48 protein-coding genes and 2 pseudogenes (2 of these 50 cut by a window edge) are annotated in these 57,671 nt (G+C 44.6%); 22 read left to right on the plus strand and 28 right to left on the minus strand.

Going from position 1 to position 57,671, the window contains the following annotated elements:
* The 3 genes from H6F44_RS01070 to H6F44_RS01080 all read left to right on the plus strand — a co-directional run.
* Positions 1-1,218, plus strand: the 3' portion of a protein-coding gene (locus tag H6F44_RS01070; protein WP_190349067.1) for a GNAT family N-acetyltransferase. 27 nt of this gene lie to the left of the window's left edge; the window shows 1,218 of its 1,245 coding nt (coding positions 28-1,245); its start codon lies off the left edge, out of view; its stop codon occupies positions 1,216-1,218.
* Between the two features lie 45 nt (positions 1,219-1,263).
* Entirely contained in the window at positions 1,264-1,653 is a 390-nt protein-coding gene (locus tag H6F44_RS01075) for a Fur family transcriptional regulator (RefSeq protein WP_190349068.1), read from the plus strand.
* 321 nt (positions 1,654-1,974) lie between these two features.
* The gene (locus H6F44_RS01080) at positions 1,975-2,526 is read left to right on the plus strand and encodes a DJ-1 family glyoxalase III (RefSeq protein ID WP_190349069.1); all 552 of its coding nucleotides are present in this window, start codon (positions 1,975-1,977) and stop codon (positions 2,524-2,526) included.
* Between the two features lie 14 nt (positions 2,527-2,540).
* On the opposite strand, the gene H6F44_RS01085 is transcribed toward H6F44_RS01080, so the two are convergent.
* On the minus strand, positions 2,541-3,026 hold the full coding sequence (locus H6F44_RS01085) for an RNA pyrophosphohydrolase (RefSeq protein WP_190349070.1): 486 nt from the start codon (positions 3,024-3,026) through the stop codon (positions 2,541-2,543).
* Between the two features lie 123 nt (positions 3,027-3,149).
* Positions 3,150-4,895 carry a biosynthetic-type acetolactate synthase large subunit gene (ilvB, locus tag H6F44_RS01090; RefSeq protein WP_190349071.1) on the minus strand — a complete coding sequence of 582 codons (1,746 nt, stop codon included), beginning with the start codon at positions 4,893-4,895 and terminating at the stop codon, positions 3,150-3,152.
* Between the two features lie 590 nt (positions 4,896-5,485).
* Here ilvB and H6F44_RS01095 point away from each other — a divergent pair.
* Together H6F44_RS01095 and H6F44_RS01100 are read left to right on the plus strand one after the other, a co-directional pair.
* Positions 5,486-6,358: pseudogene (locus tag H6F44_RS01095) on the plus strand (FAD-binding oxidoreductase); the annotation flags it as partial.
* Between the two features lie 201 nt (positions 6,359-6,559).
* The gene (locus tag H6F44_RS01100; RefSeq protein ID WP_190349073.1) at positions 6,560-7,870 is read left to right on the plus strand and encodes an ATP-binding protein; all 1,311 of its coding nucleotides are present in this window, start codon (positions 6,560-6,562) and stop codon (positions 7,868-7,870) included.
* Positions 7,871-7,997: 127 nt separating this feature from the next.
* On the opposite strand, the gene H6F44_RS01105 is transcribed toward H6F44_RS01100, so the two are convergent.
* Both H6F44_RS01105 and H6F44_RS01110 read right to left on the minus strand, forming a co-directional pair.
* Complete coding sequence (locus tag H6F44_RS01105; protein ID WP_190349074.1) at positions 7,998-8,600, minus strand: type II secretion system protein; 603 nt, start codon at positions 8,598-8,600, stop codon at positions 7,998-8,000.
* 124 nt (positions 8,601-8,724) lie between these two features.
* Positions 8,725-9,030: an RpnC/YadD family protein gene (locus H6F44_RS01110; protein ID WP_199301935.1), complete on the minus strand. Its 306-nt coding sequence runs from the start codon at positions 9,028-9,030 to the stop codon at positions 8,725-8,727.
* A 166-nt stretch (positions 9,031-9,196) separates the two neighbouring features.
* On the opposite strand from H6F44_RS01110, the gene H6F44_RS01115 reads away from it, so the two are divergent.
* On the plus strand, positions 9,197-10,342 hold the full coding sequence (locus tag H6F44_RS01115) for an RNA-guided endonuclease InsQ/TnpB family protein (RefSeq protein WP_190349075.1): 1,146 nt from the start codon (positions 9,197-9,199) through the stop codon (positions 10,340-10,342).
* A 67-nt stretch (positions 10,343-10,409) separates the two neighbouring features.
* Here the strand turns inward: H6F44_RS01115 and H6F44_RS01120 are convergent.
* From H6F44_RS01120 to hpsA, 5 genes and pseudogenes are all read right to left on the minus strand, one after another.
* Positions 10,410-10,815, minus strand: a pseudogene (locus H6F44_RS01120) (Rpn family recombination-promoting nuclease/putative transposase); the annotation flags it as partial.
* A gap of 13 nt (positions 10,816-10,828) precedes the next feature.
* A complete protein-coding gene (locus H6F44_RS01125) occupies positions 10,829-11,425 on the minus strand; it encodes a pilus assembly FimT family protein (RefSeq protein WP_190349076.1) in 597 nt (198 codons plus the stop codon).
* Positions 11,426-11,545: 120 nt separating this feature from the next.
* Positions 11,546-12,931: a hypothetical protein gene (locus tag H6F44_RS01130; protein ID WP_190349077.1), complete on the minus strand. Its 1,386-nt coding sequence runs from the start codon at positions 12,929-12,931 to the stop codon at positions 11,546-11,548.
* Between the two features lie 41 nt (positions 12,932-12,972).
* Entirely contained in the window at positions 12,973-13,776 is an 804-nt protein-coding gene (locus tag H6F44_RS01135) for a prepilin-type N-terminal cleavage/methylation domain-containing protein (RefSeq protein WP_199301936.1), read from the minus strand.
* A gap of 104 nt (positions 13,777-13,880) precedes the next feature.
* A complete protein-coding gene (gene hpsA / locus H6F44_RS01140; RefSeq protein ID WP_190349078.1) occupies positions 13,881-23,402 on the minus strand; it encodes a hormogonium polysaccharide biosynthesis protein HpsA in 9,522 nt (3,173 codons plus the stop codon).
* A 226-nt stretch (positions 23,403-23,628) separates the two neighbouring features.
* Here hpsA and H6F44_RS01145 point away from each other — a divergent pair, with 226 nt between their 5' ends.
* A complete protein-coding gene (locus H6F44_RS01145; protein ID WP_190349079.1) occupies positions 23,629-24,723 on the plus strand; it encodes a cupin-like domain-containing protein in 1,095 nt (364 codons plus the stop codon).
* A 203-nt stretch (positions 24,724-24,926) separates the two neighbouring features.
* Here the strand turns inward: H6F44_RS01145 and H6F44_RS01150 are convergent, their stop codons facing one another.
* Positions 24,927-26,306 (minus strand): mannosyltransferase family protein, encoded by a 1,380-nt coding sequence (locus H6F44_RS01150; protein WP_190349080.1) that lies wholly within the window; start codon positions 26,304-26,306, stop codon positions 24,927-24,929.
* A gap of 7 nt (positions 26,307-26,313) precedes the next feature.
* On the opposite strand from H6F44_RS01150, the gene H6F44_RS01155 reads away from it, so the two are divergent.
* The gene (locus tag H6F44_RS01155) at positions 26,314-27,720 is read left to right on the plus strand and encodes a phospholipid carrier-dependent glycosyltransferase (protein WP_190349081.1); all 1,407 of its coding nucleotides are present in this window, start codon (positions 26,314-26,316) and stop codon (positions 27,718-27,720) included.
* Here the strand turns inward: H6F44_RS01155 and H6F44_RS01160 are convergent.
* The 5 genes from H6F44_RS01160 to H6F44_RS23720 all read right to left on the minus strand — a co-directional run bounded on the left by H6F44_RS01160 (position 27,700) and on the right by H6F44_RS23720 (position 32,823).
* Complete coding sequence (locus H6F44_RS01160; RefSeq protein WP_190349082.1) at positions 27,700-29,709, minus strand: hypothetical protein; 2,010 nt, start codon at positions 29,707-29,709, stop codon at positions 27,700-27,702. The two genes, H6F44_RS01155 and H6F44_RS01160, sit on opposite strands and share 21 nt — an antisense overlap.
* Positions 29,710-29,792: 83 nt before the next feature.
* Positions 29,793-30,530 carry a class I SAM-dependent methyltransferase gene (locus tag H6F44_RS01165; protein WP_190349083.1) on the minus strand — a complete coding sequence of 246 codons (738 nt, stop codon included), beginning with the start codon at positions 30,528-30,530 and terminating at the stop codon, positions 29,793-29,795.
* A gap of 77 nt (positions 30,531-30,607) precedes the next feature.
* Complete coding sequence (locus tag H6F44_RS01170) at positions 30,608-31,390, minus strand: dolichyl-phosphate beta-glucosyltransferase (RefSeq protein WP_190349084.1); 783 nt, start codon at positions 31,388-31,390, stop codon at positions 30,608-30,610.
* Between the two features lie 213 nt (positions 31,391-31,603).
* Positions 31,604-32,113, minus strand: a complete 510-nt coding sequence (locus tag H6F44_RS01175) for a hypothetical protein (protein WP_190349085.1) — start codon at positions 32,111-32,113, stop codon at positions 31,604-31,606.
* Positions 32,114-32,235: 122 nt separating this feature from the next.
* A complete protein-coding gene (locus tag H6F44_RS23720) occupies positions 32,236-32,823 on the minus strand; it encodes a DUF192 domain-containing protein (RefSeq protein WP_322096146.1) in 588 nt (195 codons plus the stop codon).
* 169 nt (positions 32,824-32,992) lie between these two features.
* Here H6F44_RS23720 and H6F44_RS01185 point away from each other — a divergent pair, with 169 nt between their 5' ends.
* The 3 genes from H6F44_RS01185 (at position 32,993) to H6F44_RS01195 (ending at position 36,446) form a co-directional block, all read left to right on the plus strand.
* Entirely contained in the window at positions 32,993-35,212 is a 2,220-nt protein-coding gene (locus H6F44_RS01185; RefSeq protein WP_190349086.1) for a glycoside hydrolase, read from the plus strand.
* A gap of 324 nt (positions 35,213-35,536) precedes the next feature.
* On the plus strand, positions 35,537-36,019 hold the full coding sequence (locus H6F44_RS01190) for a late competence development ComFB family protein (protein ID WP_199301940.1): 483 nt from the start codon (positions 35,537-35,539) through the stop codon (positions 36,017-36,019).
* Positions 36,020-36,149: 130 nt separating this feature from the next.
* Entirely contained in the window at positions 36,150-36,446 is a 297-nt protein-coding gene (locus H6F44_RS01195; RefSeq protein WP_190349088.1) for a hypothetical protein, read from the plus strand.
* Between the two features lie 101 nt (positions 36,447-36,547).
* On the opposite strand, the gene H6F44_RS01200 is transcribed toward H6F44_RS01195, so the two are convergent.
* Both H6F44_RS01200 and H6F44_RS01205 read right to left on the minus strand, forming a co-directional pair.
* Positions 36,548-37,297 carry an ABC transporter ATP-binding protein gene (locus H6F44_RS01200; RefSeq protein ID WP_190349089.1) on the minus strand — a complete coding sequence of 250 codons (750 nt, stop codon included), beginning with the start codon at positions 37,295-37,297 and terminating at the stop codon, positions 36,548-36,550.
* A gap of 58 nt (positions 37,298-37,355) precedes the next feature.
* A complete protein-coding gene (locus H6F44_RS01205; RefSeq protein ID WP_190349090.1) occupies positions 37,356-38,582 on the minus strand; it encodes an ABC transporter permease in 1,227 nt (408 codons plus the stop codon).
* A gap of 170 nt (positions 38,583-38,752) precedes the next feature.
* Here H6F44_RS01205 and H6F44_RS01210 point away from each other — a divergent pair, with 170 nt between their 5' ends.
* Positions 38,753-38,998 (plus strand): 2TM domain-containing protein, encoded by a 246-nt coding sequence (locus H6F44_RS01210; RefSeq protein ID WP_190349091.1) that lies wholly within the window; start codon positions 38,753-38,755, stop codon positions 38,996-38,998.
* Between the two features lie 3 nt (positions 38,999-39,001).
* Here H6F44_RS01210 and clpX read toward each other — a convergent pair whose 3' ends face one another.
* The 4 genes from clpX to H6F44_RS01230 form a co-directional block, all read right to left on the minus strand.
* The gene (gene clpX / locus H6F44_RS01215; protein WP_190349092.1) at positions 39,002-40,339 is read right to left on the minus strand and encodes an ATP-dependent protease ATP-binding subunit ClpX; all 1,338 of its coding nucleotides are present in this window, start codon (positions 40,337-40,339) and stop codon (positions 39,002-39,004) included.
* 33 nt (positions 40,340-40,372) lie between these two features.
* Positions 40,373-41,083 carry an ATP-dependent Clp endopeptidase proteolytic subunit ClpP gene (gene clpP / locus H6F44_RS01220; protein WP_190349093.1) on the minus strand — a complete coding sequence of 237 codons (711 nt, stop codon included), beginning with the start codon at positions 41,081-41,083 and terminating at the stop codon, positions 40,373-40,375.
* A gap of 307 nt (positions 41,084-41,390) precedes the next feature.
* Positions 41,391-42,818, minus strand: a complete 1,428-nt coding sequence (gene tig, locus H6F44_RS01225; protein WP_190349094.1) for a trigger factor — start codon at positions 42,816-42,818, stop codon at positions 41,391-41,393.
* A 249-nt stretch (positions 42,819-43,067) separates the two neighbouring features.
* Entirely contained in the window at positions 43,068-43,490 is a 423-nt protein-coding gene (locus H6F44_RS01230; RefSeq protein WP_242016383.1) for an FHA domain-containing protein, read from the minus strand.
* A 61-nt stretch (positions 43,491-43,551) separates the two neighbouring features.
* Between H6F44_RS01230 and H6F44_RS01235 the strand changes: the two genes are divergently transcribed.
* Entirely contained in the window at positions 43,552-44,727 is a 1,176-nt protein-coding gene (locus tag H6F44_RS01235) for an NAD(P)/FAD-dependent oxidoreductase (RefSeq protein WP_190349095.1), read from the plus strand.
* A gap of 145 nt (positions 44,728-44,872) precedes the next feature.
* Positions 44,873-45,409, plus strand: a complete 537-nt coding sequence (locus H6F44_RS01240) for a DUF4278 domain-containing protein (protein ID WP_190349096.1) — start codon at positions 44,873-44,875, stop codon at positions 45,407-45,409.
* 116 nt (positions 45,410-45,525) lie between these two features.
* On the opposite strand, the gene H6F44_RS01245 is transcribed toward H6F44_RS01240, so the two are convergent.
* On the minus strand, positions 45,526-45,765 hold the full coding sequence (locus H6F44_RS01245) for a hypothetical protein (RefSeq protein WP_190349097.1): 240 nt from the start codon (positions 45,763-45,765) through the stop codon (positions 45,526-45,528).
* Positions 45,766-46,001: 236 nt separating this feature from the next.
* A complete protein-coding gene (locus H6F44_RS01250) occupies positions 46,002-46,139 on the minus strand; it encodes a photosystem II reaction center protein K (RefSeq protein WP_190349098.1) in 138 nt (45 codons plus the stop codon).
* A 57-nt stretch (positions 46,140-46,196) separates the two neighbouring features.
* On the opposite strand from H6F44_RS01250, the gene H6F44_RS01255 reads away from it, so the two are divergent.
* Both H6F44_RS01255 and H6F44_RS01260 read left to right on the plus strand, forming a co-directional pair.
* Positions 46,197-46,703, plus strand: coding sequence for a hypothetical protein (locus H6F44_RS01255; RefSeq protein WP_242016384.1), 507 nt, complete (start codon positions 46,197-46,199; stop codon positions 46,701-46,703).
* 105 nt (positions 46,704-46,808) lie between these two features.
* Positions 46,809-47,084: a MoaD/ThiS family protein gene (locus H6F44_RS01260; RefSeq protein WP_190349099.1), complete on the plus strand. Its 276-nt coding sequence runs from the start codon at positions 46,809-46,811 to the stop codon at positions 47,082-47,084.
* Between the two features lie 35 nt (positions 47,085-47,119).
* Here the strand turns inward: H6F44_RS01260 and H6F44_RS01265 are convergent, their stop codons facing one another.
* Complete coding sequence (locus H6F44_RS01265; protein ID WP_190349100.1) at positions 47,120-47,440, minus strand: hypothetical protein; 321 nt, start codon at positions 47,438-47,440, stop codon at positions 47,120-47,122.
* 29 nt (positions 47,441-47,469) lie between these two features.
* On the opposite strand from H6F44_RS01265, the gene H6F44_RS01270 reads away from it, so the two are divergent.
* From H6F44_RS01270 to priA, 4 genes are all read left to right on the plus strand, one after another.
* Positions 47,470-48,132 carry a 4'-phosphopantetheinyl transferase family protein gene (locus tag H6F44_RS01270; RefSeq protein WP_190349101.1) on the plus strand — a complete coding sequence of 221 codons (663 nt, stop codon included), beginning with the start codon at positions 47,470-47,472 and terminating at the stop codon, positions 48,130-48,132.
* Between the two features lie 97 nt (positions 48,133-48,229).
* A complete protein-coding gene (locus H6F44_RS01275) occupies positions 48,230-49,030 on the plus strand; it encodes a DUF5131 family protein (RefSeq protein ID WP_190349102.1) in 801 nt (266 codons plus the stop codon).
* Positions 49,031-49,066: 36 nt separating this feature from the next.
* A complete protein-coding gene (gene tcmP, locus H6F44_RS01280; RefSeq protein WP_190349103.1) occupies positions 49,067-50,323 on the plus strand; it encodes a three-Cys-motif partner protein TcmP in 1,257 nt (418 codons plus the stop codon).
* 3 nt (positions 50,324-50,326) lie between these two features.
* Entirely contained in the window at positions 50,327-52,984 is a 2,658-nt protein-coding gene (priA, locus tag H6F44_RS01285; RefSeq protein WP_190349104.1) for a primosomal protein N', read from the plus strand.
* Between the two features lie 56 nt (positions 52,985-53,040).
* On the opposite strand, the gene H6F44_RS01290 is transcribed toward priA, so the two are convergent.
* The 4 genes from H6F44_RS01290 to H6F44_RS01305 all read right to left on the minus strand — a co-directional run bounded on the left by H6F44_RS01290 (position 53,041) and on the right by H6F44_RS01305 (position 55,100).
* Positions 53,041-53,205: a hypothetical protein gene (locus H6F44_RS01290; RefSeq protein ID WP_190349105.1), complete on the minus strand. Its 165-nt coding sequence runs from the start codon at positions 53,203-53,205 to the stop codon at positions 53,041-53,043.
* A gap of 37 nt (positions 53,206-53,242) precedes the next feature.
* Positions 53,243-54,217 carry an STM4504/CBY_0614 family protein gene (locus H6F44_RS01295; protein WP_190349106.1) on the minus strand — a complete coding sequence of 325 codons (975 nt, stop codon included), beginning with the start codon at positions 54,215-54,217 and terminating at the stop codon, positions 53,243-53,245.
* 41 nt (positions 54,218-54,258) lie between these two features.
* Entirely contained in the window at positions 54,259-54,423 is a 165-nt protein-coding gene (locus tag H6F44_RS23030; protein ID WP_242016385.1) for a hypothetical protein, read from the minus strand.
* A 221-nt stretch (positions 54,424-54,644) separates the two neighbouring features.
* Positions 54,645-55,100 (minus strand): DUF29 domain-containing protein, encoded by a 456-nt coding sequence (locus tag H6F44_RS01305; RefSeq protein ID WP_190349107.1) that lies wholly within the window; start codon positions 55,098-55,100, stop codon positions 54,645-54,647.
* 133 nt (positions 55,101-55,233) lie between these two features.
* Here H6F44_RS01305 and bchD point away from each other — a divergent pair, with 133 nt between their 5' ends.
* Both bchD and H6F44_RS01315 read left to right on the plus strand, forming a co-directional pair.
* Positions 55,234-57,288: a magnesium chelatase ATPase subunit D gene (gene bchD / locus H6F44_RS01310; protein ID WP_190349108.1), complete on the plus strand. Its 2,055-nt coding sequence runs from the start codon at positions 55,234-55,236 to the stop codon at positions 57,286-57,288.
* A gap of 115 nt (positions 57,289-57,403) precedes the next feature.
* A protein-coding gene (locus H6F44_RS01315; RefSeq protein ID WP_190349109.1) for an MAPEG family protein crosses the window boundary here: on the plus strand, positions 57,404-57,671 show its 5' portion. It continues 137 nt past the right edge of the window; 268 of the gene's 405 nt are visible here — the first part of the coding sequence; it begins with the start codon at positions 57,404-57,406; the stop codon falls past the right edge of the window.

The raw sequence follows: 57,671 nt of genomic DNA on the forward strand, positions 1-57,671 counted from the left end.
GATCGCCTCGAAATCCTTAAGGGTGATCTGTACGCTTACTCCCGTTGGACAAATCAAGACTTGCCGCGATCGCACCTAACCGCAATCAATCCAGAGGAAGTATTAGTGGCGGAAATTGATGGCAAAATTGCGGCGGCTTTGCAATGTTTTCGGATGCAGCAGTCGGTGCGGGGGACTCTGAAGGCGATGGGCGGCATTGGTGGCATATGGACATATCCCGAATATCGCAATCGTGGCTGTGTCAAGGCATTGATCAAGAGCGCCTTTCTGGAAATGCGAATGCATGGCATCAGTGTCAGTATGCTCACACCCTTTAAGGCGAGTTTTTATGAAACCTTGGGCTATGCGATCGCCAATGCCAATCACGAAGTAGAGATGCCGATCGCCGCCCTGTCGCCCTATCTAAAATCAAGTCATCAATCAACTAAATTAGATAATTTAACCTGCGATCGCCTTGCGGCAACTGAGGTCAAGGATATTTTGGCAAACTTTTTATTCGAGAGTCTGCGATCGCACACCTTACAGCCCCATAGCCATGGCTTAGCAATCACCAATTTTAACTATGACCAATGGTGGCATCTGCACCGCCAAAAACTATGTGTAGTGATTAAGCGTGATTGCCAGCCCGTTGCCATCGCCATCTACAGCATCGACAGCAGCAGCAATCAACCAATGCGCGATCGCTGCATCGAGATATCATCAATATTTTGGACAGACCTGCCCTCCCGCGATCGCCTATGGCAATTTTTCGCCAGTCACCGCGATCAAATCCATATTTTAAAAATGCCCTTACCCCTCAACACAAATCCCCATAATTGGCTAGGGGATGCAGGTATTTTAGAATCAAGACTGAGTGAACCTTGGATGGTACGCATCGTCGATCTGGTGGGCGCTTTGCATGGTTTACCCCTTGACTGTGAACCCTTGACCTTTGCCATTAGCGATTCCCATTGTCATTGGAATGAAGGCATATTTACCATTAGCAGCGATCGCTCCTTTGCACCGCAGATTGCGATCAAACGCCACAATGGGGAACAATTCGATGGGGCGATCGACTTTTACACCACGATTGCAGGTATATCTGCCCTTATTTACGGCACTGCGGCGATCGAGCAATTAATGCATAAACAATGGATTACAGAAATTAATCCTGCAACGCGCCAAAAACTCGAAAAATGCTTTATGCCCTGTCTGATTTATAATCCTTTTAAGTTCTGAAATCAGGAAAAATACCCACAGGATATTTTTTCCCCTCGCAAAAGCATGAAAGAAAAACTCACTCGCAGCCAAGAACGAGTGCTACATTTCCTCCAACACCGCGATCGCGCCATATCAGCGCAGGATATCCATTCGGAATTACGCAGTAGTGAACAGAGTATGGGGCTAGCCACGGTCTATCGATCGCTAGATACCCTCAAATTGCAAGGCCTAATTAAGGCGCTGACCCTCCCCAATGGCGAAACCGTCTATAGCATTACCCCCGCCGACAAGCACCATCTCAACTGCCTCAACTGCGGTAAATCATTACCGATTGATTGTTGTCCCATCCATGATCTAAGTAATCAATTGGCTAAAACCCATACCTTTCAGATTTATTACCATACCCTTGAGTTTTTTGGTCTTTGCAGTCAATGTCAAGAGGTTAGCGGTTAGCGATTAGCAGTTAGCAGTTAGCGATTAGCGGTTAGCAGTTAGCGGTTAGCGATTAGTGGTTAGCGATTAGCGATTAGCGATTAGCGATTAGCGGTTAGCGATTAGCGGTTAGTGGTTAGTGGTTAGTGGTTAGCGATTAGTTAATATAGGAACTAATGAAAAGGAAGTCTAATAAATTTCAACTGAATCTCAAGCTTTAACTTAATTACCTAATTAAAAAGCTAAAAGCTAAAAGCTAAAAGCTAAAAGCTAAAAGCTAAAAGCTAAAAGCTAAAAGCTAAAAGCTAAAAGCCAATCACCAATCACCAATCCCCCAAAAAAATGCCCACCGTACTTGTACCCCTATTTACAGGCTTTGAAGAAATCGAAGCAATTACGATTATTGATGTGTTGCGCCGCGCTGATATTGAAGTGATCACAGCGAGCCTAGATGAGCTAACGGTTATGGGCGCTCATGCGATCGCCATTATTGCTGACAAATCTCTCGATCAGGTTGAGTCGCATATCTTTGATGCGATCGCGCTGCCAGGTGGTGCAGGTACATTTCGGCTCAGAGAAGATCCGCGTGTTGCCAAAATGTTGACTGCCCATACCCATGCCCAAAAATTAGTGGCGGCGATCTGTGCCGCGCCCACCGTTCTCTCCGCCGCAGGTTTACTCAAAGACAAACGCGCTACCTCCTTCCCTGCGGTCAAGTCCCAACTGCAAGTTGGCGAATATTTGGAGAGTCCTGTGGTTGTTGATGGTAATGTGGTAACGAGTCGCGGCGCAGGTACAGCGATGGCTTTTGCCTTGAAACTGGTGGAGATCTTAAATGGGGCGGCGATCGCCGATCAAATTGCCACTAGTATGATCGTACAGCCAAGAAATTAGCCTTCCATGACTTGTTACGGCAATTTGCCAATATATTCACGAATCACAGGGGTGAAGATCTTCACCACCTGTTGATACACTTCTCTCTTAAATCTCACAATAGAATCAAGGGTTTTGTCGATCGCCATAAACTGCACCACGCGAAACTCGCGATCGTGAACATCCAACTTACAATTAGAAGCTGGGTAGTTCCAATAAAAGGCAAACCACCGTTGCCTTTGTCCGCAATAGCTTGCCCACTTGCCCGACAACTTGAGCGATGGCGGAAAGTCGTAATACAACCATTCAGGATGCACATAGGCTAACACCGCGTCATCAATACCCACCTCTTCGTATAGTTCTCGCAAAGCGGCTGCTTGAGGATCTTCGCCATCATCGATCCCGCCCTGAGGAAACTGCCATGAGTCAGGTACACCTAAACGTTCGCCGACTAGTACCTCACCCTTGCGATTAAACACAATAATCCCGACATTGGGACGATAGGATTTTTCTGGTGTCATAGATCTGCATATAAATAAAGCAAAAGCATAGCATCGCTAACAACTATAAAAAAGGCAGCGCGAAGCGCTGCCTTTTTTCATAGTCACAAATATTAACTCTTTGTACTGTTACAGGATTGTTGCCTAGACTAAAGCTTTTTCTAGTTGCATTGCAGGTTCTAAGGTCAGCGATCGCTTGGGTGTGGGCAAACCGACCATTTCTGCATTACTTGCGCCTGGGGGAACCATCGGATAACAGTTTTCATTGCGCTTAACGCAAAAATCGGCAAACACGGGACCATCATAGGCAAGAATCTCTGCCACCGCCGCCTGCAAATCCTGCGGATCACTAACGCGAACCCCCTTCAGTCCAAAGGCTTCCGCAAGTTTCACAAAATCAGGCATTCCCACTTCCATGTTTGAAGAAGAATAGCGCTCATCATAAAAGCTCTCTTGCCATTGGCGCACCATGCCCTGCCAACCATTATTAATAATGATTACCTTGATCTTGATACCATACTGGGCAAGGGTTCCCAACTCTTGAATGTTCATCTGGATACTAGCATCACCACTAATGCAGATCACCTGATGATCGGGCAGTGCCACCTTTGCGCCCATTGCCGCAGGCATCCCATAGCCCATCGTGCCGAGTCCTGCGCTAGAAATCCACTTACGTGGTCCAGTTTTGATAAGTTGTGCTGACCACATTTGATGCTGCCCCACATCAGTGGTAAAATAGGCATCGGGCGCTTGTTTACCAAATTCAAAAATTACTTGTTGGGGCGATAGCACACCTTCGTAGGCAGGTACTTCTAGGGGGTAGTCTTCTTTCCATTGATCAAGTTGGGCAAACCATTCCTTAGTTTGAATGTTTTCTTCGTAACTTGTCGCATCCAAAAGTGCTTGCAAAACCTCTTTTACATCGCCAATAATCGGCACATCGGGTTTACGATTTTTGCCGACCTCCGCAGGATCAATATCAATGTGAATCACCTTGGCATCAGGCGCAAATTTATCTAGGCGACCTGTCACGCGATCGTCAAATCTCGCGCCGATCGCTATTAACAAGTCGCAGCCCTGCACTGCAAAATTAGCATAGGCCGTACCATGCATTCCCAACATACCGAGGGATAGCTCACTATTTTCATCGTAAGCACCTTTACCCATTAGGGTTGTGGTGACAGGCAACTGAAAGCGCTTAGCAAGCTCGGCAAGCTCAGCATGGGCATCAGCAAGCACTGCCCCACCACCTGCATAGAGCAAAGGACGCTTTGCCTCACGGATCATCGCGATCGCCGCCGCAATCTGATGTAAATGCCCCTTAACCTTGGGTTGATATCCTGGCAAATCCACCTCAGCATCAGGGTGATAGGCAAATTCTTTTTGACCGATATCCTTAGGAATGTCAATCAGTACAGGCCCTGGGCGACCAGTGCCAGCAATATGAAAAGCCTCCGCCACAATCCGCGCAATATCTTCTGGGCGGCGAATCACATAGGAATGCTTGACAATGGGCAAAGTGATCCCCCAAATATCGGTTTCTTGGAAGGCATCCGTACCGATCGCATAGGAGGGAACTTGCCCCGTAATAATTACCATCGGGATCGAATCCATTTGGGCAGTAGCAATCCCCGTCACCAGATTAGTCGCTCCAGGACCTGAGGTTGCCACACATACACCCACCTTACCAGTAGCTCTAGCATAGCCATCTGCTGCATGGACTGCTCCTTGCTCATGGCGCACTAGATAATGCTTAATTTCTCCTCTCGCTTCTGCCTGATAAATTTCGTCATACACAGGCAAAATTGCGCCGCCTGGATAGCCGAAAATATGCTTTACACCTTGTCGCCTCACACTATCGATGAGGGCGAATGCACCCGTTGTTTGCAAAGTAGCCTCCTCTAGACTCTTAATTCCGATAATTCAAACTGCAATCTCCAAAAACACTGGCGAACTACGCCTTAGCCTGTGGCAATTTTCATGCTGCCGTAGTCAGTATGAAAACATGAAACCCTTGCTAGGATTATTTTTTGTTTTTAAATGATTTTGTAATAAATGTTCACTCATTACAAAATCGCAATAGTGCATCAACTTAGTGATGTTTAGCGCTGTTTAGCGATGTGTCAGGTACTCCAAGGGCTTTTTGCCTGACTACAGCCTTAGTCAAGCTTTACTAAAGTTATAGTAAAGCTGTGATACATAAGTTGTAGTTTGTTGCAAGTACCTTTAGTTGAAAATCTAAGGTTAATTGTATCCATAATAACATATGCAACCCTAGACGACTACCCATTTGCCGCCCTCCCCCCATATTTCAGCAATTTTGTTTCGGCTAAATCTTAATAAAGATATAAGTTTTGCCCCACTCAAACAGATCTTTAGGCTACATCATGCTGACAAGTCGCATTTGAAAATATAATGACATCGTGTTTCTTTGTCATACATTCCCTACATAACGTCTCATGAGTGCAAATTCAGAAAAAGATATTCCCGTCAACATCTACCGCCCAGCTAGCCCCTTTACAGCCAAGTGCATTCTCAATGAAGTATTGGTCAGACAAGGTGCGGCTGGCGATACCCGCCACCTCAAGTTCGATATTTCTGGTGGCAGTCTACGCTATTTAGAAGGTCAGAGTATTGGTGTAATTCCTCCTGGTGAGGACAAAAATGGCAAGCCGAACAAGCTCCGTCTCTACTCGATCGCCTCTACCCGTCTAGGTGATGATCTCGATGCCAAAACCCTGTCTCTCAGCGTCAAACGTCTGGAATACACCAACGAAGCTGGCGAGTTGGTGAAGGGTGTCTGCTCTAATTTCTTAACCGATCTTAAACCTGGCGATGAGGTGAAGCTGTCAGGTCCTGTGGGCAAAGAAATGTTGCTACCCGATGATCCTAATGCCACAATCATCATGATTGCCACTGGCACAGGGATTGCTCCTTTCCGCGCTTTCCTATGGCGGATGTTTAAGGAACAGCATGAAGATTACAAATTCAATGGCTTGGCTTGGCTCTTTTTTGGTGCGCCCACCGACAGCACCGTTTTGTACAAGGCTGATCTGGAGTGGATGGCTTATAAGCATAAGCGCAACTTCCGCTACGATGTGGCACTCAGCCGTGAACAAAAGAATGCCAAAGGCGAAAAGATGTATATTCAAAACCGCATGGCTGAATATGCCGATGAGCTTTGGGAAGTGCTGCAAAAGCCCACCACTCATACCTATATGTGCGGTTTGCGCGGTATGGAAGATGGTATTGCTGAATTCATGACCAAGACTGCGGAAAAGAATGGCGCAAATTGGAAAGAATTTGAAAAGCAAATGAAGAAGGATGGACGCTGGCACGTTGAAACTTATTAATTGGCTGTTAGCTGTTAGCTGTTAGCTGGATTTTTTACTAGGCGGCGCATTGCGCCGCCTATTCTGCGAATAAGCAACAGCTTAAAGTCAAAAAAACTCAATTTTAAAGTAGCACTAAGCGCTGTAAAAACTAAAAGCTAAAGGCTAAAAGCTAAAGGCTAAAAGCTAAAAGCCAAAAGCTAAACTCTATAGGCATATTAAGTGGAATTACTTTGGCTGACAGTGGGAATTGTGATTGGCGCGATCGCTACCAGTGCTTGCTGGTTTAGCTGGAGTTATGCCAAGCGGTTGCGCGATCGCAAATCACGTCAGCGATCGCGTCATGTTTCTAAGATAAAGTCGATCCGCAGTTTCCAATCTTGGGCATATGGTTTGCAAAGGGATATTAAACAAAAATATCGTCAAAAATTTGACCCGAAAGAGATATTGATAACTGAGCAGGAGCAATTGCAGAAGCAAATGCTATGGGAAACAATTGTGGAGTCGGCTCCCATTGGCTATTTGCAAGTTGATCAAGACAATCGCCTCACGGTTTGTAATCAAAGGGCTGCTCAAATGATGGGGATCAATAACCTTCAGCAAGGGTTGCAGCGCAAACCATTTTTGTTACAAATTATTCGTTCCTATGAGTTAGATGCGTTGGTAGAACAGACGCGATCGCAGATGCAAGGCGCTCAAATTGATTGGGTATTTCATCCTGCGATTCCCGATCCTGCTGATCCTGTGCCGCAGACTAGTAAGCCCATCCGCGCTCACAGTATCTACTGCCCCAATAGACAAGTGGGGATCTTTTTGGAAGATCGCCAAGAAGCAGTACTAATTGCTCAACAGCGCGATCGCTGGACTTCTGACGTTGCCCATGAGCTAAAAACGCCCCTAACTTCAATCCGTTTGGTTGCCGAAACCATTGAGACACGTGTTGATCCTTCTGCCAAAATTTGGGTAGAACGTTTGCTCAACGAAATAGAAAGAATTACAAATCTCGTTAACGATCTATTAGAGCTAGGACAAATGGATGTGGGGATTACGCCCTGCTTACATAAGAGTGAAATTGATCTAGAGAATTTGATCAAAGCGGTATGGACAAACCTAGAGCCGATCGCCAATCGGAAAAAGATATCCTTAAATTATCATAGCGATGGTCAGATCAGGCTCCATGGTGATGAGTCACGCCTCTATCGGCTATTGCTCAATATTATCGATAATAGTATCAAGCATAGTCCAACCCTTCAAAGTATAACTGTGGCAGTGGCAGCGATCGATGATTTTGTGCAGATTGAAACTATTGATGCGGGGGATGGGTTCCCTGAAGAAGCATTGCCCCATATTTTTGATCGGTTCTATCGTATTGATCCATCACGTACAAGGTCGGGCTTAGATCGTGGCGGTAGTGGGCTAGGTCTGGCGATCGCCAGTCAGATCGTGCAACTCCACGAAGGCACTATTTCGGCTCACAATCACCCCGAAACAGGGGGCGCATGGATCATTATCAAGTTGCCTAAGCATCTATGATATTTTACGATATCTTCAATTGCTCTGGCAACTCGCTTTAATGTTTCTTTGAGGTTATTTTCGTTATATCTGTATTTTATTTGTATTTTATTTGCATCTTATTTTTATTATGTACATATTTTGGCAATCATTGATTGCAGGATGAATTCTCAGCTAACCGCATTGAACCTAGGAGCGTGGAAATAATGACACATCTTTTGCGATCGCCACCTGCTCTGTTCGCAAATGTGATACGTCCCAATTCTCCAATTCCATTTGGGTTGCCCTGGGGCTTAAATTGAACGCGATAAATATCTGGCTCAGGCACTGCTGTCAGTTTTGTTAGGGTTGTGCGAGGTTGAGACTCGGTATTATCCACAATTCTCACGCCTTGATCAAAATTTTGCCAAGGCAGACTATCCCAATATTCTGCGGTCATTGATGATGGCGGCGACTGATGTACTGCATATTGAGAAACATTGGGAGTATTTCTAAAGGTTGCTTGCCACATGGTTTGGGTGCGCTTGGCATTGCTCTGGGCTAAGCGCAAGGTGCTGAGGGCTGTACTCTGTGCGGAGGTTAGTCTCTGATTGTTCAAAAATCCTAGCCAAGATGGTGCAGCGATCGCTGCCAGAATACCCGCTATCACCATTACTACTAAGACCTCTAGCAAAGTGAAGCCAAGGTTGTTATAAATACCTGCGTGAACGCGATCGCGTCTTTGCCGATAATTATTCCGCATCCGCATCATATTTCTTTGTTGTTTTTAACTACAATTATCTTGCAAGAGTAGCATTTATTTCTTAATTTGTTCCTATATTAATGCCCATTTAGGCATTGCTACTTATAACAACACCTTTGGATATTGAAAACGCTTACTGAGGTTTTGCTGAACGTTTAGCCCTTGGCGATTTAGGATTTTGGGATTGTTTTGCAGAAAGCTGTTGTAATTTTTGGACTTGCTTGAGGGTTAGTCCTGTAAATTTGGTGACTAGATCAGGGGAAATATGATCATTGAGCATATTGATCGCAATTTGGCGGGTAGCTTTCGCTTCACCCTTAGCTAAACCCTGAGCCTCACCTTGAGCGATGCCTTGAGTGATGCCTTGAGCGATGCCTTGAGCGATGCCTTCGGCTTTGCCCTCCAGTAAAATTTCTTGGTAAATCACGGATGTCTTCATGATTTCGCTCCTTAAAAGTCTTTGGATGATTTCTTTGTTTAGGGCTATGCCCGATATTATCAGAAAAATGGGTTTAAAAACCCGTGCTTCTAGCACGGCTTTATATTAATTGTATCAATATGTCGCATCTTATGTTAGAATATACTACATAAGATTAGATAAATCCATGTTAGTCCTCGAAGCAAAACTAAAAGGCAAAACAGAGCAGTACAACCTCATTGATGAGGCTATCCGTACTGCTCTGTTTTGTCGTAATAAGGCTTTGAGGTTCTGGATAGATAATCGCGGCGCTGACAGATATGACCTCAATAAGTTCATGGCTGTGCTTGCAAAAGATTTTGATTTTGCGAATAAATTAAACTCTCAAGCAAGACAATCAAGCGCTGAAAGGGCATGGTCAGGCATTGCCAGATTTTTTGATAACTGCAAGAAGAAAGTATCAGGCAAGAAAGGATATCCAAAATTTAAAAAACGTGGTCATTCCGTTGAGTATAAAACTACAGGGTGGAAGCTTTCTGAAGATCGTAAATACTTAACTTTGACTGATGGTTTCAAAATTGGCAGACTCAAGCTAGTTGGCAGTCGTGACCTTAACTTCTACCAGATAGAGCAAATTAAACGTGTCAGACTGGTAAAACGGGCTGATGGTTACTACGCTCAATTCTGTGTAGATGTTGACCGTAGAGAAGATATAGAACCAACTCAAACCACGATTGGTTTAGATGTTGGGTTGAACCACTTCTACACTGACTCCAAAGGTAAAGTAGTCGAAAATCCTAAATTTCTTAGAAAGTCAGAGCGTCAGCTTAAAAAGTTGCAACGCAAAGTTTCTAAGCGTAAAAAGGGATCGGCTAATCGGAGGAAAGCAATTAAGCGGTTAGCAAAAAAGCATTTGCAAGTAATTAGACAGCGTAAAGACTTTGCGGTAAAGACTGCAAGGTGCGTAGTTCGGTCTAACGACCTGATTGCCTATGAAGATTTGCAAGTGCGGAATATGGTCAAGAATCATAAATTGGCTAAGTCTATTTCAGATGCAAGCTGGTCTATGTTTCGAGATTGGGTTGAGTATTTTGGCAAAGTATTTGGCAAGGTCACGGTTGCAGTGCCGCCACAATATACAAGCCAAAATTGCTCAAATTGTGGAACAACGGTCAAGAAATCGCTGAGTGAGAGATCTCATCAATGTAGCCATTGCGGTACGGTTTTAGACCGTGACCACAATGCTGCTTTGAATATCTTGGCTATTGGATTAAATAGGGTAGGGCATACCCAAATTTCTACGCCTGTGGAGAGTTCGACCTCTGCCATTTAGATTTAGGTCTATTTGGTAAGTTGTCTCACTGAATCAGGAATCCCCGTCACTTCAGTGCGGGGAGTGTCAAAGCTGTCGATGCGGCTACATTACTTTGGACTTGTCGATCGCTAATATTTTCAATTTTTTGGGCGACTTGCCTTAATGTTTCTTCGGGATTATCGGTTTGAGATAGGGCGGCAAAGGGTAATAGTCCTGAATAGTTTTGAAATATGGCTGTTGGCTGTTCCCAGAGGCGAATTACATCGATAGTCCGCCATGCGGAAGGGAATATTTCTATTCGGCTCGGTTTGAAATTCGATGTGCAGGATTAGGTCTGATGCTTCGAGAAATATTACTGAGTCGGCACGGATCGGTTCTACCAAAAGCTCTGATGGTTCGAGTTTGGTTAATTCAATGGGTTTGCCCAATAGCCAACTGGCAAAGTCTGACGAAAAGCTTTCTGCGAGAAATTTACAGATATTGTCTATCATTGCAGGAAGTTAACTATAGCGTGCAATTGCCTTCACCTGTAACAACAGCACCCAATAGGGTTTGGATTTTAATCCACTTAGTCTTACCAGTGCTATTCGTCAAATTAACGCAGATTGGCACTAATCCAGATTGTGTCGGTGGTAAAAAGCCTCTGGAGTCAAATTCTAGATATTTATCACTACCAGATACAGGCAAAGTTCCAGAACTAGTAACGGATAAAGTAATTCCATCTTCTATTTTCTGATCTTTCCCAGCATTAGCTTTGACGTTATCTAATCTAATTGCGTTACTTTTAAAAGTAATTCTGGTTCTATTGCCACTGGAGTTTTTGCTATCACTAACTTTACGAGTTTTTGCTTCTGACTGTGCTGTTTTAATTGCTTGTAAGACCAATGTTTGTGAAGAGTTCATGCGTTGACTATTGATAAAGCCAGACCATGCGGGGGCAGCGATCGCTGTTAGTACACCGACCATCACCATTACAACTAGAACTTCAATTAGGGTAAAACCCTGCGATTTGCGATTTTTACGGTATTGTGGGGCGATCGCTTTTGGCAATGATTTAAACATCATATTTAAAATATTTAAATGGGAATTAATATTAAGCATGATCAATTTACCTTGATGATTTGATCTACGTTTTAGTGTTAATCCCCCCTTTGTAAAAGGGGGGAGGATTTTCTGCTTCCCCCTTCACAAGGGGGATTGAGGGGGATCAATCAAGATTTTTTATCTTGTGATACCGATCGCACTACGTCCAAAACTACGCACGTTAGCAGTGGGGAAAAAGGCGGTGTTGGCCGTGGTGGGCTGTCTGAAGTTACGCGGTTGTGGGCGATCGCCTAGTCTGGCTAGGGCATTGCCCCTCAAAAATAGCCGTACAGTTGTATTGTTAGGGGCAACACAGGCATAAAAGCTGCTCAATCCCGCAGGGTTGGCAGTGGTGCTTGTAAAGTCGGCAGGTACGCGCTGCGTAAATGTCCCTGCGGCGTTACTAGCGGTTACAGGATTGGTATTGCCCACGCCGATCGACGGATCATCACAGTCGGGATTGGTAACTACGCCTGCAATGGTGACATTTTTGCCAATGGGAATGCGTAAGGCAGCAGTGGCGGTTGAGGCTGTGCCTGCATCATTGTTGCCGCCTTGGTTTACGTTATAGGCTGTGTCATCCATGAAGTCAACAAGGGGGACAAACTCAGTAGCGGGACGGGCTGGAAGCACCGAAGGAGGATTATTGTCTAGTTTATAATCAGTGAATTTTCTCCAACTTAAAATGCTGGTAGCACTGGAAAAATCTGGGCGATTGAAGCCTTTATCGGGTGGAATAAAGTAATCGCTATCATCTGTTGCCGCAGGCGAAATAGCTGGATTGTTACTGCTAACTAATGCAGATGGAGTTCCGCCATCTCTATTGAAAGCTATTGTGGTTGGGCAGTTAGCAGTATCAGTGATAGTGCCACCAGTGCTGCAATACCAAGGATAGCCGTCTTTAAGTTCCCATCGCAAAATTCGGGCGGTGTTTGACCAGCTAGAACTACCAAGATTTGTATCATTTTTGAGGTAGTAAGCAACTAAGGAATAGCCATAAATCTCGCGTCCAAAGGCTGACTGAAACGGATTTGTTGTTGCATTATTAGATTCACAGGCGGCAAAGTCTTTGTAAGGCATACATCCTAACTTTCGCGTCTGTAATGTACTATTCGGATCAAAGGATGTTCTTTTCCAGAAGACTAAAATGGGTGTGCAGTTGCTGGAAGTGCATTGGGTGTTGGTCTGCATATGGGGTAATTGAGCATTGATGCCCGCAATGCCTTCAGCGCCGTAGATATACATTGCTTCTTGCAGGTCGTCAGCAATATAGGCGATCGCCGATTGTAGTTCTTCTTGGGCGTTGGACTTGGCAGTTTCCTTACGATCGCTTTCTAACACTCCCGTCAAAAAACTCAGCATTACCACCACCATAAAGGAGGCAATCAGTGCTGATACCAATAATTCTATCAATGTAAAACCAGCTACTAGGTGACGATCGCGCCGTAGTTTAGAGCGCCGCTTTGATGGCTTATTAGCGATCGCTGCTATTTTAAGAAACAACCTGCGAAACCAGCTTTTCATATAACTTCCAGACCCCATTCTTTCTAGTTGTTTTTTGTGAATTAATTTCTTGAACCGATACCTGTTTTAATGTCATCAAGGTTATTTGCATTTACCGTGGGCATTATTTGCGATCGCATTGTCACCAATGGGCAGAGAATCGAGGCTGTGCTAGAAAATGGGGTTTTGCTTCTGGCACATTCTGGTTCAGTGCCTTTTTTGAGAGTATTTGCACCATTGAGCGCATCGGCACGATAGACCCGCACCGCCAACCAAAAGCCCTGACGTTGTAGATCTGTTGCTGCTGTTGCTGAAGAACTCAAAGGGCCACTTCGCATCGGTTGGATCACCAGATCTTGAGGATCGTTAACACTAAATCCATTACCATCGGCATCAATTCTAATGCCGCGTACTGGGTTGGCCGCCGAGGTGCTATCTAGGGTGATTAGGGTGGCTGTGGGCGGAGCAATACTTTCAAAAACGTACTGCCCTTGAGCATTTTGGCTACTTGAGATCGGCGGCAACACGATATTGTTAGGAAATGTGCTGACATCAATCACACCACCGCGCACTGCGTCTATGTAGGATCGGGCGGCTTGAGTGGCTTGGTCGATACGGCGAGCATTAACACGGGCAGAGGTCGACAGTGCCACCATCGGCGCGATCGCCACAATCAAAACGCTTACCACTGCCGCCGCTACCAATGACTCGATCAATGAAAATCCTGCTTCTGGGTTGGCTTTTTGATCTGGCGATCGCTTAGCTAAATTAGAGGCAATGACATTCACTAGCGCTAGCCTTGGCGATCGTGTTGACATATCTGAACAGTGGCAATTTGACATTAGATTTGACATTTGCTTAGACATTGGTTGTCATCCTCCGCTTAAATGTTCGCTAATACTGATAGACACTGATAGACAAAATAGTATTGCCATTTTGTCTATCTCAAAACCCCGTAGGGTTAAATTAATTATTGATACACGTTGGGAATTGTGCCATCGGTAGCCGCCGCCCCGCCATAGAATGAGCTATTGCAGCTAGACTTGAGGTCAGTACCGCGTAAGGTGCGGCGGCGATAGTTGGTTGGTAGGACACCGATACCTTTTCTTGTATTTTCATCGATTGTTGATGGCTCCAGGGCGCATAGTAATCCCTCTACCCATTTATCATCGGCGCTAACCTCTCTAAAGAATTCATTAGCCCCTGGAATCGGTACGGCAAAACGTTCGGCAAAGCGATCGGGTTGCTGGGTCAATAAGCCCACATCATAGCCCCATAGGCGGTTAGGTGGAGCATAGTAAGGAATACGGCTACCTGTAAATGATTGATATTGGAGATTATAGCCGCCCGAAATACGGCCGTCAGTCGTGCCTGTACCAGGATGAGCGGGATTGAGGAAGACAGTGGTGGTGTCGCTGATACCGTCAACTTGTGGCGTAGTTGGTGCAAAGGGGGCGGTAGCAAATCGGCTCTTTGTATTTTGGATAAATCCACCTGTGATCTTAATTGGTATATCTGCCCAATTTTCCAAGAACCTCACAAAGTTTGCCAAGCCGCCACCTGCCTCAGCGATATTAGCTTGGGCGGCTGTGCCAGTGGCAGTGCTGCCAAATAGGGTGCTAGAGGCGCGGTATGGTACTTCATTTCGCGCAGGGCTGTTACCTGCGACAAAGTAGATATTAATTTCGGTTCTGACGGGGCGAATTGTCCATTGTCCTGATCGCACAGAACTAACGCCAGTGCCTTGGGGTGTACCATTGATACCACCTTCGGTAGTTATAGATGCGGGTTGTTGGATCGTGGTTGTGCCATCGGCTAGGGCATTAGGCACACTAAGCTGTACCACTGGCAACAGTTGCGGTTGCTCAACTGAGGTCATCGCCACAAATAGAGTTTCGCTATTAACTTTTTTGGCATCTCCCCATAGACCCAAGAAGCGCACACCTCTGAAGGAGTTGTAGTCTTTGCTGGTTGTCGGATCGAGTCTAGTTGTGAATACGGAAGTATTATCTTCAGTGGGAGTGCCAGTACCTATGGTATAGCCCAAGAAATTACCAGTAATAATATTCGGTCTGCCCTTCATCCCTTCAAATACGAATGCAGGCTCAGCCCCTAGTTTAAACTCTGCATCACCATCAATGTTGACTTCATTTGCAACACTGTTGCAGTTGTATCCACCAGCAGGCGGCGGAACTAAGGATAGCTTGACCTTAGCACCAGCTTCACAAGCAATGTAATAGGGTGTACCTGCACTCAACCCTGATGGCAAAGTATTAGTACCATCAGAAAATATAATGCGTTTACCAATTTTTATACGCTGGCTATTAGGATTGCTAGGGAAAAGAATAAAGTTATTGTTGGCAGGGTTTCCTGTTGCTGCCGTCGATTTGACAGGATCTAGCCTTTCTTCTGCCCTTGACGATACCCAGAAAATGTTATTGGGATCAACGCCGTCTAGCTTGATTTGCAAGCCCTTAAATTCGATACTTTCATTGGGCAAGCCTCTGAAAATGAATACGGGGCTAGGTCCACGGCGGATGCTGGTGGGGGTGCAAGCACTATCTGCATTTGTTACAGGGTCGGCACAGTTGGCTCTGAGGGTCAATGTGCCTGATAGCGATCGCAGATCTGGCGCTACTGCAGGATCGCCTGTGGGCTCAGTTGTGCCGAGGCTGCTGATGTTATAGACCTGAACGCGATTGTCGGCAAAGGTGTTTCTGGCTCTGACGATCGCATCCATACTAAAGGCAAATCTGCCAATCCCCACCTTGGTGTTATCAGTCCCAAGTTCTTCGTCAACGATATTTAAGGCAGCGCCGCCCGAGGTTTTGGCAATCTTAAAGCGATTGTTAAATCCAGTTTGAATTTCGCGGACGTAGTAGGTTGACTTAACATCTAGCCTTCTGACAATGATGCCATTGCCACTTAGAAGTGGCACATTCACAAATGTTAGCGGATCACCATTAAGGGTGTCAGATAAACCAAACTGAGTACCAGAGCGATTTACCACATAATAATCAGTATCAACGGTTAGAGGAACGGGCAGTAGGGGTAGAGTGCCTGTAAACCTGATTAAGTCGCCATTTACTAGGTCTGCGCTAGATACCAAACTATTGGCGATCGCTCCTCCTGTAAAGCTGAATGACTCAGTATATTTAGGTAACTGTCCATTTTTGCTGACAGGGAAGACGCGCAGGGGCTGATTTTCGGTAAATGTTACGCCTGTTGTATTAACATCGGCGGTAAGGAGGTCGTTGGTTGTGGGGACAAAGGGAATTGCGCCACGCACAAGGGCATCGGCAGTGGCTGGCAGTGGCACAACGCCAGTACTGTTGGTAACGTTAGGCACTAAACCAATAAAGGCATCGGCTCCTGTATTTCCAGGATTAAGCTTGGCGCTCAGCAAGCCAGTACCGCCTGTTAAGGTTGTGCCAGTATTGGGATTGGGTAATGTTCCGACAAAGTTCCTAATTGCTTGACCAGGACTATTTGCACCTTGAGGACAACTGCCAGCGCTGATGTCGGTTTTGCTTAGGGATGGACGCTGGATCGCTTGATAATTGCGGGTGTTGCCCGTGCCGCCGCAGACTGTAAAGCTAGTGGCAGGTTGGACTGAACTAGTTGCGTTAATACGACTAACATTGTCGGATGGGAAGTGGGGGTTGTAGGGAAGATTGAGGTTGAGCAGGGTGACGGTGCTATCGGGATCTGGAGCTTTGACGATGCTAGTATTAAAGTCATAGGGCTTGGTGGTGCAGCGATCATCGACAGTGCCATTGCTGAGGTTGATGCAGGGGGTGGGCGGCAATACTAAGCTGCCTGTGGAGTTTAGATTTGCCCTAAAGCTATTAGCACCACTGCCAATAACAGGGAAACTGAGGTTATTGATAAACAGGTTGTTATTGTTTTGATAGCTGATGTTGCCACCTTCACCAAGATAGTTGGCATTGCTTACTGCTGTCCTAAACCATAGACTACGGTTTGCGCCAGTGGGGCGATCGCGCCGCATTTGCCGATTATTAGCGTTAGTAGCATTATTCTCAGAAATTGCTTGCGTGAAGTCACCAGGCAGCATGGGAATTTCGCCGCCAGAGGCTGGACGGGGTGGAATATTCGGGAAGATATTCTCATTGGGATCTGTTATATCAATAGTGCCATCACCATTGACATCTTCGCCCCATACATATCGTCCGCCCTGTGTTCCGCCATTTTCTAAATTAGAGGGTGGATTAAATGGACGGTTAAAAATATCGCCAGAGGCATGGGGGAATGGATAGGCAGCCGCAGGAGATGAGATCATTGAGAAGGGTAAGCCCGATGGCTTGGGCAAGCTGGCAAATACTGGAGGAGTAATTGAGTTAAGAATAGGTCCACCACCACCAGGCGTTGGCGTTGGCGTGGGTGTTGGTGTTGGCGTTGGCGTTGGCGTTGGCGTTGGCGTGGGTGTCGGTGTCGGTGTCGGGCAAGGCCCTGATGGAATTTCGCGATCATCGTTATTTGTATTAGTTAATCCCGATTCACAAGTGGGAGATTGATTCTCTTCGGGATCTCGAGAAAGGATTCGTCCGCGCCTCGTGCGATTACTACCGTAGGTGGCTTGAGGTCCCCGAATATTATCAAGACGAATCTCAAAATCTTCATTATTTGGCTCGTCAGCGCTATCGCGAACCACCAACACAGTCACAGTTTTGACAGTCGGATCGTCGGCTGTACCAGTGGGACCAGTCCAAGTCAGTACAGTACAGTAACGATCTGCTTCACAAGTGGCTTGTTCAGGTATAACAGTTTCTGGACTACTTGCGCCAATTCTCAGGCGAGGATATTGTCCACCGTTGGCAGTAACTGGAATGCTGGCGGAGATAGTACCTGTACCTGCGGTGACTGCGCCAGTTGTACCGTCTAGCGTCTGAATATTGACAGCACTAGGCACAGTCATAGCTAGTGCTGTTGATGATGGATTGACTAGACGATTAAGATAGTCAGCTTTAGTTTGAGGATCAGCGTCATTTATAGTTGGGAACTTGGAAGGTAAGCCTGGGAAATTGGAAGCCCCTATTTCACCTGGTTGAGCGGTTCCAGTCCTCCTGAGCGTGACCCTAACCCGTATTGTTTCTCCTGCGGCGAGGGTGGCTCTGTCAGAGCCTTCTATCTGGACATTAAAGTTAAATCTTCTGTAAACAGCATTATTCGTACTACGAGATCTATTAGTGGGGTTATTAGTAGGATTGGTAGCGCTAGTACTACTCTGACCACTCTCGTTGTCAGGAGAGTTGGTTACACTGCCTTCTGCTGTATTAGGACTGGGGATAGTTGTTACACCATTATTGTCACCAGTTCCCCAAGTGACTGTGGGTAGATTGTCGGACCCAAGCTGATCTTCAAGAGCGCCAATAGCAGCGCCGCCAGTTGCTTGGTTCTGATCGCGTCTACGACCTTCTGCAATATCTTGGTTGCCACTGCTAATCGTTACCCTGATACCACGCTCAGGACATGGCACAGTGCCATAGCTACTATTATTGTTGTTGTTGCTAAGGTCAAAAGGAGTGAGGCGATCGCCCATCACATGGGGGAAAGTATAGCCAGTTGTGGCATTGTCACCATTAATAACCCCAATACCAAGCGGGAAAATCACAGGGGGGCTAGCAGGATTTCTACAGCTACTAGCAAAAAGTAACTGTTGATTGCCATCTTTGTAAATATCATCAAAGCGCAAGAACGAAACCCTGCGGGCATAGCGAGAATTATCATTAGAAATAAATCTAGGTGCGCCTGCTGCTGTCGAGACAACTCCAGTCGTGGCATCAAACGCAGGTAAAGTGGTTGTACCCGCGCCAGCCTTCACCCAATCGGAGAAAGTACATTCACCAACAGGGAACTTGCGGCACATCTCCATGCCATATTCAGGGAAATTGACCCGCCGTTGAATTGGTGTAACCCCATTGGCATTGTAACTAGCAAGGTTGCCATTATTTGGAGGGGTCGCGGCGGGATTAGCAGGCCAGAAATTAGAATCGTCAACGGCGGCTCCATCAGAGTTACGGCGATTGAGCCAGAGGGCGCTCGTGGCAAAATTATTATTAAAGAAACCAGAACGGCGGCGCTCAAGCACATAGGTACTATCCTTGGGCGGATCATTGGGATAGCGTACAGGATTTAATTGCGATTGCCAGTTAATGCTAGTTGAAGTATTGGCATTATTTCGCAGGTCAAAATCGCCATCGGTGCGATAGCCATCGCGGAAATTAGCAGATAGCACCGTGACCGCATCCGCCAAAACCGTGGCTGGTCGCCATTGATCTCCCAAGGTGCAAGTGGGGTTTTGACCAGGACGACAGGCAAAGTTAGGATCAAGCTCGTCATTATTGCCATTATTAGCGTGGCGGCGATAAAAATTGCTCCAATCATCTTGCAATAGCTGCGTAAACTCTTCGCGAGTATGCCTATTAAAGGCAGGAACCTCATTAGCAAGTGTGGTGGAGTTAGTGGGATCTCTTTGCGCCCTGACATAGACAGGCAGGTTAGACACAAGGGTTAAACCCTTTTCGCCCTTAGTTGCTTCTGTCCAAGGATAACTGGCATAGGTAACATCTGAAACTGGCAACTCATTGTTGACTCTATTGAGGTTGGCAGTATTGGTGAGAGCGCTGCGCCAGAGACGATAGCCATTGATCAGGCGGATCGCGCTAGGCTTGCGGGTAGGATCGAGGAGGAAGTCGGTAGAGCTTAGGTTTTTGCGCTTGGCTAGAGGTGTGGCGATCGGATCGAGGGTGGTAGAGTCGCGATCGTAATAGCTGAGGTCTTCGAGCGCATCTTCACGGGTAGCATAGACAACGCCACTATAGGGGAGTAAATAGTCAGTGGCAACCCCCGTGTTATTGCCGCCAACAAGCCTAGACCCACGCAGCCGATCCATGTCAATATCTGTGGTACGAATTTCCAGAGGTTGACGCTGCTCCAGTTCCAAATCGTAAATATCGCCACGATTTTTGGCGACTAGAGCTAAGCCCTGTGATCCAGCAGTATCAGTAACTCGTGGCTCATTACCAACAGCCGCCTCGGTCAATGACTCATTGCGATTGAGCGATTTTACTTCCCGTCCATCTAGAAACGCACTCTCTTTGAAAGCGCCGTGGGGAATTTGCACTGAGGTGAGGGCGGTGCTGCCTGAGGCGGCGGCGGGGGTAATACTAGCAGAGGCGGCGTTGGTGTTGGCAAGGGTGATCGAGCTGTCCAGAATTTGGAGGGCGCAGAGGTTAGAGTCAATGGTGGATTGCTGCGGTAGGGTCAATCTCGCTACGGCAGGGTTAGCTGAGTTGCTAGTAATAATCTTTTTGAGAGCCTCACGCAATGGCTCATTGGCAAAGCGTCCGTTAGGGAAGATTAGGTTCGCCTGATATGCCAATTTTTCGCCATAGGAGCCTGTCGTGGTTAGGGTTCTCGCAGCATTAGTAAATCTAAAAATGCCACTGCCTACGGTGCTAACACTGGTGTCATAGAATAAGCCCGATGCTGTGTCATACCGAATATTGGTAAAGGTGACATCGGTGGAGGATGCTGTCCTGCCAACATTGTAGACTAGCCCATTATTAGAACGTCCTTGAGCATCGGCATTCCAAGGGGCAGCCGTTCCGCCAATGGGTGCATTTCTGGCAGTAATGGCATTGGAAGGATCGTAGTAGCTGCTGACACAGGCGATCGGGGCTTGGTAGTTGGTTGGTGCGCCGATCGCATTATAAGCGTCATATTTGTAGTGATAGATCGCCGATGCCCGCATTTGCAGATCGCCTTTGCGATTGTCAACGGTCGTACTCCAGCCATCAACATCATTCCCTGCATCGGGGTAATAGTAACCTGCGGTTGACCTCGGAGGGGTGGTGGCATTATTGAGCCAGCGCACATTCCCTGTCATGGGCATGGAGTCTTGCCAAACCACATAGTTGCGATTGTCATCAACGCATTCTTTGGTGGTGGTGTTGCAGCTAAGCTGGGCAAATTTGCGCTCATCAATGTCGCCTGTAATGGGGTTGTCAATAGGCTTGCCATTCCATAGCGGCATACTCGACTCATCAAGATCTAGCACTGTGCCAGTGGAGCTGCTGCGATCGTCGGAGAAACCTGTATGGAAGCGGGGTAAAAATGTGTCATTGATACTGCGGCTGTAAATACCTGCATTGGTGACAACACGCAAGCCACCAGTACGGGGTGATGGTTCTGGCGTTTTGATGGTGGGGTTAGTCGGATCGGTGATGGAGGGGTCAAGGGCGGCGGAGATTTCCCAGAAACCACCGCGATCGGTTACGCCAAGATTGCTAAGGGGGGTTGATCTAGTGAGGCGATAGCGCTCAGTACTGCTTACAGTTGCACCGCTAGTATCACTAGCGTTGTTCCAAAATACAGAAGCATTGGTGGTGAGGGGGTTTGGCTCAGTGTCACCAACAAATTCTAAGGAGCCTGAAACGGTATTAAGCTTTAGCCATTTTGCGGGTAAGCCATTGCCCACGAGAACGCGATCGCCCAAAAATCTTTCATTGTTTTTAGCAACCTCGGTTGGATCTGCCGCAAAGATAGATAGGCGATTGGCTGAGCTGGGAGTGAGCAGTGACACGCCATTGGTCGAATCCAGAATCGCACCCTTGCCATCAAAGCCTGTCCCCGAAGGTAAGGAAAAACTGGCAATACCCTTACCAAAGTTGGCATTGGCATAGGCGGGCAACATCCAAGCGATCGGTGGCGCTAACTCATTAGGCTGTCCTGGGACGGGAATTGGAGTTAAGAGCGTAGTCGGGTCGGCAATTATGGGCGGGATTGCAGTGGTAAAGGGAACATCTCGGAAGGACACCTTACGGGTGCGTTCACCAAAATAGGCGGTTAAGGCAGCGCGTCTTGCCACTTCCACCTCATCATTAGAGGATAGAGCTTCGTCTAAAATGCGCTTGACTAGATCTTCTCTAACAGAAGTGGGATCGCCTTGGCTAGCAGGGCTGTAAGTTAGATTGGTCGATGTAAAGTTGCTGGGAATTGGAGAAGGAATTGTCACCGTGCTACGGGCGATCGCCGCATCAACTAAGCGCCCAATCCGCCGATTAAATTCAAAATCGTTGAGTGCCAAACCTGAACTACGGTTTTTCGGAATATTGACACTGCTATTGACGCTAACTGTGGAAGTATCGGCACTGCCAGTATCAGTAATTGTTAGCCTGCCCCCTGCAACAGTGTCAGGTGGTACACCAGCACCTCGGAAAAGATCCACTGATACATCCGTACCATTTGATAGCGTGGCAGGATCATCAAAAATTGCATTCCCTTCAACCACATTACCCGCAACCGCAATTTCACCATTCTTCTTTTCGTAATAGCAAGAACCGTATAAATCGGGATTTGTCGTGGTGGTTGGGGTACTGTCTAAGCTGCCCCCTGAGCTACTAACTTGATAGAAACTGATCGGGTTTTGCGATGCAGCCCCCACCATCAAATTACCAGCGCTATATATCCGTCCATTAATACGGAAGGTGGCAATATTAACGAGTTCCGTATCTCCTTCAAAGAATACAGCATTGTTATTTTGTGGCGATCGCGCCCGATCCTGTTGCAACTCAACCGCACTAATGGAAGTAGTACCGTTATAAATCTCGTAATTGGTCGAATTAGCAGGAAAACTTCTGCTATCTGTAATGGGTAAAGTAACGGCATAGACAAAAAATGATTTGCGAAGTCGATTGTCACTAGATACCGTCCAACCGCCATCACTGGCAATGTTTGTTACGCTCCCAGTAGAGACGCAAGCCCCTGAAAGCGTTGTCTCATCCATTGGTAAAGTCCTTGACTCAATGGGTGTGATCGGGCGGTTCGCAATTGTGGGTGGACGGGTGCGGAAGAGAATGCTGTATAAACCATAGGAATCAAATTTGCCATTGTTATCGGTGTCAATGGGAAACTTCCATGCCGTTGACACATATTCCCGATTCTCAATTTGGGCGGCAGTAACGTTAATATTGCCATCAGGAGTCGTGGCTGATGATGTGCCGCGAAAATCGTAGACTAGTTGCAGCCTCGTCTCATCGGGCAGAGTATATTTGCCGCTATCGTTAGTAATAACACTATCAAGGGTGAGTTCGGGTGGTGTGGTACGCGGCAGCTTGCCATCACTGAGCAAAGCATCAATTTTTGCCCTTGCGCGATCGACTATGGGCGTGGCTGCACTTCTAAAAACTTGCTCTTGTCTGGCACTAGCGGCACTTTGCGCCCTTTCTGAAGATCTAGATACGGTCGTAACCACGAGCAAAGTTACCACAAGGGTAACAAGTGTCACTGTTGGTAATACAAAGCCAGCCGCCGCCCCCTTGCCACGCCCCCGCGTTGCATTTAATAACTGCCGCACAAAGCGTCGACTAATCCTTACAGGACTACCGATTTTATTCAGCCATTTTCTTAATTTGGCAATAAATTCTGCAAAAAAACGATTAATTTTGCGGCTTTGATTAGAATCAGACATACACTTTTACCAACCTGACTGCAATATACTACCCAAGCCAGAGGCAAAAATTGCAAAAGCTTTGATCTAAGTTTGCAGTTAATTTGTAGATTTAGAGCAACTTGATTGACTATGCAGTCTCCCAATTTTGCCTAAGCTTTGTCTAAGCAATGATTAACCTAGATAAAATCTATCTAAAAACTCACACCCCAATTCGAGGTTATTTAACAATTCTCTAGAGGATTTTATGCCACCCAAATCATCCATCCCCAAAACACAACAACACTTCTCAACGTTTGATCCGCGTTACTTTTCGCAACAAATTCAAGTTACTTCAGCGCCCATGACCGATGAGCTGAGGCGTTGGATCGCGGACAACAAATTTGCTGGGGTTGGCGATCGCTGGCTTGTGCAGGAGCTAATAAATCACGGTATCAGCCCTAGCGCGGCTAACCGAGAAGTAACCACAGTTAGTCAAAATCCTTATTTTCAAGCGGGGCAGAAATTTCTGCAACTACTAAAAAAACACGAATCCCACGCTAGCATTCTTGCTGACCTAGCATCACTATCCCCACAATCACAATCGATTGAATGCAGAGAAAAGATTAGCCGCAACGATTTTCTAGAAAATTATTATGCTAAAAATGTGCCTCTAATCCTTACTGGGATCACCAATAACTGGGCAGCCCTTTCACTTTGGAATCCTGAATATCTAAAAACTAATTTTGGACAAGTTGAAATAGAAGTTCAGAGCGATCGTAACAGCGATCGCCTTTACGAAATCAATATCGAAAAGCATCGCCAAAAAATGCAAATGGCAGATTATGTGGATGCTGTTGTAAAAGGTGGGGCAACTAATGATTATTATATGGTGGCAAATAACGGCAATCTTGAAAAAACAGCACTGCGCGGATTGCTCAATGATCTAGAGATATTTCCTGAATATCTCGATCCTCAGGATACCGATGGTAAAGCTTTCTTTTGGTTTGGCTCAGGGGGAACAATTACGCCTCTGCATCACGATCCTGTAAATCTGATCTTTGTGCAGGTTTATGGTCGCAAGGTATGGCAAATTATTTCACCACATTACACCCATATGTTGTACAACTATCGCGGTGTATTCAGCGAAGTGGATATCGAAAATCCCGATTATGAAAAATATCCCCTATTTCAAAGGATTCCTATTATTGAAGTCACCCTCGAACCAGGGGATGCGATCTTTATGCCCGTTGGTTGGTGGCACGCTGTCAAATCCCTCGACATTAGTATTTCTATGTCCTTTACTAACTTTGTATTTCCCAATAAATATGACTGGAACTTTCCATCTATTACTTATACTTAAAACGCAGACTGTCGTGCCAACCGCTAAGCGGGCGACAAGGCATCTGGGTTTAGTTTATAACTATGTTGAGATACTTAATTATGTTAACCAAACAAGGTCAGTACAATTGGCTATTAATCGGGGGAGGGTTATTGGTATTTCTAGCCTCTCTTTTTTCAATTATGGGATTTTGATCGCTTTCCCTATCCTGTATTTAGTCTTATCTAAAATACTCGTGATAACGAGAACTGTATACAGTAAAAACAGAGAAGCATGGTTGTAATAAAATCCAGATATTTCTCAAGATGTTTATACTTGGAAACAAAAATTGCCAACATTATGTATAGGGTAAACATTCCCGTAATGTAGCGAGATCCACTTAACAGCCATGTTGGCGAAAATGATATAAGAATGTAAGCAAAGGAAAATAATGCATAGGATATTCTCATGTTTCTAAATGTATGTATAAGTATTGAGAAGGATAAAAAAAATAGAAATGTTTGTGGAATCCATACATTTATAGCCATAATTTTACCTAGGGCAAAGATATTTATAAAGCCATTTTTTAAGTTCTCTGCAAAAAAGCCAAAATTTTGTATCCAATGCTCTTTTTGATAGGTTAGAAACGTCAACCATTCACCAGACACAAATTTGTTGAGTAATAGATACCCAAACGTGCCAAATGGAACAAGTAGTAAACTAATCATCATTTGCAAATATGTCACAAAATATTTTTTATTAATGCTGGGTTGACTTTTTTTATTTAAATTGTTTAAATTTTTACATTCATAGATTATTTCAGTGATAATAGGTATCAGTAAAAGGATTCCCTGCGTTCTTGTAAGAGCAGCTAGTAAACCTAGAAATCCTGACAAAAGCCAATTTTTCTCCCTTAAAAAATAGAAAGTCATAATACATAGACACATGAAAAGACTTTCTGTATAGACTATACTAAAGAAAAATGAAAAAGGAAATATTAGGATATATTTTATTGTATTAAATGCTATTTCATCATTTTTTAGTTCCATCAGAATAAGTCGATAAACATAAAATAAAGCGACAATTAAAAATATATTAGATACAACTAATCCTGACAGGAAATAATCATTTATAAGTCTGTTGAAAATATTTATTAAGAGAGGATATAATGGATAAAAAACAATTAAGAATCTTTCATCTCCAGTATTTTGATAGCCATGCTGTGCAATTGAAAGATAATTTGCTGTATCCCACTTACTCCATATTGCTTTAAGATGTTCAAGTATAGATAGTTTGCCACTATTTTCTGATATATAAAATGTAAAGTTGAGTATAAAAATTGTCATTCTATTCACAAAGAAAAAAGGCAAAATTTTAGTTAGAATATCTAAATTTTCATATAGTCTAAAATTTGAAAATGGAAAATTAAGATAGTTTAATCGTTTGATTAGCTTGCTATCAGATTTAAATTTATTGACAGTAATATAGTTAGTCTCATTGTTATTAACTATAGGCAATATTTTGTCTGTATTGGAGTTCAATATTATCCTTTGAATCAGCAATATCAAGCATAGTAAAGTAATAAGCAAAGCTAAAATAGCGGTAGAATTAGCAAAAAAATTCATACAAATTATGTTAACCAAACAAGGTCAGTACAATTGGCTGTTAATCGTAGGGGGGCTATTTGTATTTCTAGCCTCCCTCTCTTTAAGGTTATGGGATCTTGATCGCTTTCCCTATCCTGTATTTGATGAGGTGCATTTTCCTAAGTTTGCCGAGAACTATTTATTGGGGATACCATCCAACGATGCACATCCGCCCTTAGGTAAATACTTGATTGCTTTGGGAATTGTGTTATTTGGACATAACGAAATAGGCGATCGCGTTGCCAGTGCGGTCATCGGTGCGGCGATTCCTTTGCTAGTGACGGGGCTAGTCTATCGTCTTACCTCAAAGACTTTTTTAGCCATATTGGCGGGGATAATGACCTTTGCCGATGGTTTGCTTTTGGTAGAGTCGCGCTATGGATTATTAAATGTCTTTCTGGTAGCACTGGGACTAGGATCACAAATTTTTCTGTTGACAGGTTTAGAAAGTCAATTAGCACATCAAGCAAAGTCACGTTGGCTAATGCTGAGTTTGTCAGGGATTATGCTTGGTTTTTGTGCTGGGGTCAAATGGAATGGTGCTGGTTTTTGGTTAATGACTTGGATTTTGATCGCGATCGCCTTATTGGCAAGAAATCCACTAATTCAAAAATTATTATCAAAGATGAATATAAATCTCAGCATCAAACTCGGTAAATTGGCAGACCTAGGGACTTTGCCTTGGTATCAATACTTGGTTTGTTTTGTGATTATGCCTGCGATCGCTTACATCCTCCAATGGACTCCCCACGTAATCATGGTACTAAAAACCTTTGCTCCTAATGCCACAGGCTGGCAATGGCTTCAGGCTTTTGGTAAACATTTAGCGATGAGTAACCAATATATTTACCAATGGAATACATCGCCTAGTTCTATTGGCACACCCGATCATCCGATCCATCCATACTGCTCAAGCGCTCTGTCATGGGCTTTGTCGATGCGTCCTGTTGCTTACTATTTCCATGCCGATGGCGATGTTTGGCAGAATGTCCATGCTTTGGGCAATCCGATTTTGTGGTGGCTATCGACCTTAGCGGTCATCGCGATCGCCTGTTGGGGAATTGTGAAAATGCGTCCAGCCCTAATCTATGTATCAGTGGGCTATGCCGCCAACTATTTCCCTTGGTTTATCGTCAAGCGTTGCCTATTTATTTACCATTACATGAGTCCTTCGGTATTTAGCTTCATTGCTCTAGCCATATTAACTAATTCCCTCTATCAACAAAAGCAGATTTGGGGCAAAATTCTCGCTGTCATAATTATGACGGCGATATTTTCAGCACAAATATTTTTCATGCCGATCTGGTTGGGTCTGCCCCTATCACCCCAAGCCTTTTATCAAAGAATGTGGTTTTTACCGAACAGCCCATTTTCAGGATTTAACTGGATCTAGAAAATTTGCGCGCAAAACAATGTAAATCAAAACCATAGCCATCGCCCAACTAATCTTGCTTCCCCATTGTTCGGCTTGAGTACCGACATACTGCAACCGCAATAAATGTCGACCTTGAGGAATGGCAACCTGTACTTGTCCCTGCGAGTTTGCATCTAGGAGAGCGCTTTTATCATCAATCCACACTTGCCATGCAGGATAATAAAACATTCGCAAAGTTAAATATTTATTAGATTGATTAGGATCGCCTTCATTGCCCAGAGATTGATTCTCCACCAAAATTTGCCTCCGTCCAAACTGCCATGACTGAATTTGGATCGACTCTGCGGTATCGGGCTCGGCATAACTCGCTAGTGGATAAGTGCGATCGGGGGGCATCGGCATTGTTACTTCCTTAGCGCGATATTCAGGCACATCAACGATCGCCAAACCATCAGCAAAGCGCCAATGCCACCAGAGTATCGATGTACCTTGCCCTTCCACATTTGGTTCTTTGGGAAATTCTTTTTGACTAGCAAGAGTTGTAAATTTAGTCACCAAGGCGGGATCGAATCCAGTATGTTGAAATACGATTTTGTCTGTGAATATATAGCTAGTCAATGTCAAACCAATGATGAGAACTGTGATAAATATTTGGGTTGATTTTCTTAATAAGAGCTGCACCATAATACAAGGAACTAATTTTTGGTGATGCGGCGAAGCCACGTCACCAAAAGTTTGGTTCCATATTTGCCAACCTAGACCACCCAAAATCATCGGTATTGTCGTGACCGTAAGACCATACCACCGCCAAGAAAATTGAATTTTTTGCAATATGGGAACAAATGAATAGAGCCATGCCCCTAAGTCAGTTGTCATTAGTAAGGCGATCGCACTGATGCTCAACCATAAGCCCATAGAGTCATTGCGGTTAATTAGCCAAGCGATCGCCCCAATTAGCAGCACCGTCACGATTAGTCCAAAGTAGGGAATCATGCCTGAACTGGTTTCAAACCAATGGCTAGCGAAATGAGGATGTAAGCTATGTAAGCCATCTAGGAGCAGGCGATTTTGTGGTAAATATTCAGGTGAGAAATTGATCGATGCAATTTGGACCAGTTGCTGATCGCAGATAATCGGCAATAGAAAAAAGCTAATTCCCACAAAGCCCAAAATGGCACTGAGATAGCAGCGTCCCACGGCAACAACATAATTGCCGATATTAACGATAAATCGCTGGCGCGTCCTACTAGCCCCCTCTGTTTGATCTTGTTGATCTTGATGCTTGAGTAAGTCTTTGAGCAACCACAGAGGGATTAGTAACCAGACTAAAAAACTAATCAACAGAGTTGGTAGATGCGATAGCCCCATCATTCCCCAAGCGATCGCTAAACTGATGGCATGGTTGGGTTGACTGAACGTTACAGGAGCTTGATTAACTTGATTAATTATTTGATCGATGAGTTTGTAAGTGGCTCGCAATACCCAAGGAATGAAGGCGATCGCCCAAACCTCAGCGATCGCCCCACGCTGATAAATATCAATCAAAAAATAGGGCGAAGCTACTGCTAAACCAGCAATCACTAAAGCCAACCAAGAGGGGAAGTACAGTTTTGCGTAGAGGTATATCCCCCAAGCAAGGGTAAAAGCTGCTAATACCATGCTCCCTATCAAAGATGAAGGCACATCCATTCCCAAAAGACTAAAGGGCAGAGTAGCAATCATTAACATTGGTGGATAGAAGACAAAAGTGGCATTACCGAAGCCAAAATTAGAAAACTCTAACCAGCGCGGATAAAGCTGTCCACTTGCAAATTGACGTTGATATTGAAATGCCCAACTTAGATTAAATTGCGTGGAATGGGTAATCGGATAGCCGTGGATAAGCATTGGTATAATTGCGATCGCGGCAATTCCCACTAAAACCAAGCCAAGCAATAATCCATTAATAAGTTGTCTTAAATTTAACTGTTTTGAGTGGAAATCTTGCTTTAGATAACTAAGCCCCATAGTTTTAGATAAATAATTACTTTGTAGAATGGACAGTCTATTGAGGCTTTGAGGAATACAAAAATATCTCCAATCTGCTTTGTCTATGGGAAGCGATTTTTTGCCAAACAAACAATCGAAACACCAAAAGGCAATGATATTTGTGATAGTAAATTTTTTTCCAGTTTAAACACTTGATAAAGCAGATTATTTATTAAGGTTGATGGGAGCTTAGCATCGGAGCTATGGTGACGCTGATTGAGATTGCCAACTAAACGAGTGATCACAATCAGAGGAAATAGAAATGTATTGAGATAGGACACAAATACGATTTCATATCCTGCTTGATTTAACAATTCCGTAAGACTTTTTTTAGTATAGCGGCGTTTGTGGTGGTGAATCTCGTCATGGGCGCTCCAAAGAAACTGATAGGCAGGGACTGTAATTAATATTTGACCTTGGGGCTTGAGATAATGCTTCGCCATGAGCAAAGCTGATAAATCATGATCCAGATGTTCAATCATATCGAGAAACATTACGAGGTCAAAATCATGCTCTGGCAAACTATTTTTTTCGAGAACCCCCTGCGTAACTTGAGTTAAACCCTTATCATGGCAAACCTGAACTGCGATCGCCTCAATATCTATTCCCCAAGCTTCATATTTACTAGCAGATTCAGTTTTAAAAGCTTCCAAAATAAAACCTGTACCACAGCCAACATCAAGGATCTTGCCTTGGGGCAAATATTGCCAAATTAGACTGGTCAGAATCTCGCGGCGGGCACGAAACCACCAATGCTGAGACTCTAATTCATACATTTCTTGATAAAGTTTAGTTTCCATGTGAGTAGCTCAACATAAATTAAAATCTAAACCCAGAAATAGTTCCGTCCGCTACGCGGGCAAAATTATCTCTTGGTTTAGCTACTTAATACACTTGTTTCTGTGTAGTTTTCTAGTAGATGTTTGCGGACTTGGCGCTTCATTTGTACTAAGACATAAAACATTTCCCAAGAGTCTCGCAATGGGGACACACTAGAGTTAGGTGAATTATGCCAAGTTATCGGCACTTCGCAGATGGAGATACCTAACTCTCGCGCTATTAATAATATTTCGACATCAAAAGCAAAGCGCGTAGTTTGTAGTAACCCAAAAATTTGCTTTGCAGTATGGGCGCGGAATACTTTAAAGCCACATTGCGTGTCATGGATACCATTAATTACAAATAGACGCACTAGCATATTAAAAATTCTGCCCATCAACTCGCGATAGAGGGGCTGATGCTGCACAATCTGAGACTGAGGTAAAGCCCTTGAACCAATGGCGATCGCGTAGTCGTTTTGAACTGCCGCAATTAATTTGGGTAATTCCGTAATTGGGGTCGATAGGTCAGTATCCATAAATGAGACATATTTGCCCCTAGCGGCTTCTATGCCAACTTTGACTGCATAGCCTTTGCCCATATTGTGCTGAAGATTGATCAATCTCAACTCAAAATCAGGAAATTGGCTAATGTACGCACTTACAATTTCTCCAGTGCGATCGCCGCTACCATCATTGACCACAATCACTTCAAATCGATCGCCCAATTGTTTCCCCTCAATTGCGGGCAATATCAATGGCAACTCCACCCTAAGTTGACTAATAGACGACAAAATTCGTTCTTCTTCATTGTATGCAGGTAAAATAATAGAAGTAAGCATAGTTTACGATCGATGAATAGAAAAGCACAATAGGTTAAGACTTACGCAAAACGGTCAAAATTAGGGGCAATTTATGAATTGCCCCTACGATAGAATCAGGATTTCAAGGTCTCTTGCGTAAGTCCTATAGGTACGGGATCAAGTATTCACTTTTTCACAACTATCCTCTCAGAATTTAGTGCTTAGCGATTGTGTTTGCGAAAGGCGATTTGATCAATAGCCTAGACTTTCATTATGATTTTGTTTTGGCACTTCGGAAACTGTCGCAGGCACCTCCCGCTTAGGACGCAGGGGCGCGGCTTGCAAAAACAAAGACTGCTCAGGACGTTCGCGTACTAACTCCCCTGGCTTATTTTGAATAGACTGTAATCTCTCATTATCAAAAGCACCAGTGGCATTGGTTAGCTGTCGCTCTTGGCGCTTTAGTTGTTCTAACTTTTTATATTGCTGATTCCATTGTTCTTGGGCATAGACTGTCCAGCCGTAAATCGCAAAAACCGCCACAGTCAATAACACCGTTGAGGCGATCGCTAACTTTTGAGTGGTAATTAGCAGCTTTAACCATAAAGGCAAAGGAAACTGATTAGTCCTTGGCAAACGCTTGAGATTGCGGTTAGGATTGCGAGTTTTCACCTGTTGAGGGGTGGGCAGACGCTTACCTTGGCGATCGCGAGGTTGAGGATATCGCTGCGGTTCGGAGACTCTGGCTCTGCTTGCTGTCATTTTTTTAACTCTACGCTCACTCAAATTTCACCACTGCTACTTTTACCATACTCAAGAGAGATGCCTAAATCAAGACCCTAGGGTCTAAACCATGAAAATTTGCAATCTTAGAATTATAGTGATTATTGGTTTTTTGGCAATAAAAATTTAATCATTACCTGATCGCCTTCTTTTAAGCCCAACTCCTGAGTTAGTCCAGCGCGTACCTCAATTACATTATCCGCCATAACCCCACCTTCAGGATAGATCGGACAAGGATCGCTCACACACATAGTGGCATTGCGGGCGATCGCCTGTACCTGGCCATTTAGCAGAAAGATCATATCCAGTGGTGAAGGCGTATTTTTCATCCAAAAAGCAACAGGACGCGCAGGCGTAAAAGGAAATAACATCCCGCGATCGTCGGGCAGAGGCGGACGAAACATTAGCCCTTGAGCTTGTTGTTGGGCGGTGGCTGCCACCTCTAGCTGGATTTCACGTCCAGCAATATTGACTGTCGCCGCAATCGGTAAATATTGGGCGGGATCAACCACTGCATTAGGTTGAGTAGGTGCGGTGGTTTTGATCGGTTGTGAGTCAGGGGTTCTAATTTGATCCGAAGCCACAGGTGTGTCGCAAGCCATCAATAGAAAACTTAAACAGGCTGCCAAGGCTAATGATAATTTAGGCTTGATGCCAATCTCAGGTTTGTATTTGGAGGTTTTTACCACTTTTTTGTTTTTTTATCTTTTTTTAGTTGAAAAATAGAGTTTGATCATCTTAATGTTTCAGCATCACCTGTTGTGCCATGGATCACTTAAATATTGTCTTTAGATCGAACTAGGATGAGGTATGTCACAATTTTTAGAAGTCCTGACCAGCAATATCGCCAGTTAAACTATGTCATATCCTTTACATATCGCATTCATCTGGCATCAACATCAACCCCTCTACAAAAGCGCGATCGCTGGTAAATATCACTTGCCTTGGGTACGCTTGCATGGAGTCAAAGACTATTTAGATATAGCGCTATTACTGTCAAGATACCCCAAGCTCCATCAAACGATCAACCTCGTCCCATCCCTGATTTTGCAACTTCAAGACTATGTATCAGGAGATGCCTTTGACCCTTATCTAGCACTTACCCTTACACCTGTCGATACCTTAACGCGATCGCAAAAGCATTTTATAGTTGAGCATTTTTTTGATGCCAATCACCAGACGATGATCGAGCCATATCCCCGCTATGCCGACCTACTGGCACAACGTCAAGCCTATGGCATTGAATGGTGTGTGAATAATTGGCAAGCCCCCGATTTTAGTGACCTCTTGGCTTGGCATAACCTGACATGGATTGATCCCCTATTCCGCGAAATTGATCCCGAAATTGCGGCATGGTATGAGCGGGGCAAAGACTTCACCCTAGCCGATCGCCAACGCATTTACAGTAAACAACGGGAAATTATTGCGCGAATCTTGCCGCAACATCGGCAAATGCAAAATAACGGGCAGTTAGAAATCACCACCACTCCTTACACCCACCCAATCATGCCCCTATTGGCGGATACCCAAGCGGGGCGCATTGCCGTACCGCAAATGTATCTCCCCAACAACAGATTTCGCTGGGAGCAAGATATTACTTTACAACTAGAAAAAGCTAAAGATCTTTACCGTCAACACTTTAGCCGCGATCCCAAGGGGCTATGGCCCTCGGAGCAGTCAGTCAGCCCCGCGATTCTGCCCCATGTGTCCAAGCAGGGCTTTTCTTGGTTATGCTCCGATGAAGGGGTCTTAGGCTGGAGCCTAGGGCATTATTTTCGCCGCGACGAGAGGGGATCGATCAATGCGCCCCATCTGCTCTATCAGCCCTATCGCCTTGAAACTGTGCATGGTGACTTGGCAATTGTTTTTCGCGATCGCCTGCTCTCTGACCTGATTGGCTTTAACTATGGCGCACTACTGCCCCAAGCCGCCAGCGATGACCTATGCGATCGCCTCCTCAAAATTCAGCAACAGCAAAATGAATATCTAGCCGAGCATCCCGAAGGGCAGCCTTGGCTGGTCACGATCGCCCTTGATGGTGAAAATTGCTGGGAATTTTATCCCCAAGATGGCAACCCCTTTTTAAATACCCTTTACACTAACCTTTCACAAAATCAAAACTTCCGACTTGTCACCGCCTCTGAATATCTAGAAAAATATCCGCCCATTGAAAAAATCCCCCCCCACCAACTCCATAGCGGCTCATGGATTGACTCCAGCTTCACCACTTGGATTGGCGATCCCGTCAAAAATCGGGCTTGGGAGTTACTCAGTGAAGCCCGCCAAGTCCTTGCCAATCACCCCGAAGCTACCCCTGAAAATAACCCTGAAGCATGGGATAGCATGATGGCAGCCGAAGGCTCAGACTGGTTTTGGTGGTTTGGTGAAGGGCATAGCTCCAATGACGATGCCATGTTTGATCGCTTATTTCGCGAACATCTGCAAGTCCTGTACCGTGCTGTCAATGAACCCGTACCCCATGCCCTGCTCTATCCCCTCGAACCCCATGATGTTCCTAGCAGCGATCGCCCCACCAACCTGATCAACCCGAGCATCAATGGCAAATTAGACAAAGATGACTGGCAGGGCGCAGGACAGATCGAAATCAGTGGCGCTAGGGGAACCATGCACCAAACATCTCCCGTCAAGCGTCTGTGGTATGGATACGATCATTTTTATTGTTACTTACGCCTAGAATTTAGTAATCTAGAGAATGTATTTCCGAGTCAACTGCATCTATTGTGGTTTTATCCCCAAAGGATACACCCCAATAGTCCAGTGAGACTAAGGGATATGCCTGATGTATCGCCACTAAACTATTTGTTTCGCCATCATTTAGCGATCAATTTTGCCGATAAATCAGTTCATCTGCAAGAATCCTTGGAAGACTTTCGTTGGAAAACGATCGCAACTCACACAAAGATTGGGTTTGAGCAATGCTTAGAAATTGCTATCCCTTGGAGCGACTTGGCAGTCAAGCCTCAATCGATCGCCAGATTAGTTTTAATGCTTAGCCAAAAAGATCATTTCCAAATGTCTTTGCCTGAGTACACCATTATCCCTATTGAAGTACCATAGTTTAGGAAAATGCGTGAAAATGTATTTATATGTATTTATACTTTCATGGGTTTCACAAGCGTAAAGTGCTGTAAGCGGTTATAACCAATTGAGAGATGTCAGCCATCTTTTAATTGCAAAACCCTTACTGAGTTTGGTTGTTAACTCGCAAAAGTGTCGTCAAGCTTTAGTGAATTGGTATTACGATTTTCAAAATGAAATCTAGCTCTATTTTGAAAGTTGATATTAGCGTTATTAACAGAGATCACAGTGGAAAATCAAGAAAAGACTAGCATTGAGTTGATCGTTGAGCAGGCTTTGCAGGATGGCTACCTAACTCCAGCCATGGAAGCCGAAGTGGGGCGGATCTGTGACAGTGCTTTTGAACTGTCTGTCCAAGAGTACATGGCGTTAGATCGTTTGATGGGGGCTTTGCTGACTGGGGAAGTGGTGGCAGTACCGCGCAAACAATTTATTAACGTAATGGAAGAGTTGGTACTAAGTGAGGCAGTGGCGCGGGTTGCCGAGATTGAGGCAACTACCAATAAGGTTTTAGATTTGGGGGATATTGCCGCCTATGCCCTCAATCGCCTGCCACCCCTCTATGCCACCACCGAGCAGGGCGCAAACTATCAAAGGGAAAGGGCATTAGCTGATCTTCAGCATTTGATCTCCCAACAGGTCAAAGAGGCGATCGCCCGTAATATTGATCGTCCTGAATTTTTCCCCGATCGCTCAACCTTTGGCTCTAAAAACAAAGATTCAGTCCTATCGCAGCTTAGTACCCTGTTACAGGCATATGCCCCAGACTTTGAGGAAAAGTCGTAAACCCATAAAACTTGGTAATGCCAGGTTTTAGCTCACACACCAAAGCTCCGTACTATATCCATTTACAGGATGAGTGACGGAAGCCTCCAAGTTTAAGATTATTGGTCAATCCCAAACACCCCTAAAAAATATGTTTGATTTACTTATAAGCGCAGCCGTCACTACTAATCAGGTTCAAATTATTTCTCAAGCTAAATTAACAACTGTTTACCTACCAGTCTCAACCAAACAATCTAATCAATCAGGCTGTGTTGCTTTTACAGCTACCAATAATACTGGTAGAACTGTTAAAGATGTTAATGCTAATCTTCGTGACAATAAGGGGGTAATCACGAAGCGGTTTTTGGTTTCATCTTTGGGTAATGGTAAATCTACGACATTTCTCGTATGCAACAGTGGTTTTTCTAGTGTTGAAGCCCGACAGTAAGTTGTGAAGATATCATTTCTACAGGGATTTAGTTTCTGTACGTCAGGATTATCATTGGTTTTTAACTCACAAAAGTGTTGTCTCATTTTTGTGAATTAGTATTAAATATGCCCTAAATTTTCAGGTGCTAAGCGATCGTTCACAATTTGACCATCCCGAAACCAAATAATGCGGCGAGTATTTCTTGCCACATCCGCCTCGTGAGTCACCATCACCACCGTAATGCCACTGGCATTCAACTCGCCAAATAGCTCCATGACCTCAGCAGTGGTGTGAGAGTCTAGCGCCCCTGTCGGTTCATCGGCAAGCAGCATTACAGGATTATTCACCAACGCCCTCGCGATCGCCACCCTTTGCTGCTGTCCACCCGACATTTGGTTAGGACGATTATTCATGCGATTGCCCATAGCCACACGCTCTAATGCTAGCGCCGCCCGTTCGCGCTGCTCCTTGGGGCGCACATTAGCATAGGCCATCGGCAACATCACATTTTCGATCGCCGATAATTGTGGCAATAAATGATATTGCTGAAACACAAATCCCAATTTCAGATTCCGCACCCGCGCTAAATCCGCATCCTGCATCCCTGATACATCCTGTTCATCCAAAAAGTAATGCCCTGCGGATGCAGTATCGAGACAGCCAATAATATTCATACAGGTAGATTTACCTGAACCCGAAGCGCCCATAATTGCACAATATTCGCCCTCTTGGATCGTAAAACTAACACCATCCAGCGCCTTCACCAAGGTGTCATCTTGACCGTAATATTTGCAAACATTGACCAGATTGACGATATTGCGTTTGGATTCAGTTTTTTCTAAGGGTAGGGGTAAGGAGGTGGTAATCATTGTTTAGGGATGGATAATGAATATTATTATGGTCAGCGCGAAGCGCTGACCATAATATCTAAATGCTTCTCAAAGCCACGATCGGATCGAGTCTGGCGGCTTGGCGAGCGGGGAAAATACCAAAAAATAGACCGATACCCCCTGATACGCCCACGGCTAGGGCGATCGCGCCGATGGATATGCCTGCTTGTAAGGGGGTGACAACGGATAAAAGTAAAACCCCACTGATGCCGATACCTGTGCCGATCGCGCCGCCTAGGAGTGACAGGATCACCGCTTCGATCGTGAATTGGGTGAGAATGTCACTGGGGGATGCGCCGATCGCTTTGCGGAGTCCGATTTCTTGGGTGCGTTCGGTGACAGATACGAGCATGATATTCATAATGCCGATGCCGCCAACTAACAGGGAAATGCCAGCGATCGCCGCCAATAAAATTGTTAGCGCCCCAGTGATATTGCCCACAATTTCTAACGCATCTTGCTGGGTGCGAATGGTGAAGGTATCCTCCGCATTCATATCAGTGCTACGGTGACGCAATCGCAATAGATTAGCGATTTGAAACTGCGCGGCATCAACATTGTCGTTACTAGTGGCGGATACATTAATCACTTGGATGGCAACGCCATAGGGAGAGGTGCGTCCCGTTAGTTGATTAGTCATGGTGGTGATGGGCATAAAAATAGTGTCATCTTGGTTGGTTCCCAAAAATGCACCTTTCTCTGACATGAGACCGATCACTTCGTAACTAGTGCCACGAATGCGGATTAGTTGCCCGATGGGGTTGCCTTGGGGAAATAGTTCCTTAGCGATCGCTGCCCCCAAAGTTACCACCCGCGCATTGCGCTTGATGTCATCATTGCTCAAAAATCGGCCAGAGCCAACCTCAGCATTCCGCACGATCGCATAGCTGTCGGTTGTACCGATCAGGGTTGCCCGTTTGGTATTATTGCCAGCGATCGCCAACTCAGAGCCATTGATTTGCGGTGCAACACTGCGGACTGTGGGGACTTGTTCGGCGATCGCATCGGCATCAGCCAACACAAGGCGATTGGGCGGTGCAATCACATTACGCCTTGCATTATCTGTCCCCGTAATCACAAAAATTACATCCGTACCAAGGGATTGAAATTGCTGCGAAGCATATTTCTGTGCGCCCTGCCCCACCCCCACCATCAAAATTACAGAGGCATTGCCGATAATAATACCAAGCATCGTCAATGTGCTACGCAATCGATTGGCGGCAAGGGTTTTGCCTGCCATCTTAAAACTTTCCCAAGTGTCCATTTCCCGAAATTACTAAGCAACTGCAAAGAATCTATCAAAGTCTCGCCTTAAACGCATCGTCACATAGAGCGAAAGTTACCACTAATGGCAAAAGCCAAAATGGCGTAGTCATTTTGGCTTTTGCTGTGAAATAATAAATTTTTGTAACATTAATTTTCCCACCGCCACCTATGCCCAAGCTGTCGAAACCGCCCGATCCTAATGATCCTGAATACCAAAGCCTAGAGCGCAGAGTCAACTTTTATCTGCACCTTGCCATCTATTCAGCTTGCAGCACCTGTATGTGGTTTATCCAATCCATTACTGATAAATTGTGGATATGGTCAGTTTGGGTAGCTGTAATTTGGGGCATAACTATTCTTGGACATGGCATTTGGGTATTTTCTCAAGAAAATATTTTCAAACCCAAGAGCTAAAAACTACGCCGATTCAGGCTTAGGGATCGAAGCAGGGTGCTGTAATATCTCGGCTGTGGATAATTTTTCCACCATATCGCGGGTAATTAAGCACTTTGTGACATCCTTACGGGAGGGTAACTCATACATCATATCTAACATCAAATGCTCAACAATGCCGCGTAAAGCCCTTGCCCCCGTTTTGCGGCGATAGGCTTCCTTGGCGATCGCCTGAATCGCATCGACTTGAAACTCAAGCTGCACATTGTCCATTTTTAGCAACTTCTTGTACTGCTTGATCAATGCACTGCGCGGCTCAGTCAGGATCGCAATCAAAGCTGGCTCATCAAGGGGATCAAGCACGGCGGTAACAGGTACACGCCCAATAAATTCGGGAATCATGCCAAACTTAACTAGATCATCGGGCTGCACATTTTTGAGGGTTTCGGAGGTGCGCTTCTCTCGCGGCATTGCTTCCCCCTGCTGCACAAATCCCATCGATTTTTTGCCAATGCGTTGTTCGATAGACTTTTCCAAGCCCCCAAACGCGCCGCCGCAGATAAATAAGATATTTTTCGTATCGATCTGAATACAGTCTTGGTAAGGATGCTTACGTCCACCCTGCGGCGGCACATTAGCGATCGTCCCTTCCAACATTTTTAGCAAAGCTTGCTGCACGCCCTCTCCCGACACATCACGGGTAATCGATGTATTCTCGCTCTTGCGGGCAATTTTATCGATTTCATCAATGTAGATGATCCCGCGTTGCGCCTCTTCCACATCCAAGTCCGCCACCTGCAAGAGTCGCAGGAGAATATTTTCCACATCCTCGCCCACATAGCCCGCCTCGGTGAGGGTGGTTGCATCTGCCACCGCAAAAGGCACATCGAGCATTTCCGCCAGAGTTTGCGCTAAGAGGGTCTTACCGCAACCCGTTGGACCAATTAGGAGAATATTGGATTTTTGTAACTCAATGCCATCTTCTGACAGCCCCTTACCATTGGATTCTAAAAAGCTGAGCCGCTTGTAATGGTTATAGACCGCCACAGACAGGACTTTTTTTGCTTCATCCTGCCCAACCACATTCTCATCAAGATAGCGCTTGATGTCGCGGGGCTTGGGGATTTGGTTGAGGTTGAGATTTGCCGCAGTTTTTGTTTTGCGCTTTTCATTGGCATTATCTTTGCGCTGTACAGCTTGCGGCGGAGCGCTGTTAAACAACTCTTCGTCAAGGATTTCATTACATAAATCCACACACTCATCACAAATGTATACCCCAGGCCCTGCGATTAGCTTGCGTACCTGTTCCTGTGATTTACCACAAAAAGAGCATTTAAGATGAGAGTCATATTTACTGGGCATAAGCTGCTATCTCAATGGGTTGGTTACGCGGAGCTAAACGAGGGCGAGAGGAGAGGTTTGGGGACTATTGGCATTAGCTAAAACTTGGTCAATTAAACCATATTCCAATGCTTCTGCGGGAGACATGAAGAAATCACGCTCAGTGTCTTGCTCAATTTTATCTAAAGGCTGACCTGTGCTGGCAGCAAGCATCTCATTCAGCGATCGCTTGATGTATAAAATTTCCCTTGCCTGAATCTCAATGTCAACCGCCTGTCCTTGAGCGCCGCCAAGGGGTTGATGGATCATAATCCGTGAATTGGGGAGAGACATCCGCTTGCCCTTTGCCCCTGATGCCAACAAAAATGCCCCCATACTAGCCGCTAATCCCATGCAAATTGTGCAAATATCTGGGCGGACATGGTTCATTGTGTCGAGGATCGCCATCCCTGCATAGACAGAGCCACCAGGGGAATTGATGTAAAGGTAAATATCTTTTTCGGGATCTTCAGCTTCTAAAAATAAAAGCTGCGACATGATCAAGTTAGCACTGGTGTCATCTACCTGAGAACCCAAAAATACAATCCGTTCCCGCAGTAAGCGCGAAAAAATATCAAATGCTCGCTCACCCTTTCCCGACTGCTCAATCACCATCGGTACAACTTGATTTTGGATCTGTTGTTGGTGTTGGACTGAGGCGATCGCGTATTGACTAGGCCTAATTTGGCTGGAAATCTGGCTGTTTTGACTATACAGAGAGGACATTCTTTTTGGATTGATGTTTGAATTTATTATTGGTTTAACGCATTATTTTAGGCAGGTTTATTAGATTTTCACCATACCTCATAGGATTTATTATAGCTTTTCCTACGGTAGCACCCCTGATTGATTGATCAATCTCCCTCAAAAGCAGCAAGCAGGATGCCCGCGCTACAGGGCTTTTAAATTAAAATTTATAGGGTATAGATATTGTCTGATGAGGACTTTAGATTTTGATTTTAAATCAGGATTTTAAACATTTTTGTCAGTAGCACCAAGTAATAAAAGAGGGATGCTCTGCATCCCTCTTTTATTATTCAGCGTCCGAAGCAGTTGCTTCAATGGTGACAGTGCCATCAGGAGCAACTTCAGTCTCAGAAATTTGGGGGGGCTGAGCCTTTTCAGCAAGGGAGCCTTCAGCTACTAGCTCAATTTCTGAATTTTCCACAAGCCAATCAAGGGCATTCTCAGTCAAAATTTCTTCAGTGACCACCGCGATTAATTTTTTGCGATCAATAGTTTGACTTTGCCCCTGCTCCCTAAAATATTCCATGGCATTGTCAACCTTTTCTTTTAACTGCACTTGATCGACCTGCAAACCTTCCCGCTTGATGATTTCATCAAGGGCTATTTTACGCTTAATGCGAGTGATGGCTTCGGGGTAGCTGAGGCGGCGCATTTCTTCAACCAACTCTTTGGTGAAAAGTTGCTTGAGCATCGTTGGATCAACCTGCTGCTCTAGAAAATTTACTTGCTGACGCACCAAAAAGTCCAGCTCTTGCTGGATGAGGGTTTTGGGGATATCAAATTCAATTTCAGCCGTAATCGCATTAAGCACGGCATTTTGTTGGTTGGACTTGGTTTTTGACTCCGCCTCTTCAATTACTTGCGTTTCTAATAATTCCCTGAGTTCAGCGATCGTTTGCTTGTCGCTAATAGATTGGGCAAACTCATCGTCAAGGGCAGGTAACTCACGCCCTTTGATGGTTTTGATCGTAATTACATAGCGAATTGGTTTACCAACATATTCTTCAGGATAATATTCTTCAGGAAAAGTGGATTCTAGCTCGATCACTTGGTCAAGATTTGCGCCAATGATGGCTCTAACCACTTCAGGAATAAAGGCTTTTTCATTAACATCTAGTTGAAAGTCTTCTTCCCCTGCATCTTCTATGGGTTCACCTGTCTCAAGATCAATTACTTTGAGATCAATTGTCGCCACGTCATCGACTTGGATAGGGCGATCTTCTACAGGTACGAGGGTGGACTTACGTACCTGAAAACTGTGCAATGTGCTGTCAACCTTGGCAAAGTCTGGTTTGATCTCTTCGGCGTGGACAGTGAAACCTTTGTGTCTAGGGAGTGTCACTTCAGGATCAACATCGATCGCTGCCTTAAAGGAAATTTCTTGTCCAGGGACAAAACCCACTACCAATTCAGTCAAGTCAGAAACTAGCTCAAAATTGCCTAATGCTTTTTCTTGAACTTCCTTATTCTCTTTAAGGGCTTCTTCGAGGGCTTTTTCAATTAATTCTTCAAGTACATTTACCCTGATGCGATCTGTGCCAACCTGCCTCAGGACTAGCTGTTTTGGGGCTTTGCCCTTGCGAAAACCAGGTACTTGAATGGTACGGGTTAGATCTTTAACGATGCGATCGTATATTGCTTGAGACTTAGCCCCTTCAACTTGAATATCAAAACCAATTTGACTAGCGGGAAGTTTCTCTAAAGTAACCTTCATTATTAAATTATGCCTAGATTGAGTATGCCCAGACCGATGCTGATCTAAAGGGCGAATTTATTGCAAACGATATCAGCGATCGCAGATCATACCATATCGTTGCCAAGTTTTGGCGAGATTTTGGCAAAGCTGCATGGGCTTAATTTTATGTCAAATTTATGACAGATGAATAATACTACATCAAATTTGATCCAGAAATTGCGTCTCAATATGTCTCAATATCTCAATATATTGATATTGTCTAGCGGTTTAACGCCGCGACATGATTGTGGATCGACCATCAGCAGATTTAGTTGTTTTGGGCTGTGCAGCAGATTCACGTCCAGAAGGGGTCATTGACTCTGAGGCATCTAGAATAATTTGCAGCCTTGGTCCTGTGGTGGCAAGGCGAATAGTCATGCGATCGCGCACTCTTTCTTTGTCAATCTGTTGATCATCTATGTAAGTACCATTTGCGCCGAGATTGACTAATTCCCAACCCAACGGCTGACGGTGCAGTTCTACATGGTAGCGGGAAACAACGGAACTGTAGAGGATCACATCATTGTCTCCCGATCTGCCAATTCTGATTGTTGATTCAGAGTCAAATTTCCAAGTTTGAATTGGGGTTGCCTCAATAGGATGCAGCAGGTTAAGCGTAATCACGGCTTTAGTCGCAGGGTATGAGTACAAGCATGAAGCTATAATGCCCATGTAGTGGGTATTCTATCACTATCCGTAAAGTGCGTAAGGAATGCAAAATATAAATATCATTGGTTGCGGCGTGATTGGCGCAGCGATCGCCTACCAACTCAGCAAAACCTGTCAGGAGACAAAATGCAACGCGAGTATTAAGGTTTTTGAAGCAAATCCTGCGCCTGCGATGGGGGCAACGGGGGCAGCTTTGGGGGTGCTGATGGCTGCCTGTAGCTCTAAGGCAAGGGGCGATTTGGTAAGTCTGCGGTTGGCGAGTTTGCAGATGTATGATCGCTTGATTGATGAATTAATTGCTCAAACCAATTTGCCAATTCTTTACAATCGGTTAGGCATTTTAAATTTGTATCGCTCGCCTGTAATTAACAAGATGCGATCGCTAGTTGAAATTCGCCAAAGCCAAGGATTTGACTTGCAATGGTTAGAGCGATCGCAGGTTTTGGCAGATTTCCCGCAATGCCTAGGGGATGGTGCATTATTTAGTCCATGCGATCGGGCGGTGCATCCTGTGCAGCTAGTTCAGGCGCTGGTGGCGGCGGCGGCTCAGAATGGGGTGCAGTTCCATTGGCAAACGCCGATTTTAGATTTAGAAGCCCTAATAATGGGCGATCGCGCCACAGCAGCCGATGTAACCGTGATTGCCTCAGGCATGGGCGCAAATGCCCTAGTTGCCGATTTTCTGCAAAAAACTGTTAATGCTGATGCGCCAAGCGGCGATCTCTTGCAGCCTGTGGGTGGGCAAGCATTGCGGGTACGAGTTCCCGATCTTAATTTGAGCGCGGTGATCCATGCCGAAAATCCTGATGCTGGTACTGCGACTCTCAATGATTTTAATATTGTGCCGCTAGGTAACGATCACTATTGGCTAGGGGCAACGGTGGAGTTTGAGAGATCGCCCCTACCCGATCCCGAAAATGTGACGCTGTTGTTAGAGGTGGCTAGGGCATGGTGTCCAGCTTTTGCAAAGGCGGAAGTTATAGCAACATGGGCAGGCGATCGCCCCAGACCACAGGCGGCAAAAGCGCCGATTTTAGGCTTTTTATCAACCCAGCCCCAAGTCTTGCTGGCAACAGGGCATTATCGCAATGGGATAATGATGGCTCCAGTTACGGCACAAATTATTAGTGATTTAATTTGGCATGGCAGCAGCGATTTACCTTGGCAGTCTTTTTCCCCAATTGTCAAAAATCGTAACGAATGTAGCGATCGTCACTAGCGATAAGCGTTATGTTAGTAATGCCGAATCATAAAAGCCACCACAGCCCCAAGATGACTGTCATGCTTTTATGGGTTAAAAAATAAACCCAGCAAGGGGTTTTAAAGCACAAGATGGGTGCGCGACAGCCCCTATTTGTTAAAACATGAAAAAATCTTTTTTCTATCGCACATTACAGGTTGCGAGCATTATTGCTGCGTACTCAGCCATTTACATTTGGGCATCGACTACCCACGTCGAGCCAATATACAGCATCCTTACGGATCTAGATGCACTACTAGTATCCTTAGCGCTCGCCATTGCCCTGCCCTTCTTTTGTTTTAAAGTACTACGCAAACTTTATACGCCGCCCCAGTCTTTGCAACTGCAAAATTTGCCTCAATCTAAAAATAGAGTCACCGCAACGGAGAGTTATTTAGACAACGATGAGCTAGATGTTGAGACGATGCAATATCGAGGAATGCGCTATAACCCCGATGAGTTACTTACCAACTCAGACCTAACGCAACAACAGGGTATTGACAATGCAGAGTCCAAAACTGTTATTAAGTATCGTGGTGTCAGTATCGAAAGCGAAAACAAGCCACAAAATATACCAGCTTCCGAGCCAAAGCTGCCAAGCCAAGAAACAACGCGAAAATTAAAGCAAAAAATCAAGTATCGCGGCGTTTACATTGATTAATTGCACAATTTGGTTACAACGCTTTGCGCTTCCTTAATAATCCAGCAATATTTTTGAAAATGGCGCGAAGCGCCATTTTCAAGTTCTGTACTGCTTATAGCCTCAGTAGGCTGCATTTAGTTTTTATCTAGCTTTTGCCTGATTTTTGCAATTATGCCACTGGCGATCGCCCCTGCCATCACGATGCCTAGCACAGGCTGGATCATGGGTTGCCACAGTTGCCGCCATAGCGCTAGCCCCAAATTTAGGTGCATACTGTCGCCAGCCAAAGCTGCCACAAACCAAGCAAAAAAGAAAAATACTAAAAACAAGTTAAACATTAAGAACTTGTTAACCCAATTGCCAATAGTTTCCATAGTTCAAATAACGCTAAAAATTTCGAGCTAATGGCGATCTAATAGATATTGGTAGATCTTCGTCCTACCAATATCCCGACAAAAGAATCGGGGCAACGTAGTTGCCCCGATTCTTTGGCGTTTCTTATCTTTTTTTAATAAACGGGTCAAACAGTTTGGTTAATTAAATTTGTAAATTTTGTAAATTTATAATGCAGATGATGATATTAATCTTCTGCAAGAAAATTTATTTAAAATTACTTAAAACCAACAGCCGCTTGCCATACGAAGGCAAGAAGCAAGAAAAATACGGGAATAACAGGAAGAACATCCACCAATGGATCAAAAAATCTGTAGGCTTCAGGTAATGTTGCGATTAGTAGGGAAAATTGCATTAAAAATAGACCTCCTTCAAGAGCTAAGATGAATTCTACCACTCTAAGGGTATTTATATGACGATCGCAAATTATCGAATTCAGCATCCAGATCAGCTTAGTAAAACTAAACCCGTTGCAAGTTTATGGCGATCGCTGCAAATAGCCTGTCTATCTTTACTTATTTGTTTACCAATTAGTCTGAGCATATTTGCTTTCAGCGCCCCCGCTTGGGCAACCGTACAAATAAAGCTTTCGGATTTAACCTATATTCCCTGTGAAGGTGATATTGGCAAAAACATGGTGATTGGCGGCGGTGTCATGTCCGCTAATTGCTATGTCATTAAAGGTATGGCAAATAATGTATCTGGCAAGCCTGTTTACAATGCCGATATTTTTGGTAGAATCTATGATGCTAATGGCAATGATGCAATGCCAGAACGCACCAGACTGGGTTCTGTCGATGAGCTCCCCCCAGGTAAAAGTGAATTTCAGCTTATCGTGGCGATCCCTGCGGATCAACCCGAACCGCTAGATCTCAAGCAGTTCAAAGCATCAGGCTTTGCGGGTAAAGTCAGAAGATAGCAAGGTTTGGCGGCATTTTGCCAAGATGTCTAAAAGTTGCTACTTGTACAGGACTGACCGTGAATATGGCAGAATCAAAATCTAACAAAATTAATCAAAAAACATATGGCAGTTAAAGTTCTAATTCCTACGGCTCTTCAGAAATTTACCGATAACCAAGCGCTCGTTGAGTGTGAAGCCGCTTCGGTGAACGAAGTGATTGATTCGCTGGAAGTTAAGTTTAATGGTATTAAGTCGCGCATTTGCGATGAAGCGGGTCATCTTCGCCGCTTTGTAAATTTTTATGTCAATAGCGAAGACATTCGCTTTCTTGAGGGAGCAAGCACTACCCTCAAGGATGGCGATGAGGTGAGTATTGTGCCTGCGGTTGCTGGGGGCTAGTCAGCATAAAAGGGTTCGCATTGCGAACCCTTTTGCTAGGCACTCAGCATGATTTGGGCTATGTAAAGCATCCAAATTAAGGATTGTTTTTTGGGATCAGATTCGAGCTTTGGGTCAACCTTGACGCGACCGCCCCATGATTGAAACCACTGTCCTAGATTGGTAAAAAAGGCGGTTGTCCATTTGCTGATTTGCTCAAAAATTTGCTGTGGCCCCACGCCCGTCAATACTTGAACTGTAAAAATCACAGCAACGATCAAAAATGCGGTTTTAAAGCTGGCTTTGATGACGCTCATGAGCCACCATAGCAATAGTATTGAAACTAGTAATGCGCCAATAACGAGGGGCAAATTCATAAATTTTCCTAGATTTTTTCTCAGTTGCTTTGCTAAATAATTTAACCCGTTTACCCAATTTATACTTTACTCAAGCCCAATTAAATATCAATATCGATGAATATGATCGCCTAAGGATGTTGTTATCCCTTGACGAACGCGATCGCGCTGATCGGTTGCGGCATCACTCAGCGCGACAAAATTTCGTGGCGGCTAGGGGCAATCTGCGGGAGATTTTGGGGGAATGGCTAGACTGCGAGCCTGAAGATATTCAGTTTGGCTATGGCGATCGCGGTAAACCATTTGTGCAGAATCACAGTGTATATTTTAATTTGGCACATTCCCAAGATTTAGCAATTTATGTAATTAGCAATGACTATGCGGTGGGCATCGATCTGGAATATGTGGATCGCGGGCGCGATGTAATCAAAATTGCCAAACGTTATTTTGCCGAAGCGGAACAGGCATTAATTATGGGCGCGGGCGATCGCTATGTACAACAACAGACTTTTTTTAAAGCTTGGACATTAAAGGAGGCTTACGCAAAGGCAACAGGTCAGGGCATCGCCAATATTTTAAATGTAGATGTTGCAGTGTTGTTAAAGGGTGATTGTCATACATTGCAAATTGGTGAGTGGCAATTAAAATTAATTGAGCATGAATTGGCGATCGCCCCAGATTTTGTGGCAGCTATATGCTGGGGATGCCCCTAGTTTAAAAAATGGGTTATTTCACTTTTTGTTATCGAAGTCAAAGAATATTCGTACATAAATCTATGCTTTTGGGCTAAATAAAGTTAAACTAATTATTATGTCAAGTGCAAATACTGGAATTGAGTGGACGGACAAGACTTGGAACCCGACCACTGGCTGTGATAAGGTCAGTGCTGGGTGCAAGTATTGTTACGCTGAGGCGATTACAGAAAGATTTACTCATAACTTTCCGAATGGGTTCAACCTAACTCTGCATGAAGATCGCATTGATCAGCCTAGACATTGGCGAAAGCCTAGCCGAATTTTTGTAAATTCAATGAGCGATCTCTTTCATGATGACGTTCCTCTAGAATTTTTGCATAGGGTCTTTAAGGTTATGCAAGAAACTCCACAACACATTTACCAGATTTTGACTAAACGCCATGAAAGACTTGAACAAATTGCAGATAAGCTAACGTGGTCGCCGAATATCTGGATGGGAGTATCAGTTGAGAGCCAAAGATATGTTGATCGTGTAAATTCTTTAAGAAATATTCCTGCTGCGGTAAAGTTTTTGTCTTGTGAACCATTGCTAGGATCTTTAAAACTAGACTTAACTAATATTGATTGGGTAATCGTGGGCGGTGAGTCTGGACGGAACCATAGACCAATTGAGAAAGAGTGGGTTGAAGATATTTTGCAGCAATGTCAACACAAAAATGTTGCTTTCTTTTTCAAGCAATGGGGTGGCTTAACACCAAAATCAGGCGGAAAAATACTTAATGGTGAAACTTGGCAAGAGATGCCCATTGCATGGGAACAGCATCTTGCTAGGCTTTCACTTATGTCTATTAGGGAAAAACAAGTAATCGCCAAGCAGCCAGTTCCATCAAAAGTTAAAGCCGTGATTCTTGTGTAATTTATCCAAGTCCTTATAAGTTAACAATTCTAAGCTATGAGTAAGTTGCTATGGTCTGCTGATGGAAGTCATATTCCAACAATTGATCCACATACGAAAGCTAAGCATTTGATTATAGAGAAGTATGTAGAGGATTTGATATGCACTCTTTATGGCAAAGGAAGACGTGGTGTTGATACATTTACTTTTATCGATGGATTTTCTGGTGGGGGAATATATAAAGATGACGAAAGTGAAAATAAGGAATGGTTGGGTTCCCCAGTTAGGCTTATTAAAGCTGTTCAGGAAGGATTTAAAAAAGCAAAACGGGAATATCCCATTAACGTTAAATTTATTTTTATAGATGATAAACAAGATCATATTGATTGCTTGAAAAACTATGTAATGCCAAAATCAGGGCTTGATGAACTTTCTCAACCTAAAGATTGTGAATTTAATTACGAATTCATTTGTGGAGAATTTGAAAAAAATATCAATTATTGTGTCTTTACAGCAGAGCAAAGAAAGGGGCATTCTTTCTTTTTGCTTGATCCTCAAGGATGGACTGATGTATCTATGCAGAGCATCAGAAAGATAACGGATATGAAGAAATCAGAGATATTGTACACTTTCATGATTGATTACATAATTAGGTTTATTGCAGGGAGGGAAGATAGTTTAAAACGTGGATTTGAAGATGTCTTAGAAGCTGACGGCTATTATCAAGAGGCTCGTAATTCTAAGTTGACAAGCTCATCAGTTCAATTGTATTTAAGACAGGAATCCATGAGATTATTTAGAGAAAAAGGCAAGGCAAAATATGTTTTTAGCTTTGCTGCTGTTCCTAAAGGCGATACCAGAGTTTTATATTATCTTCTCCACTTATCCAAAAATCTTACTGCACTAGAAGTAATGAAAGATAGTTTCTGGGAAGAAAATACACTAGGCTATGAATATTTTTTTAATGTCTATGGCTTCGGATTTAGAACGGTAGATTATTACGAAAGAAACCAGATGAGGCTTAAGTTTGAGAAATCTAAAGATCAAGAATGTATTGAATTACTTGATCGAGATTTAGGAAGAATATTAGAAAGTCATCCAGATGGTATTACTTTTCGAGAGGCAAGTGAAAAAACAATGGAATTGAATCCCGCTAGAAAATCTCACTACGAGCAATATATTAGACAACTGCGAGAAGACCAACTGATCGAAATCGTGAGAGAAGGGAAGGTAATTAATAGCAAAAGTCCTGATTTAAGGCGTAAGGATATTATTAGAAAGAGCCGAGCAAGACAGTTGATATTACCTTTCTAAAATATGAAATTAATAGATTCACCGCCAATTTGCGATCGCCATTCCCAACGTTTTGTGAATGTAATTGTTGATTGTATTGGTATTAATGATTTATTGACCTATCGCATTGCTGATGAAATGGAAGTGGCGGTGGGGGATATTTTGAGTGTGCCTGTGGGCGATCGCCAAGTGGGAGCGATCGCGCTGCAAATTACGGATACTTCAAAAATTGCGACAAGGGATATAGAAATCAAATCCGTTACCGCGGTGATTAGTTCGGGCATATTCCCCAAAGCCTATTGGGAATTATTAACTCGCACTGCTGAATATTATCGCACGCCCTTGATGCAAACTGTGAAAACGGCTTTGCCGCCGAAGTTATTAGATCAATCCCATTATCGGATCAAGGTTAAGGAGATAGAAATATTACCTCTACCTGCACAAGAGGAACCGCAGGATAAATTAGCAGCAGATGGTTTACTTGGGCATGGGGAGCAGTTTAGTTTAATCAATTGGGAAGATGAACTTGAAAATGGCGATCACGGATCTATAGATTCAGATCCAAAGTCAGATCGTAAGAATATTCCCAAATTGCCCAAAGCCGCACAAATTGTTTGGGATTTCTTCCAAGAACATCGGACTAAATCTAAAGGAATTAGCCGCCGTTATATTTATCAAAAACTAGGCAAATATGCAGGGGCTGGACTAAGGGATTTACAACAGCGGGGATGGGTTGAAACGGTTTTAGAACTGCCGCAGCGTCCGCAACCTAAATATGAAGATGTGGTGACACTAAATCAATTGGCTTATGGCGATCAAAAGTTCACGCCTAAGCAAATGGAAGTATTGAAAATATTGCAATATCAGGGAGGAGAATGCCTGAAAGCAGAATTGGCGAAACTTGCTCAAGCTTCAACTTCCGTAATTCAGGGGTTAGCCAATAAGGGCTATGTTTCTATTTCTAAAAGGGAATTACTGCGGCTAGGGGGCAAAAGTCATCAAGTGCTGCGCGATCGCCCCAAGATGCTTACTGAGCATCAAGATCTAGCTTTGCAGAGAATTTTGCAGGCGATCGCCGAAGGACAATCTGCTCAACTATTGCTGCATGGGGTCACAGGCTCTGGCAAAACCGAAGTATATTTGCAAGCGATCGCCTCTGTGTTGGAAATGGGTAAGTCGGCTCTAGTCCTAGTTCCTGAAATTGGTTTAACCCCCCAATTAACCGATCGCTTTCGTGCCAGATTTGGCGATGCCAAGGTAAATGTCTACCATAGCCAACTGTCAGAAGGGGAGCGCTTTGATACATGGCGCTTGATGTTGACCCCAGAGGCACAGGTGGCAATCGGGACGCGATCGGCGATATTTGCGCCATTACCCAATTTGGGCTTGATCGTGATGGATGAAGAGCATGATTCTAGTTTTAAGCAGGATCAGCCCCAACCCTGTTACCATGCGCGGACGGTTGCCCAATGGCGATCGCAGTTGGAACAAATCCCCCTTGTGTTAGGTTCGGCAACCCCATCAGCAGAGATGATCTATGCCCAAAAAGAAAATTCGGTCATTTATTTAGAACTGCCCGATCGCATTGGCAACAGACCGATGCCACCCATTGAAATTGTCGATATGCGAATGGAACTTAAGGATGGTAACTATTCAATTTTTAGTCGCAATTTGCAAGAGGCGATCGCCGCAATGTTAGACAAAAAACAGCAGGGCATTCTCTTCATTCATCGGCGCGGCTACAGCACCTTTGTTTCCTGTCGTGCCTGTGGCTATGTTGCCGAATGTCCACACTGTGATGTTTCTCTCTCCTATCACGATCCTCTTATTCCCACTGCCCACCAACCCAAGAGCGCTCATCTACGCTGCCACTATTGCAACCACACAGAAATGCAACCGCAAAACTGCCCCCAATGCGGCTCCAGATATTTCAAATATTTTGGTAGTGGCACACAAAAAGTAGAACAGGAATTAGTCAAGTTATTTCCCAATATTCGCCTAATTCGCTTTGATAGCGACAGTACCCGCAACAAGGATCAACATCGGTTATTGATCGACCAATTTCGGGCGGGAGAAGCGGATTTATTAGTGGGAACGCAAATGCTTACAAAGGGATTGGATATTCCCCAAGTCACCTTGGTGGGCGTGGTGTCTGCCGATGGGCTGCTCAATTTCTCTGATTATCGCGCTGGCGAACGGGCTGCTCAAACCCTATTGCAGGTGGCAGGACGGGCTGGGCGTGGCGATGAATTAGGTCATGTAATCATCCAAACCTACACCCCCGAACATCCTGCCATTCAAGCAGTGCAGCAATATCGCCTTGATGAATTTATGCAAATGGAACTGGAAATGCGTGAGGCTTTGCGCTATCCACCGATGGGACAAATGGTCTTAATTCATCTCAGTAGTGAAAATCCTGAAGCTGTGGAATTGGCGGCGCATGGTTTGGCAGAATATTTGCGGCAACTTGAGCATGACTGGGATGTATTGGGGGCAGTACCTGCGGCGATCGCCAAGGTGTCAAATCGCTATCGTTGGCAAGTCCTCCTCAAGTTTATGCCCAGTATGCTTGTCGATGTGCCAGATCTGGAAGAACTAAAAATGCTAGTCGGTTCCCTAATCGATGCCGCCACAAAACAGGTGCGCGTTTCCATTGATGTCGATCCGCTTACAATTTTGTAGGGATCTGCATTGTTACAGCTTTCCCCTTGCGGCTGTGGTCGGATCAGTGAAATCTATCAAACTGACTGTAAATTACTAAGCTTTTCTTCCCCCGTAAGTTCCCCAAGCAGAGTCAACATAAAAGGATTATTCACTCGACTTAGGCATGGCTCAGTCAGCATTAGGAATAGCGATCGCCCATTTTCAACATCATTTCGACTAATTGCGATACACCATTGCAAGGATTGGAGTATTCAGGTAAGTGTGTGCAGCTACCGACTATTCTCTCTCTCTACATTTAGCTTTATATGCTTCTACGAGAAAAACTATATTTGAAGCAGTAAGATGCAATATGTAAGAAGCTAAATATTCAGGCACACCTCTAATTTCAGTACCTTGACCATGACCAGCTTCTTTATTACGAACAGTAGGAACTCCAGCTTCAAGGACTTGCCTTAAACCTGAAAAATGGTTTTGTAGATAACTAGGTACAAGTTCTTCTCTTTTTAGGATAATTTCTATAAGTTTTGAAGCAGTGGCAGTTTTGTCATAAGCCCAACTAAATTTGTCGCAAATAGTTTTCATTGTGCTTTCAAAGGCTTTCAGGGCTTCAACAATTGATGCTTCATATTCTTGATTTCGATAATATTTATGAGCGCTTCGGAACTCTTGCTCAGCTCCAATAAAACCTTCATCAGAAATTAGAGTGAGTGCTGGGATGACAGCCTCAGCATGAATAAAATACGAATCAACACGAATAATCTGACCATTGTCGTACTGATATCCAATTCCATGCTCACGAAACCGATGATTTAATTCATTAATAGCATCAGTAGGTTTTTGCGATATACCAAATCCAGTTATTTCTCTTTCTGGTAGCTTTGGTACACCTCTTTCAATATGTAGACAAGTTAGCTCAATTACATCAAGAAGATTATCTGTATGTGTATTAGGATCGAGAAAGAAAGTCATACACTCCTCATTTGGTGTTGAACTCTCAGGTAGTCCCAGTTCTTTAGCTAATGATTTATAGATTGATTGCCATATCCAGTTAACATGTGGTTCTACTGGTCTTCCTTTAAACTTAATATCAGCGTAGATATTCTTTGACCCATAAGTTCCTATAGCATCTTCCCAGATATATATTACCTGCCGCCGAAATTGAATTGGTAAACTTGTGTATTGATAAATTTCTGCTTGATCACTAAGTTCAGCAGCTTTTTTTCTCTTGGAATATATATCAATAATTGCCATGTTTATATTCTAATTAATGTTTCAATCGGGATAGTAGGTGATTATAAGCCCTCTAAAACTTTTGCAAGTGATAGCCTTCCGTTGATTGGCTCAAACTCATCTTCTAATAACCATAATTGCGCTTCTTCATAGTTTTGGCTAGTCAGAACAACCTTATAATTTTCCACAGGATCGCAAACACGACATACACCCCTGCGATCGCCCATCAGCATTAATAGATAAGGTGGCGACTACATTGGATCGATCCAAACCTCAAGAAAATTCCACTCATCCTTCACTGGGGCGAGTGCGGGGGATAACATGGTATCGTTTGTTTACCTCTACATAGTTGAGCCACCTCAATAATACCTGACGAAATAGTTAGTGATTAAAATTATCATGATTTTACTTGGCTCTATCAGACTTTCCAAAAACTAGTAATCGACAACTAATCAGAAAAATCATCATCTTCCCAAATTGTATATTTTTGTTTAAAAACCTCATCCCAACTTAGCGCCGTGATTTCGGCTTTCTTGCCCATCTCATCCCTAGCATCCTGTTTCGCCGCCGCAAAGCACTTATCCCAAATCGAATTAAAAAAATCTCTATTCAGACTTGGCATCTCTCGCTGACTTTCTGCAATCTCACGCCGCGCTGAACGAATTGAAATTACGCAACTGGCACTAGGTTTTTCAGGTTGACATTTCCACTTGATGACGTGCAGCATCAACCGAGTTAACTGACTGCTTACACCCCTTCTTTCCGATCGCCCCATTGACTCCTCTAAACTCTCCAAAAGGCTGTAGGCTTCAGTCATCTGTCCCTCTTGCAACAATTGCTTTGCTGTCACCACAGCTAAGTATGGTGACTCAAACACCAGATTATCCCATGTTGTTTTTGCCATGACTGCTTATATTTTTAATTGAGTGCGCCAGATCTCAATCTTAGCTTAGACTACTAAACGCTATAATTGGAAGGAAGCTTAAAATTTCACTTCTTAAAACTTTTATATTTTTTTTAACCTGTAACCCGATCGCATGGTATCTTCTCCTCCTTTAGCCCCATCAACTCCAAATATCTTTACACCGATCGCCTTTCCCCTAGCCGCAGTCGTGGGACAAGAGGCGATTAAAACGGCCCTGTTGCTTGCCGCGATCGATCCTGCGATCGGCGGCATTGCCCTTGCAGGGAGACGCGGTACTGCCAAGTCTGTGCTGGCGCGGGGTATTCATGCCCTCTTGCCTCCCATTGAGATCGCCGTTGAGTCCATCAGTAATTGCGATCCCACGCAGCCCGATACTTGGGATGATGCGCTGGTCAAGGCGATGCGGGGGAAAGATCATAGCGAAGTAGTGACGAAAGTAATTCCTGCGCCATTCATTCAAATTCCTTTGGGAATTACCGAAGATCGCTTGATTGGTTCAGTGGATGTGACTCGTTCTGTAAAAGAAGGGCAGACCGTTTTCCAGCCAGGGCTTTTGGCAGAGGCGCATCGAGGCGTTCTCTATATTGATGAGATTAATTTATTAGATCCGCAGATTTCTAATTTGTTGCTATCAGTTCTCTCTACGGGCTATAACCAAGTAGAAAGAGAAGGGATTAGCTATCAGCATCCCTGTCAGCCTTTGTTAATTGCCACTTATAACCCAGAGGAAGGTGCGCTTAGTCAGCATTTGATGGATCGCATTGCTATTAATCTTTCGGCGGATGGAGTTCTATCCCTCGATCAGCGTGTGGAAGCGGTGGATATGGTATTGGATTATGCCAGTTCCCCTGAAGCGTTTTTAAGTGGTTACGATACGGATATTGAAGACTTGCGGACACAGATTCTCTTGGCGCGTGAATGGCTGCGGGATGTAACGATTTCGCGGGCGCAGATTCAATATCTAGTGGCGGAAGCAGTGCGTGGTGGTGTGCAGGGACATCGTGCCGAGTTGTTTGCGTTGCGGGTTGCTAAGGCGGCGGCGGCATTGGAGAGTCGGACACAGGTAAATGCTGATGATTTGCGTCAAGCGGTGGAATTGGTAATTGTACCGCGATCGCCTCTTTCGCCAGAGCAACAGCAAGCCCCTGAACAGCAGCAGCAAGCGCCACCGCCACCACCCCAAAATCAGAATGAAGGGGAGCAGGAACAACAGGAAGACCAAGAGGAGCAGGATCAAGATCAGGAACAACAGGAAGATGAATCGCCCGAAATTCCTGAAGAGTTTATTTTCGATCCTGAAGGCGTGATTCTCGATCCTGAAGTTCTCTTTTTCGCGCAATCGATGCAAAAGCAAGGGCGATCGGGTACGCGCAGTTTGATCTATTCCCAAGAGCGGGGGCGCTATATCAAGCCTATTCTGCCCCAAGGCAAGAGCGATCGCATTGCCGTTGATGCCACCCTTCGCGCTTCGGCTCCCTATCAAAAGTCACGCCGCTTGCGTCAGCCCCACCGTAAGGTCATCGTGGAGAATATTGACATTAGAGCCAAGAAACTGGCGCGTAAGGCTGGGGCGTTGACGATTTTTCTAGTGGATGCTTCTGGCTCGATGGCGCTGAATCGGATGCAGTCGGCAAAAGGGGCGGCTTTAAAAATGCTGACGGATAGCTATCAAAACCGTGACCAGATCTCGTTGATTCCCTTTCGTGGTGAAAAAGCCGATGTGCTGTTACCGCCCACCCGTTCTATTGAGGCGGCAAGGCGGCGTTTGGATACGATGCCCTGTGGTGGTGGTTCGCCCTTAGCTCATGGGCTGACCCAAGCGGTGCGGGTTGGTTTGAACGCACAGCAGTCAGGGGATGTTGGCTCGGTGACGATTGTGGCGATTACCGATGGGCGCGGCAATGTGCCACTGGCGCGATCGCAGGGTGAACCTATCGATCCAGATAATAAGCCCGACATTAAGGGCGAATTAATCGATATTTGTCGCAAAATTCGTGCCCTGAAATTGGGGCTTTTGGTAATCGACACGGAAAATAAATTTGTATCCACAGGTTTTGCCAAGGAACTCGCCGCCGTAGGGGGTGGTAAGTATTACCATCTGCCCAAAGCCACGGATCAGGCGATCGCTAATGTTGCCTTGAGTGCGATCGCGGATTTACGAAACTAAGGGTTAAAGAGGCTTTCGATAAGACCGCTTAGCTGTCCTATCGAAAGTCCTTTTGGGTTTTAATTCAGCCCAAAGCGCTGTAAAGTTAATTTTTATTAACTTTTGTTGTCAACATATGAACTTACCCCTTAGTCCATCGCAAATCTTGATCTATGGTGTGGCGATCGCCGCAGGATTAGTTTATCTGCCCTATATGGTGGTTGCCTTTGCGCGGGTGAGCGTGGGCTTTGACATGAATGCCCCCAGAGCAATGTTTGATCGCCTGCCCGACTATGCCAAACGCGCAACATGGGCGCACCAAAATTCCTTTGAAGTATTTGGGCTATTTGCCGCCGCCGCCCTCACTGCCTATGTTACTGATGTCGCTTCTGAGCAAACTACTC

Origin of the sequence: Pseudanabaena cinerea FACHB-1277 (genome assembly GCF_014696345.1) — a bacterium.
Taxonomy (GTDB): domain Bacteria; phylum Cyanobacteriota; class Cyanobacteriia; order Pseudanabaenales; family Pseudanabaenaceae; genus Pseudanabaena; species Pseudanabaena cinerea.

Bases quoted from the DNA above. Each gene is read 5' to 3' on its own strand.
- H6F44_RS01265 (WP_190349100.1), bottom strand. From the start codon at position 47,440: ATGAATTTGCCCCTCGTTATTGGCGCATTACTAGTTTCAATACTATTG.
- tig (WP_190349094.1), bottom strand. From the start codon at position 42,818: ATGAAGGTTACTTTAGAGAAACTTCCCGCTAGTCAAATTGGTTTTGAT.
- hpsA (WP_190349078.1), bottom strand. From the start codon at position 23,402: ATGTCTGATTCTAATCAAAGCCGCAAAATTAATCGTTTTTTTGCAGAA.
- H6F44_RS01150 (WP_190349080.1), bottom strand. From the start codon at position 26,306: ATGAATTTTTTTGCTAATTCTACCGCTATTTTAGCTTTGCTTATTACT.
- H6F44_RS23030 (WP_242016385.1), bottom strand. From the start codon at position 54,423: ATGGGCGATCGCAGGGGTGTATGTCGTGTTTGCGATCCTGTGGAAAAT.
- H6F44_RS01115 (WP_190349075.1), top strand. From the start codon at position 9,197: ATGTTAGTCCTCGAAGCAAAACTAAAAGGCAAAACAGAGCAGTACAAC.
- H6F44_RS01240 (WP_190349096.1), top strand. From the start codon at position 44,873: ATGAAAAAATCTTTTTTCTATCGCACATTACAGGTTGCGAGCATTATT.
- clpP (WP_190349093.1), bottom strand. From the start codon at position 41,083: ATGTCCTCTCTGTATAGTCAAAACAGCCAGATTTCCAGCCAAATTAGG.
- bchD (WP_190349108.1), top strand. From the start codon at position 55,234: ATGGTATCTTCTCCTCCTTTAGCCCCATCAACTCCAAATATCTTTACA.
- H6F44_RS01195 (WP_190349088.1), top strand. From the start codon at position 36,150: ATGTTTGATTTACTTATAAGCGCAGCCGTCACTACTAATCAGGTTCAA.
- H6F44_RS01295 (WP_190349106.1), bottom strand. From the start codon at position 54,217: ATGGCAATTATTGATATATATTCCAAGAGAAAAAAAGCTGCTGAACTT.
- H6F44_RS01275 (WP_190349102.1), top strand. From the start codon at position 48,230: ATGTCAAGTGCAAATACTGGAATTGAGTGGACGGACAAGACTTGGAAC.
- H6F44_RS01250 (WP_190349098.1), bottom strand. From the start codon at position 46,139: ATGCAATTTTCCCTACTAATCGCAACATTACCTGAAGCCTACAGATTT.
- H6F44_RS01190 (WP_199301940.1), top strand. From the start codon at position 35,537: ATGGAAGCCGAAGTGGGGCGGATCTGTGACAGTGCTTTTGAACTGTCT.
- H6F44_RS01145 (WP_190349079.1), top strand. From the start codon at position 23,629: ATGCCACCCAAATCATCCATCCCCAAAACACAACAACACTTCTCAACG.
- priA (WP_190349104.1), top strand. From the start codon at position 50,327: ATGAAATTAATAGATTCACCGCCAATTTGCGATCGCCATTCCCAACGT.
- H6F44_RS01245 (WP_190349097.1), bottom strand. From the start codon at position 45,765: ATGGAAACTATTGGCAATTGGGTTAACAAGTTCTTAATGTTTAACTTG.
- tcmP (WP_190349103.1), top strand. From the start codon at position 49,067: ATGAGTAAGTTGCTATGGTCTGCTGATGGAAGTCATATTCCAACAATT.
- H6F44_RS01155 (WP_190349081.1), top strand. From the start codon at position 26,314: ATGTTAACCAAACAAGGTCAGTACAATTGGCTGTTAATCGTAGGGGGG.
- H6F44_RS01105 (WP_190349074.1), bottom strand. From the start codon at position 8,600: ATGATGCGGATGCGGAATAATTATCGGCAAAGACGCGATCGCGTTCAC.
- H6F44_RS01185 (WP_190349086.1), top strand. From the start codon at position 32,993: ATGTCATATCCTTTACATATCGCATTCATCTGGCATCAACATCAACCC.
- H6F44_RS01260 (WP_190349099.1), top strand. From the start codon at position 46,809: ATGGCAGTTAAAGTTCTAATTCCTACGGCTCTTCAGAAATTTACCGAT.
- H6F44_RS01200 (WP_190349089.1), bottom strand. From the start codon at position 37,297: ATGATTACCACCTCCTTACCCCTACCCTTAGAAAAAACTGAATCCAAA.
- H6F44_RS01170 (WP_190349084.1), bottom strand. From the start codon at position 31,390: ATGCTTACTTCTATTATTTTACCTGCATACAATGAAGAAGAACGAATT.
- H6F44_RS01110 (WP_199301935.1), bottom strand. From the start codon at position 9,030: ATGAAGACATCCGTGATTTACCAAGAAATTTTACTGGAGGGCAAAGCC.
- H6F44_RS01080 (WP_190349069.1), top strand. From the start codon at position 1,975: ATGCCCACCGTACTTGTACCCCTATTTACAGGCTTTGAAGAAATCGAA.
- H6F44_RS01235 (WP_190349095.1), top strand. From the start codon at position 43,552: ATGCAAAATATAAATATCATTGGTTGCGGCGTGATTGGCGCAGCGATC.
- H6F44_RS01160 (WP_190349082.1), bottom strand. From the start codon at position 29,709: ATGGGGCTTAGTTATCTAAAGCAAGATTTCCACTCAAAACAGTTAAAT.
- H6F44_RS01255 (WP_242016384.1), top strand. From the start codon at position 46,197: ATGACGATCGCAAATTATCGAATTCAGCATCCAGATCAGCTTAGTAAA.
- H6F44_RS01210 (WP_190349091.1), top strand. From the start codon at position 38,753: ATGCCCAAGCTGTCGAAACCGCCCGATCCTAATGATCCTGAATACCAA.
- H6F44_RS01130 (WP_190349077.1), bottom strand. From the start codon at position 12,931: ATGAAAAGCTGGTTTCGCAGGTTGTTTCTTAAAATAGCAGCGATCGCT.
- H6F44_RS01085 (WP_190349070.1), bottom strand. From the start codon at position 3,026: ATGACACCAGAAAAATCCTATCGTCCCAATGTCGGGATTATTGTGTTT.
- H6F44_RS01075 (WP_190349068.1), top strand. From the start codon at position 1,264: ATGAAAGAAAAACTCACTCGCAGCCAAGAACGAGTGCTACATTTCCTC.
- H6F44_RS01135 (WP_199301936.1), bottom strand. From the start codon at position 13,776: ATGTCTAAGCAAATGTCAAATCTAATGTCAAATTGCCACTGTTCAGAT.
- H6F44_RS01305 (WP_190349107.1), bottom strand. From the start codon at position 55,100: ATGGCAAAAACAACATGGGATAATCTGGTGTTTGAGTCACCATACTTA.
- H6F44_RS01205 (WP_190349090.1), bottom strand. From the start codon at position 38,582: ATGGACACTTGGGAAAGTTTTAAGATGGCAGGCAAAACCCTTGCCGCC.
- clpX (WP_190349092.1), bottom strand. From the start codon at position 40,339: ATGCCCAGTAAATATGACTCTCATCTTAAATGCTCTTTTTGTGGTAAA.
- H6F44_RS01125 (WP_190349076.1), bottom strand. From the start codon at position 11,425: ATGCTTAATATTAATTCCCATTTAAATATTTTAAATATGATGTTTAAA.
- H6F44_RS01175 (WP_190349085.1), bottom strand. From the start codon at position 32,113: ATGACAGCAAGCAGAGCCAGAGTCTCCGAACCGCAGCGATATCCTCAA.
- H6F44_RS01165 (WP_190349083.1), bottom strand. From the start codon at position 30,530: ATGGAAACTAAACTTTATCAAGAAATGTATGAATTAGAGTCTCAGCAT.